This window comes from Secundilactobacillus sp. MJ173 (assembly GCF_059704265.1).
In genome coordinates this window covers 1-48,506 of record NZ_BAAKGN010000010.1, presented here as the reverse complement: position 1 = coordinate 48,506, position 48,506 = coordinate 1, and the positions used below count along the sequence as shown (strand labels likewise).

The window sequence follows — 48,506 nt, the reverse complement described above, 5'->3', positions numbered from 1 at the left end:
TTTTAAAATTAAAGTTTAATCTTTTTTACGAATCGTAAATCCGTGTTTGTTGCCACCGCTGGTCTTACGGTCGCGACGATCACGACTACCACCATGATCACGGTGGTCCTTGCTAGAACCAGAACCATAGCGACGATGACTGTCGTTACTCTTACCATAGTGACGGTTGTTACCGCCACGACCATGGCCACCGCCATGACCGCCACGATAATTCCGGCTACCGCCGCCACCCTTGTGACGAGGTAATGGACGTTCTGGCGTGATCTTAACGGGAACTTGGTTTGAGTTATCCTTGGTTAAGTCGTTCAAAAGTGCAGCAACTAAGTCAACGGCTTCATACTGATCAAGGAGCTTTGATGCAACATCAGCATATTTGTCGGTATCAGTTTTTTCAACTAATTCCTTAACCGTTTCTTCAGCATTGCTTAACTGACCGTTGAAGGCTTCGGCTTCCGAAGGTGGCTTCAATGGTAACATCCGCACCTTGGTTAACTTTTCAATCTCACGCAGGTAATCCATTTCGTTTGGTGTAACGAAGGTTAACGATACACCATGGTGCCCGGCACGGCCAGTACGGCCGACACGATGCACGTAACTATCTGGATCTTGAGGAATATCATAGTTAAAGACATGAGTCACATCTTCAACGTCGATCCCACGAGCAGCAACATCGGTTGCCACTAAGATATCAAGCTTACCATGCTTAAACTGGTTAAGGATTTGAGAACGACTCTTTTGAGTCAAATCACCATGAATCCCAGCGGCATTATAACCACGGGCTTCAAGACCGCGAGTGATTTCATCAACCCGACGCTTCGTTCGAGTAAAGACGATACTGAGATCAGGTGCTTGAACGTCAAACATCCGAGTCATGACGTCAAACTTTTCGTAGTCCTTGGCACGGACATAGTATTGTTCAATTAAGTCAGTTGTTAATTCTTTGGCCTTGATCTTAACGTGGTGTGGTTCGTGCATAAATTGCACACCAACCCGTTTGATCTCTGGTGGCATAGTTGCTGAAAACAGCATTGTTTGCCGTTCTTCTGGGGTTTGCTTAATAATAGATTCAATATCATCTAAGAATCCCATGTTTAACATCTCATCGGCTTCATCTAAGACCAACATTTTAACGTGGTCTAGTTTCACCGTCCGGCGGTTCATATGATCCAATAAACGACCCGGTGTACCGACTAAGACTTGGGGATGGTTCTTCAAGCTGTTAATTTGACGACGGATATCAGCACCACCGTAAACAACCTGAACCTTCGCATGCTCTTCATGACCCAGTTGGAAAATCTGTTCCTGAGTTTGAATTGCCAATTCACGAGTTGGTGAAATGACCAGCGCTTGAATGTTGGGATCGTCACGATCAATGTTTTGCAAAATAGGTAATGCGAAGGCCGCAGTCTTCCCAGTCCCTGTTTGTGCTTGTCCAATAACGTCTTTACCTTCCAATACCATTGGAATGGTTTCTGCTTGAATGGGGGTTGCTTCCTCATAACCGTTACGTTCAACGGCCTTGAGTAAAGGCTTTGATAACCCGAGTTCTGAAAACTTCAAATAAATGTCCTCCTAATAGGCTTTTACAAAGGGAATACGACTATGAGAAATCCGTCTCGTTTGGTGCGTCATATTCCCCATTTTACAAGTGTTAGTTCGAAAAAAATACAACTAGAGTATCATACATCACACAACTAGGAAAAGCAACAATTAATATTTTTATTAATCATCAAGTTGCACGTATTAATCGTTATTTGCTTGCAGTGCAGCCAAAACATTCTCCAAATGAATACCATGGCTACCCTTGATCAAGATAATATCTTCGGGCTGAATGTCAGCATGCAGCTGAGCAATTAATTGCGCCTGTTCATCAGTGCCGTATAAATGAAGGTGAGTGGCACCAAACCTGTCTTGTAATGCGTCATACAGTGCCTTCATATGGGGCCCAACCAGATACACAGCCTGTATTGAAGTCGAATCAAAAGCAGTTTCAAGTCCAGCGTGTAACTCATCTGACTGTTCACCTAACTCCAGCATGTCGCCCAAAACAACGCGTCGGTTACCACTGGTTGCAACCTTAGAAAAGGCGGCCATTACTTCTTTAACAGCCGTAGGATTGGAATTATAAACATCACTCAAAATCCGTTCTCCCACGGAGCCACTGACCCACTCCGCACGGTTTTCAGTTAAATTCAAATTTCCAAACGCTTTAGCTGATGCCTGTGGTGAAATGCGATACAGCTTAGCGACACTCAGCGCTGCCAATGCGTTGTTGACGTTATAGTCGCCAATCATTGGAACGGTCATCGTTTGATCCGGCCACTCACTAGCTGTAAAGGTCGTCTGCGTATCTGTAGCATCAACGCCTAAGGCATACATATCATCAGTTTCCTGACGACCAAAAGTACGTTGCTGCTGTGACACCTTTTTAGCCCGCTCAACTAATAACGGCTCATCACCATCATAAATAAACGTCCCATCTGCCTTTAAGCCATGCGTGATTTCCATCTTGGCATCAGCAATCTTGTCGCGAGTACCAAAAAACTCAATGTGCGCTTCACCGATCATGGTAATAATAGCAACATCTGGTTCGACCAATCGGCTTAGAAAATCAAGCTGACCTGGACGATCCATTCCCATCTCAATGACCAGTACCTCTGTATTAGGCTCCATCGACAGGATGGTAACCGGTACCCCAATTTCATTATTGAAATTGTCCATGGTTTTAGTCACGTTAAATTGGGCAGAAAGAATGGCAGCCACCATATCTTTGGTCGTTGTTTTGCCGTTTGAACCAGTCACTGCCACAACTTTAGGGTTGATTTTGAGTAAGTAATGCTGACTAAGGGATTGCAAGGCTGTCAATGGATCATCAACAACCAGCACTGGCAAATCCGCAGGCGCTTCACCGTGATCCGCTTTCCATAGGGTTGCTACGGCACCATTCTTTAGTGCACTTTGAACAAACTCATGACCGTCTCGCTCCCCTTCCAAAGGCACAAACAACGCACCGTTAGAAAGATGACGACTGTCGAAAGCGACACTGGAAACCTCAATTTCGTTCCAAGCACTAGTATCATTTTGAGCAGAAACCGCACTTGCGATTTCACCAAGTTGCATCTTCATTGAAAACAATCTCCTATTTTTGTCTCGTTTTTTTCACACCGAGTATTATACCACGACTAGACACCAAAAAGCGGGGACATATCAAGCTACCGACTCGATTGACTCCGCTTATAAATCCATTTCATTTTCTGAAAAAGGAACTTCATCCGTAATTTCGATACCCCACTGTTTTTGCTCAACATCATAGCTAAGCGTCCCAACCTGCCGGGTCGTTTCGTAAACATCCATCCGATCATGCCACCAATTCTGGCGTTCTGGATGCTCCTGCAACCGGATGGGAATCAAGTATCGCCGACGACGTTCTACTGCTTGATCAAAGGCAAAAACTAGTCCTTCTGAAAAAGCAGTTTGAACCTTTTGAACAATTTCCTTCGGTACTTCACTGACTGAAAATGGTCGATTAAACATCATCCAGCGATTACTGTGTAATAATCTCAAGTGACGTTTTAACGAAATATCCAAAATGTGTTCAAAAGTCGCCATCCGACGATAGTAAACTTTAACAAACCCTGTCGTAGTGCCCAAATAGGCATACGCATTTTGAAGCTTGGAATAAAGTGGTAGGTGATAATGAGTGCCCATATGTGCCATATACAACAATTCAGCAATTTCACTGGGCATCATCAAATCAAGATCATCACTTTCATGATAATCCAGCCACATTTTGGGCGAATTGGTCTTTGACAATATGAACTCACGTACTGAATTTTGACCGGTTACCGTTTGAAACCGCGTGTGGCTATTGACTTGATTCCCCTCAAGTTTACCGTCGATCAAAACAATTCGCTGAGGAACATCTGACATGCCGTTCACAAAATCAGCCGAAGTAATCCCGTATGAAATCACGAGATTATTCACCTGTTCCCAGTTAATATAGATAAAATTCCCTTGCATCACTTTTCCCACGCTCTCTCACATTATAGACACTTTTATTGTACTACGAAACATTACGAAAAAGGACGTTAAACGTTTAATCTAATTAAATTTCTTGTCGGCCTCTCCCGCGCTTGACGTTCCGACCATTATCAAATAACATGGGGGAAATTACTCAAAAGGAGTCTGTTTCATGACTAACGTACTTTTTGTCTGTTTAGGCAATATCTGTCGTTCACCTATGGCAGAAGCTATTTTTAAAAATTTGGTCAGCAAAGCCGGCCTCCAAGATCAAATTCAAGTGGATTCATGTGCAACCAGCAGTGAAGAGGAAGGCAACCAACCACACCCTGGTGCCCAAAAGGTAATGGCCGCTCACGGATTGGATTATAGTGACATGCACTCTCGGCCAATTACACGACAAGATTTTGAGTGGGCTGATTACATTATCACAATGGACAGTCAAAACATTTTTAACCTAAATCAAATGGCACCCGCTGCAGATCGTCATAAGATCCATCTCTGCTTAGACATTCTCCCTGGCGAACAAGGGCAAGAAATTCCGGACCCTTGGTATACTCACCGATTCGAATATACCTACCAAGTCTTAATGTCTGCGCTGCCAGCTTGGTTAAATAAAATTAAAGCTGCTAGCTGATCGATGTCTTAATCAAAATCCTGTTTCGACCTAAACAAGCCTAAGAAATTGTGCTATAAGTCTATTTTGATGAAAAAATTTCCCCAGCCTTCTTAACTGACAGGCAACTAAATCTTTGCCTATATTCACAATCTAGCTGATATGCTCAGCCACTCAGATTAGGCCGTTTAACGCAAGAAACGCCATTCCGACAATCGGAATGGCGTTTCTTCGTGTTAGACCACACACGCTTATTTATTATTAAATTTCGCTGCAAATTCTTTTTGGACCTTCACCGGCGTATCTGACAATTTTGCGGTATTCGTTAATCTCCCACGAATCATTAACCGCCGTGCTCCAGTTGCGTCACAAGTCACCAACGTAATGATATTGGCTTTCGTTTGGTTCACAACATCAATCCGAGTAGCGGCAATAAACTCCCGCCGATAAACTTTAAACGTATAAACCTTCTTCATATCCGTGGTGTAGATCGTATCGCCTACCCGAGTCTTAAAGTACAGCGGTGAAAAAAGAATGTCCTTTCGCACCATGTGGTGACCCGCCAATGGATAGTTGCCGTGACCCATCTTTTGATCGGACCGCATCGTCCCTGCAGCCAACGCCAGCGTTGTATTAGCAACCCCCTTGGCAATTGGCAAGTGAATACCAGACTTTGGCACTAAAATTTGACCAACCGGCAAAATATTTTTTGAATTCATCCGGGCGGTTGCTACCGTTGAAAAGTTCAATGATTTAGCATTTTTAAAACTAAAGTTAGCCTGTTTCTTATCGTTATTAGCAGCTGATTTGGCCGTTATTTTTGGTTGATACGAACTCACCAGATAATTTTTAATTTGCTGGTTAAAAATTAATCCCAGAGAAATGAGTAAAAGTATCACCAGACCAATTCTGTACAACCACTTTGTAAATTGGCTATGTTCTTTATTTTTCAATTTACTCCCCCACAATCCCTATTAAATCGCTTATGAAAGCGGTCTAACTCATTACGCACGTTAATGGTATACCTTGGTTAACACCATAAAACGTGCTACTCTTAATGTTACTGCTATATTCTACCCGATTAAAGAATGATTTAAAAGAAAGAAGATTGATATTCATTGACTGAACCAGAACCTGCCACCGCCAAGCCCAAACGTCCAATCTGGCGGCGCAACTTATTCGTCCTGTGGTTTGGTACCTTTATGGCTGGGCTCGCTTTTAGCGAAATCATGCCGTTTTTATCCCTCTATGTGGATACATTAGGTAACTTCACCAAAGATCAACTTAATTTATACTCTGGTATCACATTCTCCGCAACCTACTTGGTTACAGCCGTAGCTAGTCCGATGTGGGGACGATTAGCTGATCGAAAGGGTCGCAAGCTGATGCTATTGCGAGCCTCACTGGGGATGGCCGTTGTGATGGGGCTAATGGGTGCTGTCACCAGCGTTTGGGAATTGATGGCCCTACGTTTTATTCAAGGAATCTTTTCTGGCTACATTAGTAATGCCAACGCGTTAATGGCAACTCAAGCACCTAAAAGCAAGAGCGGTCAGGCACTTGGTACGCTGTCAACTGGTTACGTTGCGGGGTCGCTTTTCGGCCCTCTAGTTGGTGGTGTTTTAGCCGAAATTTTCTCCTATCGTGTCACCTTTTTTATTACCAGTGTACTTTTATTATCCGTCTTTTTCGTGAGCTACTTCTTCGTGACGGAATCGTTCACGCCCGTTAAAAAAGAAAATATGCTGTCGAGTAAAGAAGTACTGGGTGTGGTCAATCATCCAAGATTAATTTTGGGAATGTTCATTACTACCCTGATCATCCAGGCTTCCAACATGTCTATCTCACCCGTTTTGTCACTGTACGTCAGAGAAATCATGCCCAAGGGATCGGCAATTACGCTGTTTAGTGGTATTGTCGCTGCTATTCCGGGGGTTGCCACCCTCTTTGCGGCTCCTCAGTTGGGCCGCTTAGGCGATCGAATTGGGACTGAATTAATTTTGTCGATTGGGTTTATCTTTGCCATCCTGGTCTATCTGCCAATGGCGTTTGTCACTAACGTCTGGCAACTGATGTTTTTAAGATTTTTAATTGGTATTTCTAACGCCACTATGTTGCCAGCTGTCCAAACGATTCTGTCAAAAAACACCCCACCAGAGGTGACTGGCCGGGTCTTCAGTTGGAACCAGTCTTTCCAAGCAATTGGCAGTGTGCTGGGACCAATGATTGGTTCAGTCGTTTCCACGGTGTTCGACTACTCGGGGGTCTTCATCTCAACCTCGGTTCTAGTCCTGTTAAACTTCCTGCTAGTTTGGCATAATACGGCTAGTTTGAGGAGAAAACATTTGAATAGCTAGAGTGCGAAGGCAAGCGATTAGATAGCTGCATGCCGGAGCACGTTTTGGCAATGTAACAGCAACGAGCACAAAAATCCCGAACTTAGATTTATGGATTAGTCGGTTTGCATGCAGTTCCCTGCTTGCCTGAACACGTTTACGCAATCTAAAAATCAAGCGTCACGTCCGATCACAACTATTGGATGTGGCGCTTTTATTAGCAACAAAATTCAACGACACATAAAAACGGTGCAAATCCACGAGCTTGCGACAGTTGATTAAAATTAATCATTTTCCATGACTGCTTGTTTAATCACACCCATAATCTGATTGGCAAGATGCGTTGGCTGGCGGTCACTGCGGTATCTCAAGGTTAACCATACATGGGGCAATTGTGCGTCTGCAATATGTAATGGCACCACTGTATCCGGTAATTTTATTAGGTCTGCTAGAAAACCAAGTGCCACGTTGGATGCTACAGCATCTAATACAACATGTGCATTATCGCTTTCAAACAGCACCTGAGGCTCTTGTCGTGCATATAGCCGCGCAAAAATTTTATGGTTCAAGAAATTAGCACTCTTGGTGACTATTGGAAATCCCAACGTGTCCTTAACGGTAACCGAACGTTGACGAACCAGTGGATGATTCACACTTGCGAGTAACTGAAAATGAATTGGTACCAATCGATCTTCTACTGGGTTTTCTTCACGCTCTACTTCGCCAGTGATAATCGCATCTACTTCCCCAACTGCCAATTTCTGATCCAGAACCAGTGAACCAGCTTCCACGAAACGTACATGCTGAAATAAGCCATTGGCCTGCAATGCTGAAACAATTTTTAGCAGATACTGCTCACCAATCGTTGGTTCAATTCCTATCAATAATGAATCCGCGGTCATTCGAGCAATGACTGCCCGGTTACGCTCCCAGACCGTCAAAATCTCTTCAGCAGTCTGACTTAATTGCCGTCCTGCCGGCGTTAACTGTACACCGTTAGTATGTGGATTACGAATCAAAAGTTCAGTATTAAAGTACCGTTCAAGCCGCTTAACGGATTGCGTGATAGTTGGCTGACTCACTGAAAAATTCTTTGCAACTTGAGTAAAACTCAATACTTGGTTCAATTGATGGAAATACGCCAGATCTCTAAAATTCATAAGCACCTCATAAATAAATATTATAGTATTGTTCTCTTTGACTATAATACCACTGAAATGATAGAGTAATCCGCATCACTTATAAGTGAAATTAATAGTGAAACCTGGTCATACATATGAAATCAATCACTTATTGGCACCGAAATCTCATGGTCCTTTGGATGGGCGCATTCATGTCCGAAGGCGCAATATCATTAATTGTTCCAATCTTACCTCTGTTCCTAAAAAGCCTTGGCAACTACACTCCAAGTCAACTCAGTCTGCTTTCCGGCAGCATCTTCGCCGTCACCTTCCTCATCAAAGCGGTTGTTTCACCGCTGTGGGGAAAGCTTTCTGACCGTGTTGGACACAAACCTATGCTTTTGCGAGCCGCTGGGGGATTAAGCTTCTGTTGTTTCATGATTGCTATTGCACCAAACGTGTGGCTGATTATCCTTGCACGTGCCATTCAAGGTATTTTTTCTGGTTATATCAATAACGCCGAATCCATGATTGCCACAGAAGCACCCAAAGAACATAAAGGTTGGGCTTTAGGCACACTGGCAACTGGCGATACAGCGGGATTACTTTGCGGCCCAATCATTGGTGGCGCATTAGCAACCTTCGTTGGATTCCGGGGTACCTTCTTCATTGCCGCACTGTTGATGCTTGCCGTATTTGGTCTAAGTTGGAAACTAGTGACGGAAACCTTTGAACCCGTCCCTGCTTCTGAAAAAATGGGGATCCGTGATACGCTTTCGGCACAGCCACATATCAAGCTACTACTATTAATCTTTGTTCTAACTTTAATCGTGCAAGCTACTAACAATGCGGTTAACCCAATTTTAAGCCTATATCTGGACGATCTGTTGCCGTCAGCCCCTCACTTACCGCTTATTTCTGGAATTGTGGCAGCCCTACCAGGCATTGCCACTGTTATATCAGCGGGCTACCTAGGACGTTTGGGTGATATGCACGGTCAACGCAAACTGTTGATTGGTGGTCTCGCCCTTGGAACGCTCATCTACATCCCTCAAATCTTCGTGACCAACATCTGGGGGCTTGGCAGTCTACGCTTTATTACTGGCCTTTCAATTGCTGCATTACTGCCAGCATTACAAGCTATATTGACGCAAAATACACAACCGGCAGCACTGGGGCGAATCTTTAGTTATAATCAAACGTTTCAAGCATTAGGCAACGTGTGTGGCGCGATGATCAGTGCTGGGATTGCCAGTGCATTCGGTTACGTTCAGGTTTTCACCGCGGTCTGTGTGATGGAAGCTCTCGGTTTGTTGCTAGCGTGGAAATTGAAATGCTAGAGTGTTCAGGCAAGCGGTTAAAGACTGGAGCCTAAGTCACTTCCGACAAAATTCACGAACTTGGATTTATGAATTAGTCGGTTTGCATGCAGTTCCCTGCTTGCCTGAACACGTTTACGCAATCTAAAAATCAAGCGTCACGTCCAATCATAACTATTGGATGTGGCGCTTTTATTACCCTCAAATAAAAAAACCACTCACCCTAATCAAGGTAAGTGGTCCACTAATTAATGTTAGTCGTTTTTTAAACCGTACTTCTTGTTGAAACGATCCACAGCACCATCTGCTTGGGCAAACTTTTGCTTACCAGTGTAGAAAGGATGTGAGTCAGAAGAAATTTCAACACGAATCAATGGATAAGTGTTGCCATCTTCCCATTCAACTGTTTCTTCAGAAGTTGCAGTTGAACCTGATAAAAACTTGTAGCCGGTACTTGAGTCTTGGAATACCACTTGGTGGTAATCTGGATGAATTCCTTTTTTCATAATTGTTTCGCTCCTTTGCCCTGAATCATGTACTGAGACAGAGATTGATTGTTATCGTCAACCTAAATAGAATATCATAAGAATTGGTCTAATTCAAGTCACTCTTATAATTCTTCTACGCGATCACTATCTTCAATTTTAACGTCAGCCTTCAATGAGGTTAGTTTCTCCACAATGCTACCATAACCACGCAAAATATTGTCTGCACTAGTAATGGTCGTTGTGCCCTCTGCCATTAAAGCAGCAATCATCAACGCAGCTCCTGCACGAATTTCTCCCGCGTCTACTGTTGCGCCGGTTAACTGATCAGTGTGGTCCACCACGATCATATCTTTTTCTGGACGAATCTTAGCCCCCATTTTCTTCAACTCAGGGACATGCTTCAACCGCTGTGGGTAAATCGTATCAACAATAATACTACTCCCCTTTGCCATTAGTAACAATGGGGTGATGGGCTGTTGAAGATCAGTTGCAAAACCTGGAAACGGCATTGTTTTAACTTCGATTGCTTTTAAATTCTGAGACGGCCCAACGTAAGCAGAGTCTTCACCGATTTGTAAGTCAACACCCATTTCAATCAGTTTTGCTGTAAATGACTCCAAATGTTCAGGAATAATGTTGTGGATCTCCACACCATCTCCCATCGCAGCAGCCATCGCTAAAAAGGTCCCTGCTTCGATTCGATCAGGAATAATCGTGTGAACATTGGTAGCACGTAATACGGGGACACCCTCGATTCGAATAACATCCGTACCAGCTCCACGAACATGGGCACCCATATTATTCAAAAAAGTTGCAATATCAATAATCTCAGGTTCTTTCGCCGCATTTTCAATCGTGGTTAGCCCGTTCGCTTTAACGGCCGCCAAAATTGTGTTGATCGTTGCACCAACCGAAACGACGTCCAAGAAAATTCGGGCACCATGTAGGCCATCTTCGCCCGTGGTAATTCGAACTGTACCGTGATCATCTTCGACTTCTGCACCCAGCGCTTTAAACGCCTTGATATGCTGGTCAATTGGCCGCGGACCAATATTGTCACCACCTGGGAAAGTCAGTATTGCACGACCAAACCGCCCAAGTAATGCGCCCATAAAATAATAAGAAGCCCTCAAACTTTTAATGGCTTTACTCGGCATTGGTGCTTCCACGATTTCAGTGGGATCGATTGATAAAACACCATCCTCAAATCTAGAGTGCACGTTCATGGACTCCAAAATCAGCATCAGGTTATGAACATCTAAAATATCTGGTACCATATCAAATTTAACTGGTGTATCTGCCAGGATTGCCGCTGGAATTAGTGCGACCGTACTATTTTTAGCACCACCGATGTTGACGCTACCTGACAGGCGCTGTCCACCGTGGATTATCATTTTTTTCATGACATAATTTTCCTCTACTATAAAATCGTGCTTCAATGCAGTCCTAACTTATCATAAATAATGAACAGTTAAAATACAATAGTTTAACGTCGATTCCATTAAATTGTAATATTTGAGGCACCAATATACCTTAAAATCACCTCATATAACGGACAATTGTCCAAATAGACGAAAAAAAGTCGCATGATCTTGGCGACCACGCGACTTTTAAACCCACTCACGTTTAGTTTTCGTTATGCTGCTGATTTGCAGCTGCGACAAAGTTTTTGAACAACCCTTCTGGACGGTTTGGCCGTGAAAGGAACTCTGGGTGGTATTGAGCTGCCACGAAGAATTTATTACTTGGCAATTCAATAACTTCAACTAAGTGATTATCAGGTGAAGTACCAGAAAAGACTAAGCCCTTTTTACTCATTTCATCTCGATAAGCGTTGTTAAATTCGTAACGGTGACGGTGACGTTCTGAAATTTCAGGTTTGTTATCATATGCAGCTGCAGCTACTGTATTTGGCTTTAGCTTGCATGGGTAGGCACCTAGACGTTGGGTACCACCCATATCTTCAACATCAGTTTGGTCAGCCATCAAACCGATTACCTTGTGAGTCGTGTTAGGATCCATTTCAGTCGAGTTAGCATCCGTGTATCCCAACACGTGACGTGCAAATTCAACACTGGCCATTTGCATTCCTAAGCAAATTCCTAAGAATGGCAAATCATTTTCACGTGCATACTGGATAGCTGTGATCATGCCTTCAATTCCTCGGTCACCGAAACCACCGGGAACTAGTAATCCGTCTGCATCTTTCAGAGTGTCTGCCACGTTTTCTGGGGTGACCTTTTCAGCATCGATCATCCGCAGATCAATCTTAGCATCCAGTGGGTAGCCGGCATGCTTTAATGCTTCGGCAACTGAAATGTAAGCGTCTTGAAGACTAACATACTTACCAACCAGCGCAATCGTGATGGTGTTCTTGAGATTATTAATTTTGTTGATCATCGTTGACCAATCAGCCATATCAGCAGCAGGTGCTTTTACACCAAAATGATCAAGCACAAGCTGATCCATACCTTGTTTTTGTAGACGCAACGGTACCTCATAAATGGTATCCACATCCATTGATTCAACCACAGCATCTGGTTTTACGTCGCAGAACAACGCAATTTTATTCCGCATTGATTCGGTAATTGGCTTTTCAGTTCTGACAACTAAAATATTAGGTTGAATGCCTAATCCTCTTAACTCACGGACACTGTGTTGCGTTGGCTTCGTCTTCATTTCACCAGCAGCATGGAGATATGGAATCAGCGTAGTGTGAATGTAAATGACATTCTCATCGCCAACTTCAGCCTTCATCTGCCGAATTGCCTCTAGAAATGGTTGGGATTCAATGTCACCCACGGTCCCACCAATTTCAGTAATCACAATATCGGCGTTTGAGGTTTTTCCAGCCCGCATAATCTTTTCCTTAATCATGCCGGTAATATGCGGAATCACTTGAACTGTCGCGCCCAGGTAGTCGCCGTGACGTTCCTTTTCCAAAACTTCTGAATAAATTTTACCAGTCGTGACGTTAGAATACTTATTGAGGTCATTGTCAATGAACCGTTCGTAGTGACCAAGATCCAAATCGGTTTCGGTCCCATCGTTCGTTACAAACACTTCACCATGTTGATATGGACTCATAGTACCGGGATCAACGTTAATGTAGGGATCAAATTTTTGAATAGTCACATTTAACCCACGGTTCTTAAGCAGACGTCCAAGAGATGCTGCAACAATTCCTTTACCAAGTGAAGAAACCACACCGCCAGTTACAAAAATATATTTGGTCATTGTATAACTCCTCGTAGATTAAGTTTAGGGAAAAACAGTCGTAAACCAATAAAAAACTCCCTATTCATGATGAATAGGGAGCGATTATTCCGAACGTTGACCTTGCGATTCCTCGTAAGGTGCCCAAAAAACATAATAACAAGTTGTTACTTTTGCGTCAAGTGCTTTCACTTAAGAAAAATAACTTTGATGCATTAGCGACGTGTCAGTGGTGGGGCTAAGAGGTTGGACAATAAGTCCATGCTCGTCCCTTAGTTCAATGCGTCAATATAGCCTAATAGTGCTCCCAAACTCAGATTCCGGCCATTTAACGCCAAAAGTACCAACTCCGACAAAGTTCGTCGAAATTAGTACTTTTGGCGTTAAATTCTGGAATCTACCGAGTTTAGTCACACACTCACTAAAAAAGCCCAGCTACACGAGCTGAGCTACGATACTATTTACCTGATTCTTCGTCGTCATTATCATCGTCGAAGTCATCATCATCTTCATTAAATTCTGACAATTGACCTTCAATACCATCTGGCATGCTGTCAGCGTCGTCATCATCACCGTCATCGATATCTGCTAAATCACTCTTGTACTTACCAAGTTCTTTAGTGCTATCATCGGTGTCATCTTCGTCATCTTCATTGTAGTCAGCGTCAAGATCGTCATCATCAACATCAACGTCATCTTGATCTTCAGGATCGTCGTCATCGTAATCAATAACGTCATCATCATCCGCTGAATCAGCCAAGAAAGCATTCACTTTCTTGTGCTTTTTAGTCTTCGGATGATCTTCGTCCTCTTCTGCACCAACCGTAGCTTCATCGATTGATTCGAAGGGATACCAGGTTCGTAAACCCCAGACGTTATCACCTAACGAAATGAAACTGCCATCAATATTCAAATCAGTATAGAATTGAGAAAGCCGCTCGCGAATTTCCTTATCTGAGTCGCCCAGGTATGCCTGAACCTCATTAGCTAAGTCAACAAACGGCATGGCATCCCCACGTTCTGACAAAATGGCGTGAGCTACTTCAATCATTGATAATTCGTTTTTATTTTGGCCTTCTAAGACTTTTAATTCCAAACTGGTGCACGTCCCTTCCACAGTCTACGAATCACTATACTCGATTACACTGTAAATTGCAATCTAATCTCGTAATTTCCTAACAATTGTTCACCGACATAAAGTAGGTAGTCAATTGATGCTGAACCACCAAACGGGCGCTGATGAAAACCTACCCGCAATTGCGGTGTTACCGTTTCTACCGGTATTAATCCATACGGTGTTCGGTATGTTGCCCGAATCCGCTTACCCGCACTGAAATGCATCCGTAACCGATTAGTCCCATTACGAGTTAAGGTCACGTCGCCATTAGGCAAAAACTTAATGGTTACGGGTACACTGCCGTCCTCATTCTCAGAGTCCGGCTCCTGATATCGCAAATAAATCGTCTCACCGATTTGAACAATTTGGCCCTCTACATCAAGTGCATAATCAGAAGATTGACCATCTTGTACGGTATGAGTCGTTAAGTGAATGCCAACTGGAATGCTGGTTGACAAGTCATCCATTGCAACCCTTCCTTTCCAATTTTAGTACGCTGTGTTCATTATAACGCTTTTATCCAAGATTTTGCACGATTAAACTCCACCATAATTTATCCCGGTAATACCGGTAAATCCCCTGACTTAACGCCCAAAATAATGGACTAGTCCAAAATTAGTGACGCGGCTCTTTATTTCCGTTATAATGATAACAGAATTCTTCTTAAACTAACGAGGGATATGTATGAAAAAACAAGCGTTGTTTTCATCTTTGCAAGTAATTGATACACCTTTAACCAGTGATAACAAGCTGGCTGCGTTTGGTATGACCAACGCGTTACTTGATCTTTGTGGCGACACTGATCAAGCACTACTACACTTTTGGACACTGCCGCCAACACTGATTCTTGGCTTAAAGGATCGGCGCCTACCCGATTTGCCGGCTGCTTTAACAACAGTCACCGATAATGGGTATGATCATTTCATCCGTAATTCCGGTGGTTTGGCTGTAGTCAGTGATGGCGGTGTGTTAAACGTTTCACTGTTTATTCCACAAACAACTTCACAACATCTGTCTGTGAATGACGGTTACGAACTCATGAAACAACTGATTCAACAGACTTTTCCGAGTCTGCCAATTGAAAGCTACGAAGTCACCCACTCCTATTGTCCTGGCGACTACGATTTAAGTGTTAACGGTCAAAAGTTTGCCGGTATTTCCCAACGCCGTACCACGAAGGCATTAGTTGTCATGGCTTATATCAGCATCTTGGGTGATCAAATTTTTCGCGGTTCCCTTGTGCGTGATTTTTATGATACTGGTTTAGCTAATCACACTAATGAATTGGGTTTCCCCGACGTTTGGCCCGACACCATGACCAATATTGCGGATGCGTTGCACCAACCGCTGACGATCGATGAAGTGAAGGGTGCCATTTTGGCCGCTTATCAGCAGCAAGGTGTGCAACTCGATTCAACGACCTTGATGACGAGTACGCAATCACCGGATTTTCAAAAAACTTACAATAAGGAACTCGCCAAGATGCAAAAAAGGCAGCTTGGCATTTAATTGAAGGAGGGATTGTTTAATTTGCCATATCAAGCAGAACGATTGCCTCGTGAAAAGGTCTTTCGCGATCCCGTTCATAACTATATTTACATTCAGCACCGAATCATTTTAGATTTAATCAACACCAAAGAATTTCAGCGCTTACGTCGAATCAAACAGCTGGGGACGGCTTCATTAGTCTTCCACGGTGCTGAACATACACGGTTCACTCATTCACTGGGTGTGTACGAAATCACTCGGCAGATTTGTGATAACTTCAAACGTAATTATCCCACCCAAAAACCGGGTGACGGACTTTGGGACGATAACGAGCGACTGGTAGCATTGTGTGCGGCCCTACTGCACGATATTGGTCATGGTCCATACAGCCACACTTTCGAACATATTTTTCAGACTGATCATGAAGCCATTACGGTAGCCATTCTCACATCCCCAACCACCGAAGTTAACCAGGTACTTCGCAGCGTCAGCCCTGAATTTCCAGCCCAAGTCGCATCGGTTATTCAAAAAACTTATCCTAATCCGCAAGTTGTTCAAATGATTTCCAGTCAAATTGATGCAGACCGGATGGACTATTTGCTGCGCGATGCTTATCATACTGGCACTAAGTATGGCACATTTGATTTGACTCGTATTCTCAGAGTCATGCGGCCATACAAAGACGGGATTTGCTTTGAAATCAGCGGCATGCACGCCGTCGAAGATTACATCGTTAGCCGTTTTCAGATGTACCAACAAATTTACTTTCACCCGGTATCACGTTCAATGGAAGTCATCTTAAGTCATTTACTGAAACGGGCAAAAGAAGACTATGAGTCTGCGGACAATCAAAACGAGTCAGCTGCGCCCTACTTGCTGTATCCCTTCTTTAACCACGAATTCGATCTGGACGATTACCTCTTGTTGGACGACGGTACCCTCACCACGTATTTCGCCCACTGGCGGCAATCTAACGATCCTATTCTGGCAGACTTAGCACACCGCTTCTTGGATCGGAAGCCGTTAAAATCAGTTAAATTTGATGAACGAACTAAGGAAGAGATTCCTGAATTACGGCAACTCATTGAAAAAGCTGGCTTTAACTCCCTCTACTACACGGATACAAACAATAGTTACGATTTACCTTACGACGCTTATGATCCTAATATGAAAAAACCGATGACTCAGATTGAACTCATGCAGTCCGATGGCCAACTCATCGAACTTTCAACCGTTAGTGCTTTAGTGAGCGCCATTACGGGGAAATTCTCTGGCGACCAGCGTTTCTTCTTCCCAAAGGAAATGTTATCTTCAAAAGAAGACAATATCGAACTATTTGATCCAGTTTACAAAGCTTTTCAGGCTCATTTGCATAACGACTACATCATTTAACTATTAAGGAGTTTACACATGGCAATCAAACTTATCGCAATTGATATCGACGGCACTTTAGTCAACGACCGCAAGCAGCTGACGCAACATACGATTGATACTGTAACGAAAGCGCGTCAAAAGGGCATCAAAGTTGTCCTGTGTACTGGCCGTCCGATCACGGGTGTCTCACAGTACCTAAAGCCGCTAAACATTCAGGGTGATGACGAATACGTTGTCACCTTCAACGGCAGTTTAGCGCAAACCATTTCCGGCACCCCAATCGTCAGTCACAACATTACTTTAGAAGACTATATCGATTTAGAGGCAGTCGCACGTAAAGCTAATATCCATTTTCACATGGAAACCCTAGACCATATTTACACTGCCAATCGTGATATCAGCCCTTACACGGTAGCTGAAGCATTCTTGGTTCAAATGCCGATTCGCTTCAGAATGCCTGAAGAAATTACGGATGACCTGACGATTTCAAAGGGTATGTTTGTTGATGACCCCAAGTTACTATCGGCCTTTATCAAAAACTTCCCTGAAGAATTAAAGGAGCGCTTTTACGTGGTTCAAAGCGAGCCCTACTTCTACGAAGCAATGAATAAGCAGGCCAGCAAGGGTAATGCCATTGCTGAACTAGCGACAAAGTTAGGCTTTGCTCCCGATGAAGTCATGGCAATTGGTGATCAAGGTAATGACTTGACCATGGTGAAGTTCGCCGGCACTGGTGTCGCCATGGGCAACGCCATTGACGAAGTGAAAGCTACCGCGCAATTCGTGACTAAAACGAACGAAGAAGATGGTGTCGCCTATGCCATTGAAAAATTTGCCCTTTAAACCGTTACCACATAAATAAAAAGAAGGTTAACAACCAGTTATGATGACTGCTTGTTAACCTTCTTTATTTGTGTAAAACCGATTAAATGGTCAAAATAATGCTCAATACGATCAACCCCACTGCGTTGATCAAACAAAACCAGGCGTACTTATTCACCACGATTGGGGCGTTTTTCAAACTGGCAACTTCACGTGCAGGAACTTTTTCTTCAGGCAGCGCCTCTTCACCCTTGCGCCGTCGTCTACGCCAGCCCGCGAATAAATGCCCCTTTTCCAAAACGAAAAATGCAGCGCCGATTAAAAAAACTAAGCCAATCATGAACCAGCTATTTGCCACTACGATCAACGGTTGCCACGGCAGTACTAACAGTCCACCCGCTACAATAATGACCAGTGTCAGTAGCGCCCAACGATATTGTTTTACCTTTTTCAAATTCTCTCACCTATTCAACTATTATTGTGCTCTAGCATAGTTGAGATTGCGTGATGGCGCAAGCCCTTTTAAAGGTGAGGCTAAAACGCACCCCCACCAGAGTCGCCGCCAAAGCCACCGGAATCACCGCCACTAAAACCACCAGAGCCGCCGCTATCCGATGAAAAATCACTACTAGAACTATCTACGCTGGCCGTTGTAAAAGTTGACGTAAACGCCGTCCCAAAATCAGCACCCGAATAACTGTCATCCAGATACATCGGGTAGTAGCTCTGGAAGAATGGCGTTAATTCAGCAGCACTGAAGTTAACCGCCATGGCTTTTAGTACCCGCTTAGACAGGCCAAACGCAGCGGCATACGGTAGCATCCGTTCCCACAAAATTAAATCGCCCACTTGAGACCGGTCAAACTCGCCGATGTCATGCAGCATGCTGCGGAAGTTACGGATTTGACCCGCAGCGTCTTCGCCCGCCTGAGTGTAGTGAGAAACGTGCCGCATATGCTTGATTGCCACAATCACACTGATGATGATAAACGCAATACTAACGATCACACCCGCAACACGCAGTACTGGAACCGTGAAGAACAGTGCTGCTATTAGGCCGACGATCCCCAAAATCACATTGAAAATAATCAAGAGCCAGCCTTTAACACCAACGTCATCCGTCCGATGGTTAAACAGCCCCAGTGCGTCCGTTTCTTCATAATGGGATTTCCGCCAATTGTCAAATCTATCCTTCAAGCTCAAACTATCAGGATGTTTCCGTCGATAATCCTCAATATCAATTAAAGTAAAGGTTCGGTTAGGTTTCGTACCTTCGCCGATTTGATTCAATAAGAATGACAGTAACTTATCGTTTTGATGATTAGTGCTAAGTTTCGCTGTTTCTGTAATCCGGTAAGTTGTCACTGATTCACGCAGCATTGATTTTACTTTATCAGCTTTAATCACGACTTCACCATTAGCAGCCAGTTCCATTAACCAAGCTGTAAATGCCCTGGTATCCGGCTCACTCTCGGTTAAAATACTTTGGCTGGTCACCGCTGAGTACTCTGGAATCTCAAAACTGTGAACTTTGGGTGTTCTCTTCACCGGCAAACCAACGTGGTTTCTGAACCACCGCAATGTCATCAGTAAGTTCAAAAGTCCCAACCCTAACGCCACCACCATAATCCCCAACGGAATCAACTGGGATTGGATTCGCTTAAGATTAGCTTGTTTAGCCAGCTTAGCTTCTTGTTTACGAACCGCTGCTAAATGATTCTTGTTGGAAGTCCTTGTATTGGCGGATGTGAGTGACGTTGGGAAGACCATATGACTCTCAACAAAGGTTTTTGCTGGTACTTCAGCAACCTTCATGGTCACTTTGCCAGCCTTTTTATCAACCTGTGTATGGCCGCTGAGTGGACCATGAGTCCAAGCCTGTAATTTCTTGACGTTTTTACCAGGTAATTGAACCGTAATTTGAACGTGTTTCAGTGGCACTGTCCATCCGCGACCAATAATTTTCCAATTCAATTCTGCCGTGTCCGCATAGTTGATGATCACGTGTCGAATTTGGTACTTGTACAGATAAGTCACGCTTTCATCAAAAGCGGTATGGTAAACCTTAATCTGATAAACGTGACCAGAATCAGAAGTCTCATAAGTATTCTGCACCCCCGGTGTTTTATCACTAGCGATAGTCTTCCCATCCTTGGTTAAAATACTGACAGTGGGCTTTCCAACTATGCCACCGGTACCCGTATAATCCTGGTCGAGGAACACGCCATGGTATAAGTCATCAAAATGATACTTAATTCGCTGTGTTATAGCCGCATCACCATTTTTTTCGATAGTGACATTGATGTGGTAACGATTAATACTGTACCCTGATGCGCTAGCTTTGCTGCTTCCCCATCCCCAAAATAATACAGCCAAAATCGCTGTAAGCAGAAACATGATTCGCTTCTTCATTTTTGACACTCCCCCCTTTACCTCATCATATTATCAAACTACAATTTATTTGACTACTTAAATTCCGAAAATTAAGTTAAAAAGTTCACAATAAGAAGCCACCAGGCACTTAGTAATTTACTAAATGTCTGATGGCCTCAATACTTTATTTATTCACTTCGTAATGCCGTCGCTGCATCCTTCTTAGATGCCATTCGTGCCGGAATATGACCGCCTAAAATGGTCAATACGGTGCTAACGATAATCAAAATGACTGCTGACCACAAACTTAGCTGTGCAACATTATTGAGATTCGTTAAGCTCTTAATCACCGAATTGATTGGGAAGGTTGCCAACCAGGCAATCACAATCCCAATCACCCCTGAAGCCACACCCAAGATTGCTGTTTCAGCATCAAATACCCGTGTAACGTCCTTCTTACGAGCGCCTAATGCCTTTAGAACACCAATTTCCTTGGTCCGTTCAAGTACGGAGGTATAAGTAATGATACTGATCATAATCATACTAGTAACCAATGAGATCGCAGCAAACGCAATCAAAACGTACGTGATAGCGTTCATCAAACCGCCCGTTAATTTGGAAACCGAACCAGCCATATCGGTATAAATGATTTTGTCTGCATTTGATTTACCTTTATTATAGCCGTCCAAATATTTAAGGACTTTGTCTTTGTTCTGGAATGTATTTGGATAAATCATGATGCTAGATGGCATCTTAGATCCGCCCAACGCGTTAATTACTTGATCCCTAGCGGTACTATTATCAAGCGTTTGGCCAGTCAAGACGTTTCTCGAACTTGCTTTCTGTGCCTTCACGATCTTAGAATCAGCATTTTGAGCAACCATTTCTTTAGTCAATCGGTCGCTATAAACAAAACCAGGGGCCAAGATATTCTCTTCATTAGCCGATTTTACCCGGAGCACACCAACCACACGTAACGTCCTATTGGTGCTGTTATTATACATCGACTGATAGTTGTTGCTTGGCAAATACATCCCCATCCGCTGTGTATAATACGTGTCATTATTGACCGCTTTAAAAGTCGTACCGACAATCTGATTGAAGTTAACTTTCTGATTGTTCTTGACGTTAAAGCCCAAATTTTTCAACGCGTTAACGTTGGTTGAATTGTCCTTGTTAACGATCAAGACCACGTCCGTAGCCTTGCTTGGAAATTGTCCGGCTAACGCCTTGTAATGCTTGTGCAGGAAACTCACCTTGCCAGAATTATCAGTTGGATAAGAAGAAACCCCTACGCCCACTGAACTCGCCATCATACTGGAAACATCGACACCATTCGTCTTTTTCTGATCCTGGTTTGAAAGCTGAACGGGCTTCACCTTGCCATTAACGTTTCGCAGTAGATTCATGCCAGTAGTATACGTATACCCAATGTTTTTCCCATATTTAGGATTCAACTTTTTGACGTAATCAACGTACTTTTGAGAAATCTTGTTTGTGTGCTGGGCTTTATCTGCCTCACTGGTTTCAGCAATTACCGCCTTGTCGTTAGAAAAATGCTCCTTTTTTTGACCACCATTAGCAGTGCCATTCTGTGATGATGCGGTTTGCGAAATCGTCACGGGATACTGTGCCAACGTGTTAGACTGAGTCTTATCGATCTGTTTTTGAAAACCGTTAGACAGCGCAAGCACAACGGCTATCCCAATGATTCCAATACTTGAGGCAAACGCCGTCAAAAAAGTACGGCCTTTTTTGGTTCGAATGTTGGTAAACGATAACTTTAGTGCTGTCCAGTAAGTCATCTTCGTTTTCTTCAAGGAAAACTTTTGATTCTCTTCCGTTTCATCGTATGGATCACTGTCAGATTGGATTTTTCCGTCCGCGAACCGAATGATTCGGTCAGCATACTGGTCTGCTAACTCAGGATTATGCGTTACCATTACCACTAACCGCTCTTTGGAGAGGTCCTTGATAATTTTCATAATTTCCTGGCTGGTTTCCGTATCCAACGCACCCGTGGGCTCATCACAAAGCAGAATTTCTGGATTGTTAGCGATTGCCCGCGCAATGGCAACCCGTTGCATTTGTCCACCAGAAAGTTGGTTGATTTTCTTATACATGTGTTTTTCCAAGCCAACCCGCTTCAAAGCCGTTACGGCACGGTCCTTTTTTTCCTCACCAGAAACACCGCTCAAGGTCATCCCTAATTCAACGTTATCAATGATTCCCAGATGACCAATTAAATTATAGCTTTGGAAAATAAAACCAACAGAATTGTTTCGGTATGCGTCCCAATCAGAGGCTTTGAATTCCTTGGTAGACTTACCTTTTATGACCAGATCACCCGAGTCATAAACGTCCAAACCACCAATATTATTTAACATCGTTGTTTTCCCAGACCCGCTGGGACCTAAAATAGCTACAAATTCTTGTTTACGGAAGGCCACCGAAACATCGTCCAAGGCTTTCGTAATGGTGTCACCAACGTGGTAATACTTTTTTAAATGTTTAAGTTCTAGCATATCCGACCTCCATCAGGTAAAAAACGAGTATAACCAACAACTGACAGTCATCCGTTATTGAGTTACACTTAATCATTTATTTTCATATTCTGCGTATAGGAATTCTCTTAAAAAACCATACGTCTAATACTTTGCATCTGTTTCATTCATTATACATGCATTGTTGTCCTAAATCTTTCGAAATTTTTGATACACATCGTATCAAAAAACAGGCCCTCTGCATGAGAGAACCTGTTTCACTAATAATTTAGTTTCGACTGCTACTCTTTACCGTGAAATCGATTATGGAATAGTGGGCTAACTGGGCGGTTTTCGTGAATCCGAATAATCGCGTCACCAATCAGCGGGCCAACAGAAATCTGCTTAACCTTATCGATTTGTTTTTCTTTTGGTAACTGAATGGAATCCGTCACAATCAACTGTTTAATGGCTGAATTCGAAATTCGCTCGATTGCGGGTCCCGAAAGAACGGGATGGGTTGCACTGGCGTACACTTCTGTTGCACCAGCATCCATTAAAGCTTGCGCACCTAGCGTAATCGTACCCGCTGTATCAATCATGTCATCAATCATGATGGCACGCTTGCCCTTAACGTCCCCGATAATGTTCATAATCTCAGCAACATTAGCTCTTGGACGTCGCTTATCAATAATGGCAATCGGCGCCTTCAAAAATTCAGCCAAAGCACGAGCACGACTCACACCACCATGATCAGGAGAAACCACTACGGCGTTCTCCGCAATCCCATGGTTAATAAAGTAGTCTGCCAATAATGGTGCACCCATTAAATGATCGACTGGAACATCAAAGAAACCTTGAATTTGCGCAGCATGTAAGTCTAACGCTACGACTCGGCTAATACCAGCCTTTTCCAACATATTTGCAACTAACTTGGCAGTAATGGGTTCACGTGACCGCGCTTTACGGTCTTGACGTGCGTAACCATAGTACGGAATAACCACGTTAATCGTTGCTGCACTTGCACGACGCAATGCATCTACCATAATCAACAATTCCATTAAATTGTCGTTGACGGGAGCGGAAGTCGATTGAATCACGAAAACGTGGCACCCACGAATACTTTCTTCAATGTTGATCCGGATCTCACCATCGCTAAAACGGTCAACTGATGTTTTTCCAAGACTAACACCAACCTCATCAGCAATACGCTGAGCAAGTGGTTTGTTGGAATTCAACGCAAAGATTTTCAACTTTGGGTCATTATATTTCTCTGACATGGGATCCTCCAATGGCTTAATTCTACGTACATTTTACACTAAATAACAAATTCCGTACATTATTTTTCTGGGTCGTAGGGTAACTTTTTGAAATATCCCGGTTTATTAGTCTGCCGAGAACGTGCAATCGCCATATCATATTGGTTCACTTCATTGGTAATGGTTGAACCAGCCGCAATAAAGGCATGGTCGGCAACCGTTAATGGTGCAATCAGGTTAGAGTTACTACCAATAAAGGCATCATCGCCAACCGTTGTATCGTGCTTGTGAGCACCATCATAGTTAACAAAGACCACCCCGCAGCCGACGTTAATTCGTTTGCCTAAATGAGCGTTACCAACGTAAGTCAAGTGGCCAACCTTAGTACCTTCATCGATGGTCGCTTTTTTAACTTCAACGAAATTACCTAAGTGCACGTTCTTACCGATATGTGAATCTGGACGCAAATGACTCATTGGACCAATGTTGCTGCCATCTTCCATTTCAGAATCTTCCAAATAAGAAGATGTCACCGTCACATTATCATGTAAAACAGCATCATGCAACTCTGAATGAGCACCAATACGACAATTATCACCGATGACTGTCTTGCCCTTCAAGAGAACACCTGGTTCAATGATCGTGTCAGAACCAATCTTAATATCGACATCAATGTACGTGTCTTCTGGGTTGATCAGTGTCACACCGTTACTCATATGATATTCATTGATCCGACGTTGCATCACTTTGGTTGCCTTGGCCAAAGCAACCCGGTCATTAACGCCCATAGATTCTTCAAAAGAAGGCATCCGGTATGCAGATACAATATCGCCCTGTTCCTTCAAAATCTGAATCACATCCGTCAGGTAGTACTCACCCTGTGCGTTGTGATTAGAAGTCTTATGGAGTGCTGCGAAAAGCGCCTTATTGTCAAAGACATAAACACCGGTGTTGATTTCATCAATCTCTTGTTCCTGCTTGGTGGCATCTTTTTGTTCAACAATTTTTTCAACGATGCCAATATCATTACGAACGATGCGTCCATAACCCGTTGGATCTGGTGCCTGTGACGTCAGAATAGTCGCAACCGCTTTTTTAGCTTCATGATACTGAAATAATTTTTCAAATGTTTCAGCTCGAAACAACGGTGTATCACCGCTAACAACCAAGGTCGTGCCGTCTTGATCTTTTAATAAGGGTTCCGTCTGTAAAACAGCGTGACCCGTTCCAAGCTGTTCTTTTTGCAGTACATACTTAGTCCGGTCACCCAAAGTTTCTTCAACTTGTTCAGCACCATAACCCACTACTGTGACGATTTGATCCATGTGTGTCTTTTCAACTTGCGTCAAAACGTGATCAACCATCGAACGGCCACAAACCTGATGCAAAACTTTATACAGTTTTGACTTCATTCTAGTTCCCTTACCAGCAGCAAGAATAATCGTATTTCTAGTACTCATTTAGACAAACTCCTTAACATTAGTTAGTAAAACTTATTTTTGATTTGTTTACCCTTTAAACGCCTAATCTTGAAATTGAGTCAGTCGCTCCGGAGTATAAATTTGTTCGGCAAAATTACCAGCCGTAACATCAACATGATCATTGGTGGCATGAATTTTAAGCAATGATGTATACTTCGGTACCTTTCTTTCGCCTTCAAAAGTGCCTTCAGCAAAAACAGCCACACCAGCCACTTTCGCATCAAATTCCTTAACTAAGGACTGCATCCCGCCTACGGTTCCGCCACCCTTCATGAAGTCATCCACGATTAAGACACGGGAGTTGAGTGACAAGCTACGTTTGGATAGCGCCATTTTTTCAATCCGGCTGCTAGAACCAGAAACGTAGTTCACACTCACAGTCGAACCTTCAGTAATTTGTGAGTCATGCCGTGCAATAACAAACGGCACGTTTAAGTAATCCGAAATACTTTGCGCAATCGGAATCCCCTTAGTTGCCACCGTTAGCACCGTATCAACCTCGTCCGCCAAATACTGGGTCGCAATCAGCCGCCCTACTTGACGTAAAACATTTGGTCGACCCAGTAAGTCTGACATGTAAACATAACCACCTGGTAAGAAGCGATCGGCTTCAGACAGTGATTTAATCACGCCATCAACAAACTCAGTGGCTTCTTGCTGGGGAATATACGGAATAAACCGTGCACCGCCAGCTGCGCCAGGAACCGTCTCTAACAGACCCGTTCCGCGGGCTTTCAGTGTCCGTTTCAAAATCGTCAGGTCTTCGCTGATTGAAGACTTAGCTGAACCATAACGTTCCGAAAAAAAGGTCAACGACACTAATTGATGAGGCCGTTCTAACAGGTACCGGGTCATATCAATCAGCCGGTCGCTTCTTCTTACTTTCACTTTGGTTTCCTCCATGTCACTTAACTTCAGATTTAATATTCTCATTCTAGCATAAATGTTCGGGTTTTAGGGATGGATTCTTTGAATCTCATGATTTTATTAATAACTCCACGAAGTTTAGTCGTTTTACCTGCCTTACAATCGGATAGATATACGGATACTTTTGCTGCCTTCATATGCAAACAATGAGAGGCTATATCATAAGTCGATATTGGTAAGTATTTCAATCAATTATTAATCATAATGCGTGATCACTGTCTTTTGGTTCTATACGTCAATATGGCCTAATTACGCGTCAAAACTCAGATTCCGACCGTTTAACGTAAATAAAGCCTACTCCGCAAAATCGCGGAATAGGCTTTATTTACGTTAAACTCTGGAATCTACCGAGTTGTGTTGAAGTTTTTTCATGCTCGCATACGCTGATAAACCAGTGCACTGAAATAAAAAATCACTTCAATGACTGCAATAAAGAAACTTACCGGCCAATTGGTGACGTAACTGAGGTACAGCCCCAGCCAAACGCCAATCAACGAAAAAGCTACGGCCACGCTGATCATCATGCCCACCGTATGAGCAAAATACTTGGCTGCCGCCGCTGGTAAAGTCAGTAAAATAAAGATCAATAGCGAACCAACGATTTGGGCTGCAACACTGACAGAAAACGCCAATAGCACCAAAAAGATAACTGATAAAGTTCGGGTCCACAGTCCCTTCACTTGGGCGCCAATCGGATCAAAGGAATCAAATTTTAGGTAACGATAGATCACCATGACGACCACAAGCACTGAAACAGACAAGATCATCATCTGGACCACGTTAGCACGACTGATCCCAATCACACTCCCAAATAAAATCCCGGTGGCATAACTGGCATTGCTATCAGCCAGTGAAAGGAATAAAATTCCTAAACCAATCGCTAGAGCCGAAATTGCCGTGATTGAATTCTCACGTCTTGACGACTTGGCACCCAGTTCACCGACACCAATGGAGCTAATGGTCGTAAACAGCAGCATCCCATTTAGTGGCTGCCAGCCCATAAAGATACCAAAGGCTGCACCAGCAAAGCCAATTTCAGATAAGGTATGGGTTAAAAATGACATGTTTCGGGCAATCACAAAGACACCCATAATACCGGAGATAATGGCAATCAACGTGCCAGCCATGTAGGCGTTTTGCATAAAGGGATAACTAAGCATTATTCATCTCGCCTACTTTCTCATTGGTCAAGGCTGCAATACTACCAGCTTCATATTGACCTGGACTTAAAAACAGGTAATGGTCCGCGTAACGACGAGCCAACGGAATATCGTGAGTCACAAAGATCACGGTCAATTGCTGAGTTTCGTTGATCTGCTTCACGAGATCAAGTAATTCGGTTTTAGCAACCGGATCCAAGCTGGCAGTTGATTCATCAAGAATCAGCAAACTTGGCCGATCAAGGAGCGCTTGTGCCAAATACGCCTTTTGTTTTTCGCCCCCCGATGCTTGACCTAAGGGCCTGTGACGAATGTTAAACAGCTTTGTTTCGGTTAAAATCTCTGTCACTCTTTGCCGCTCTTTTGCCGTTAACCACGGCACACCAACTTTGGCAAAATTCAAGCCCACGAAGTCTTGAATACTAAGGGGATACTCTGCATCAATATTTCGAAATTGCGGCACGTAACCAACTGGCACAGCTTGCCGATTGGGCAAGAAGTCTAAGGTGCCACTGGTTGGTTTCAGTTCCTGCAGAATCAAACGCATTAGCGTCGTTTTCCCGACCCCGTTTTCACCGACGATACTCAAAAAATCACCACGTTTTAAATCGTAGTTCAAATCTTTTAGTACCTGCTTGTCAGGAAAAGCAAAGGATAGTTGTTTTAGTTGTAGTATAGATTCAGTCATAAAAACTCCTCAATTAAAAAAAGCACCTGGGTGCTTTTTTTATTTACTGCAAACAGTAATGATTACTATTTTATTGTAAAGGTTTCTATGCAGAAGTCAATCTCTTTCATAGATATTGCTCTAAAAAGTCCGTCAAAACTTGCTGGTAGCGTGCTGGGTCGTGCGCATAAGCTTGAATATGCTTGGTGTGTGGCACAATGTATGACTGTTTTGGTCCCCGAATGGCATCATACAAAACTTTTGCATGCTTTACGGGAACCACCTGATCGTCTTCGCCATGAATAATCAGCACCGGCACCATTGCTCGCTTTAGCTGTTCATCCACCCGCTCTTGACTCAGCCTCGATCCGGTACGCCAGCGTGACAGCCAATCTGCAATGGGCACAATGATGTTAGCTGGCAAATGATAATCGCGACGCAGCGTTGTTTTTGCCATCTGGTAAATCGAAGCAAACCCTGAATCAGCTACAACGGCTTTTACGTTGTGCGGCAAGCGTTCTCCGGCGGCAGCCAAAACAGTTGCAGCACCCATGCTGAAGCCCATGAGAACAATTTTGACATCAGCACCTAACTCACTGATTGCTTTATTGACCCAACCCAAATAGTCCTTTCGATCCGGCCAGCCGAAACCGATTCGATGACCGTCACTTTCGCCCTGCGCCCGTGCATCCGGCATCAAGACGTTAAAATCATGGTCATGAAACAACCGTGCCAACGGAATCATTTGTTCTCGAGCATGATTGATACCATGTGCCAGAATCACAACCCGCTGACTTTTTTGGACAGCAGGAATATAGCTAGCACGCAACGTTAACCCATCTGGCGTTGTCTGTCGCCACTCTTGAATCGGCTGTTTGAGATACCAAACATTATCGGTAGCCGTATTTTCTGCCACCGCTTTATGATGTCCTTTTTCTTTTTCAGCATCGCTGATGTGGGTCATACCATGATAAGCTGCAACGCTAACGGCTACAGCTGCTGTAAAGCCAGTCGCAATCGTTGCGGCAGAAATTTTAAGCCATTTAGACAAAACACATCACTCCTTATAGTGAGCGTACAAGATAAGCTTCTGGACAGAAGCCGCGAATGCTGTTAAACACCCGCTGAGCACGAGACTCCTTATTGAATACTGAAAATACAGTCGGCCCTGTGCCACTCATCACTGCGGTCTGCGCACCGTAGCCTTTCATTCGCTCTTTGATCTGCTGAATTTCCGGATAACGACGAACCGAAATGGGCTCTAGTGCATTGCCCATATTAGCTACTAACTGCTGGTGATCACCAGCAGCAATGGCGGCCAGTACCCCGTCAATATTGGGATGCGCCAGCACGTCATAATCAATTTGTCGCAGAATACTGGGTGTCGAAACACTCACATTAGGTTTCGCTAAAACGATCCAAACCGGCTTTAGCGCTGGCTGCAAAACTTCAACCTGTTCTCCAAGCCCCGTGACATGTGCAGTCTTGCTATACACGCAGTAAGGAACATCTGAATCAACTTTCAGACTTAGTTTAGCTAATTCGGCAATTGGTAAATTAAGGTTCCAAAGTTGATTCAACGCCCGTAAAACTGCAGCTGCATCAGAAGAGCCGCCACCTAAACCAGCTGCTACCGGAATATTTTTTTTAATCTTAATATGAGCACCATGCTTAACTTTAAACGTCCGCTGAAGCAAAGATGCTGCTTGAAACGCAAGGTTGCGCTGATCATTAGGCAAAAATCCTGAGTTGGACGACACGACGATCTGTTTTGCACCAGTTGAGCGAACCTCAACGTAGTCCGCAAGGTCGATGGAAGTCATCACCATGTCCCACTCGGGCTGTCCATCAGCGTGGCGAAACGGTGTATCAAGGCCAAGGTTAACTTTGGCTGCTGCCTTTTCCACTATTATCAAATTTTGATCACCTACACTTCAGTAAGAATCGTTTCCTTATAACTACTGCTCCCTTAAGTTTTGTTATTAGAGACATTATACTCGAAAGGCGGGCGCAGTGGCAAGGTAACGAAAAAGACGTTTAGTAACTAGTGTTAGATAAACTATCTGTAGAGCAATTAAACTAATTGACAGCACCAAAAATCCCCATCGACCATTTCGATGAGGATTAGCAAATTATTTTCTAATAAGCAGTCGTACTCCGTAAGATTTCAGGCGTACGGTTGGACATTAACATTCCGTGACCACTGTTATCAAAGGTTAACGATTCAAATTCACGGTGTGAGTTGAACTTGGTGTACTTAAAATCACTGGCTTTTAGTGAGCCATTACCGTTGAGCTTCTTAGCTGGAAAACTAGTAATGGAATCATCAGCAACTAGGTAAAGACGTCCATTATGACCGTTATAGCCCATTGCTTGTTCGTGGGTACCAGGGCGATGACTAAACAGTTGTTTAGTCAGGCGGAAATGAACCGTCTTGGAACCAATCGTGCCCTTATAAACTTTCACCTTTGAACCCGAAACCGTCCAGTAATAAGCGTTACCGCTGTGATCAAAAGTTAAATCGTGACCACCAGGAACGTTGGCGCCATGACTCGACATATGGAACGTAATGGCTTTATTAGGCGTTAATGAAGACGTACTGATTCGCTGTAACGTTGACGTACGAGTGGCCTTCATCGAAGTATCGCGCCACATATAAAGTGACTTATGTTTCTTGTCGTAAGCCAAAGATTGGCCGTGACCAGTAGTAAAAATACCGCCGACTTTCACGGCTGAACTGCCTGATTTACCGTCCATTAGCGCTTGTTGTTTAGCAAATGACATGCCTTTAAGCTTATTCACATCATAGCGGGCAACAAACCCCTTATTCGTCATGCCCTTTGTGTAATGCGGTTGATAGACAACATAAAGATAGTGACTGCCATCGTAAGCAGCTGATTGTGGATTAGTCATGTCATATTTGGCACTGCCTTTAGCGTTGTGCGTATTCGCTAATTGGAATTCCGTTTTAAACGTCCATTTTTGATTACCGCCAACACTGGCAATCGTATTGCTGCCACCGGGATTTTTGGCAAAAGCGTAAGAACCTGCTTTAACAAATCCCGTCGCCTTATTATTAACAGTCCGTAAGCTGCTTGAAGAATACTGTGTAATCGCGTTACTCTTTTGCGTGTACGAAGCCGCATTTGCGGTGCCAGCAAAACCCAACAGCGCCACTGTCCCAGCAATGGCACTTGTCATCAAACCTAAATGCTTCATTTGAAAATTCCCCCCAGAATTTATTTTGACACACCCTATTTTTTACAATTTAACAACTGCCCTAGAGTTGTGTACATTCATATGATATCACAAAATTAATGGTTGGATTAATTTCAATTTTTATGGGGCTAATTCCTATGAAAATATTGCTCATCATCCTAATATAGCAGTGTGAATTTTAAAATTAGCCAATAAAAAAAGGCCTCAAAGGCCTATTTTTATTGATTGTCATCCTCATCGCTGTCACCAAAGTTAATTTGAATATTCTGAGTTAGAATATCCGTGTAACTGTACGAAACACGCTCGAATGAATTTTCATCTTGGTCCAGATCCACAACGAAGACGGCTGGATATGTCTCTTTAAGAATTCCGTGACGTTCCGTTGTTTTTTTACGCCCTGCCTGGGCGACTACCATAAGTTCCTGGCCAATGTGTGTCGACAGCCGGTCCTTAATAGTTGCTAAACTTGTTGGCATGACCTCACCCCTTGTGTGAAACATTTTATCATGGTTTCACAGAAAAGTCAAATTATACCACAACCACTTATTTACAACAAGTATTTTGTCATGAAAAAGTAGATTAAAATCCTTTCATGATAGGATTTAACGGACACATGTCTCACTTATCAAAAAAGCGGCTGTTGTGGTGAATTCACCAAAGTAGCAAAAAAGTTTGATTTACAATAAACCCTCTTCGTGCAACACGTTCGTCAATTGAATAAACTGTTCGATAGTGAGTTTTTCTGCCCTAATTTGCGGTGAAATTTTGACCTTGTTCAAGACGTTCGTAATCCGGTCTTTGACATCCTGGTCCTTCCCAAAGATTGCACAAAGATTATTCCAAAAACTTTTCCGGCGATGCATAAAACTGCCTTTAACAAACTTTGCAAATTCTTTGTCGTCAAAAGGTGCTGGATCAAAAGGTACCCGTTTCTTCATAGAAACAATGGCTGAATCCACGTTAGGCTGTGGAATAAACGCCGTCCGAGGTACGGTAAACGCTACCTGAGCATCCGTCTGGTATTGCACCGCAATTGAAAGTGACCCGTAAGCTTTAGTTCCTGGAACAGCAACTAGCCGGTCCGCAACTTCCTTTTGCATCATAACAGTGATCGATTCAAATTGAATGCCACTTTGTAACACGTTCATCAAAATTGGCGTGGTAATGTAGTATGGCAAATTAGCAACCAGCTTCAACGGTCGATCAGCATCCAAATTTTCCTTAATCAACTGGGGTAAATTGGCTTTTAGAATATCTTGGTTGAGAACCGTCACATTATCGTATTGGGATAGTGTTTCTCCCAAAATTGGCACTAACTGATCATCAATTTCAAAAGCTAATACATGATGGCTATTTTGAGCTAAAAACTCCGTTAGCCCACCAATACCAGGACCAATTTCGATCACATTATCCTTATCTGACAGTTCAGCTGCCTGCACAATGTGCTCCAAAATATTAATGTCAGTCAAAAAGTTTTGGCCGAGACTCTTCTTTACGTTTAAACCATATCGGTTAATAATCGCCTGTGTTCGTGCCGGACTTGCAATTAATGGTGTACTCATTGGCGCTCACTCTCCTCTTGGTCGATCTGTTCAATCGCGTGCCAGAATGTCTCTGAACTAATTTGGAACATCAAAAGCCGCTTTTTGAGCTGCTTACCGTTCACATAACCGATTCGCAATAACTCACCTAACGCTTCACGACGGGCTTTAGCTTCAGGGACCCCGACTAATCGAGCCTTGATCAAATCCGCCTGACTGATCTGTTCAACTGTTGAATCACCCTCAGTATACACGTGGGCCAAGGCTTCACGTATTGCTTCGGCGCTGGCATGTTCCACGCCTAACGAACCACCTGCTTTGGTAGGCACGCCCTCAGCTTTAGGTAAAAAAGCGTGCTTGGCATTGGGCACCGCTTCTGAAACAATTTTGCGAATCTTTTCCCCGGAAAAATCGGGATCAGTAAAAATAATAATACCGCGCTTTTTGGCTACCTCCTCAATCAAATCTAAGGTTTCTTCTGGTACAGCAGAACCACGGGTTTCAATCGTATCTGCTTTAACTGCCTTCGCAATTTGTTTGGTATCGTCTTTACCTTCAACCACAATGACTTCTTTAATGGTTTTCAATCTAAAACTCCTTAATCTTAAAAAATCGGTGCGCGTTCCGCCAGGTTGCTGCAGCTATTTCTTCTGGCGTTGTTTGGCGTTCCTTAGCTATAGCTTCTACGGTATAACGAGTAAAGCCTGGTTCGTTCTGCTCGCCCCGGTGTGGCTCAGGGGTCAAGTATGGGGCATCCGTTTCAACCATCATCCGGTCAAGAGGTGTTGCGCGAACTGAATCATGAACTTCATGCGCATTCTTGAAACTAGCAACGCCCGAATACGAAATCATCATACCCAAATCAAGGAATTTCTTCAACCATTCCGGATCGCCATTAAAACTGTGCATCACACCACCAGTATCTTGAATGCCTACTGATTTAATGATGTTATAGGTATCTTCAAAGGCATCCCGGTTATGCACCACGATTGGCAGACCATGATCTTTTGCAATCTCAATCTGACGTTTAAAGACACGCCGCTGCACATCCTGCGGTGAAGAATCCCAGTGATAATCCAGTCCAATTTCTCCAAGAGCAACGACCCGGTCTTCTTCTAATTGCTGTTCTAAGACTTTTTCCTTATCTGCATCATAGAACTTTGAGTCTTCCGGATGCCAGCCAACCGCTGCGTGCAACTGCGGATACTCGTGTGCCAGTCGCACCGCCTGTTTATTCAGCTCAGTGTTCGAACCCACGATGGTCATTTTCACAACATCTAAATCCGCTGCCCGCGCCAAATAACGTGGCACATCATCGATAAATTCTTCGCTGTTTAAATGGGTATGTGAATCAAAAATTTTCATAACACTATTTCTCCTACATTGAAGCAAAAATCCGAATATTCAATAACTGAAAATTCGGATTTCGCCTTCCGCCATTCGCGAAAGTTTAGTTACTATTCGACTGTTGACCCGTTAGCAATACTTTCAGGTACCGTAACGAGTTGAACCTTACCCTCAGCATCTTCAGAAGACAAAAGCATCCCCTGACTGACTTGACCACGCATCTTACGAGGTTTCAAGTTAGCCACAATAATTACTTTTTTGCCTAATAGATCCTTTGGTTCTGGATAATATTCCGCGATACCAGAAAGAATCTGGCGATCATCTGAATCACCGGCATCCAAACGGAATTGCAAGAGCTTATCAGCACCCTGAACCTTTTGAACGTCAATAATTTCGGCAACCTTTAATTCAATTTTTTCGAAGGCATCGAAACGAACTTCCTTCTTGTTTGACTTTAATTCGGTATTTTCTGGGTTCCAAACGCCTGAGTTAGCGGCTTCTTTAGCAGCTTCCATAGCAGCCCGGCCCTTTTTCTTATCCGACTTAGTCATCTGAGCAGCGATAAAGGCAACTTCTTCATCAGCATCACGCCGAGGGAAGATTGGTGTTCCCTTTTCAACAACCTTGCTGTTCTTAGGTAAACTGGCCATCGTTAATTCTTTCAAGTTAACGTTGTCGTCAAACTCCAAACCTAACTGCGACAAGATTTGTTTTGGTGCATGAGTCATCACTGGACTCAAGAAGTAAGCGATGATTCGTAGACTCGCAGCCAAATGCGCCATAACAGCAGCCAATTTGCGCTTACTGTCATCATCATCGTTTTTAGCCAAAATCCATGGTTCGGTCTCATCAATGTACTTGTTGGTCCGAGCGATTAACTTCCAAACCTCTGCCATGGCATCTGAAAGATGTAAGTCATCCATCAGTTTGTGATAGTTAGCCATCGTCGTTTCGGCGGTTTCTTCCAAAGAAGCATCAAAATCAGTGACGCCTGATTCAAAGGCTGGAATGACACCATCTTCGTACTTGTTGATCATGGCCACGGTCCGGTTCAATAAGTTCCCTAAATCGTTAGCTAAATCATAGTTCAAGCGATCCACAAAATCTTCAGGGGTGAACGTTCCGTCATTGCCATAAGGCATTGCCCGAATCAAGTAATAACGGACAGAATCAAGTCCATAACGGTCAACCAGAGTCTCTGGGTAAATAACGTTACCCTTAGACTTAGACATCTTACCGTCTTTCATCAGTAACCAGTTATGTCCAAAAACAGTCTTAGGTAATGGCAAACCTAGCGCATGAAGCATGATTGGCCAGTAAATCGTGTGGAAACGAACAATTTCTTTACCCACCATTTGAACATTAGCAGGCCAGAACTTCTTAAATAAACTGTCATCTTCACCATCGTAGCCAAGTGCCGTAATATAGTTAGTCAACGCGTCAAGCCAAACATACACAACGTGCTTAGGGTTGGACTTGACCGGAATCCCCCAATTAAAGGTGGTCCGTGATACGGCCAGATCTTCCAAACCAGGCTTGATGAAGTTATTGATCATTTCGTTCATCCGGTTTGCGGGTTGGATAAATTCTGGATGCTGCTTGTAATAATCTAACAGCCAGTCAGCATATTTGCCCATCTTAAAGAAGTAAGATTCTTCCTTAACCAGTTCAACTTCGTGTCCACTAGGTGCCTTACCGCCAATGACCTTACCATCATCATCACGATAAACTTCAGCTAGTTGCGTTTCAGTGAAGTATTCTTCATCGTCAACTGAATACCAGCCTTCATATTCGCCCAAGTAAATGTCACCTTGGTCTTGTAATTGCTGGAACATTTTTTGAACGGCTTTTTCATGATAGTCATCCGTCGTCCGAATAAATTTATCATTTGAAATTTCCAGTGTTTTCCAAAGCTTCTTGATACCAGCTGCCATCTCATCAACGTAGCTCTTAGGATCCGTGCCAAGCTTTTCAGCCTTTTCCTCAATCTTCAAACCATGTTCATCGGTCCCAGTCAGGAAAAAGACATCGTAGCCGGTTTCACGCTTGTAACGTGCTAAAGCGTCACAAGCAATCGTGGTATAAGAGTTTCCAATGTGTAACTTCCCGGATGGGTAGTAGATTGGTGTCGTTATGTAATACGTAGGTTTGGTTTCTGTCATGTTAAAAAACAGGCCCCTTTCAGTCAATTTATTTTTGGTATCAATGTATTGTTATTTCTAGAAAGTCTCCAACATTATAGCATATCTGACCCGCCGGAGAAATAACCCCCAGCCATCAACTCCCAGTTTTTGGGTCAAATCTTCATCATTTTACAGGACGCTCAAAACAAACTCATTTGCTGAGGTCCTAATCCTTGCCATGATAAATGTAGCAAATCCCTTAACGCCAGTGCGTTAGGTGCGGCATCACCACCCGAATTATTATTGAAAATAACACAAACCTCTTGAACTTGCGTGCTTAATTCAGAAACTGCTGTTGCAAAGCTCGCAAGTTCCTCATCACTATACTTATACAACGTCCGGACACCACGCCAATCTTTCCCTTGATTGAACCAGCCTTGTTCATTGCGTCCGTGCAACCGCATCAAAGCTAATCGATTATCAGCCACCTTAGTCACGAATGGCACGCCATCGTTCAAACGGTGGGGTTCGTCAACAATCACGTGAGTCATGTTAAGACCGGCCAAGTAGCGCATTAAATCATCCGTTAATGCCGGGTCATACCAGCTGGGGTTACGAAATTCCACCGCGATTGGTAAATCAGCCATCTGGTCACGAATTTCAAACAGCCACTGCAAATTCTCAGTGGTCCGCTGAAAAAAAGGCGGAAACTGAAATAACACCGTTTTTAATTGATGTGCGTTGACGAGTGGTCGAACCATTCTGCGGTACTCAGTGAAAGCCTGCTGACGTTCGTCATCGCCGACCTCCTCTTTACCGTAATCATGCTTAGTCATCAGTTTATTGGCCTTCAGAATAAACTGAAACTGTTCCGGCACTTGTTTTTGCCAGTTGACAACCGTACTGGCTCTTGGAATACCATAGAACGGCGTGTCCAATTCAACTACCGGCAGAACGGCTGCGTATTCTGGCAATGTTACATCTCGTTGCACATTTTGAATCAAAGCTGGGTGCTCTTTCCAAGTTGTTAACCCAATTGTAATCATCAAAAGCACCTCACTCATTTTTTAACTAACTGCTGTTTACTCTTCTTTTTTAAATACCGGTCAACCCGATGATCTGGCACGATCCACGGAATCAGTGAACCGAAGCAAAGAATTGCTGAAGCGGGTGGCCAAACAAATGCTAGACCAATACCAATCAGAACCACCAGCATTGAATACCAAGACTTGCGCTGTCCCTTACCAAAGAACTTCGTAAACACCGAATCGGGTTCATGGGCAGCTAACAGCGCCTTAACTAAAACGTAAAAACTGATATTAACCGCTAAAAAAACGATTCCCATGGTCGCTTCAGGCGCCGAATATTCCGTATGGCTGCCAGCCCAATCAGTAGCAATCGGCAACACACTAATGGTCAGTAAGAAGAGATTGTTAGCCCATAATACCGACCCACTGACCATCTCCGTAATTTGAAACAGGTGGTGATGATTATTCCAATAAACGGTGACCGTCAGAAAGCTCAACAAATAGAGAATCAACTTATAACGTAGCGGCCATAACGCGCTAAACGTCGTGCCATCCGGTTCCGGGATTTCCAGCACCAAAATCGTAACGACGATGGCCATGACACCATCCGTGAATGCTTCCAATCGCGATTTACTCATTGTCGAATCCCCCTACTCAACATATGTATGACCGGCGAACCGGTCGAATTGCTGTCTCAAACTTTGAGCTGTTCAAAGAACTTAGCGGCATCTTCTTGAACCATTTCAAAACTAAACGAAAATGACAGTGGTTCATTATTGATGACAATAACAGGTGCCATAGGATTGCGGTAATCCAATAGACCAGCGAAGGGATAAACCCTCATAGAAGTCCCAGTAATCACGATTAAATCGGCATTTTCCATCGCACTTACTGCATTGGAAATGTTTGCCTCGTTTAAACCTTCCTCATACAAAACAACATCTGGTCGTAACTGGCCGCCGCAGCCTTCATGAACCGGACTTTTAAGATAGTCGTGCCAATCCACTTGTTGATGACATTTCTGGCAGTACACCCGATAAAGGTTACCGTGAAATTCCACCAGGTGCTTAGCGCCAGCTTCACGATACAGGTTGTCAATATTTTGGGTCACGATGGTTGCGCAATCCTGTTGCGTCAGTGCTGCCTGTTTTTCGTGAATCACGTTGGGCTTAGCAGCCGGTTTATACAAATTGGTCTTTACGTAATCATAAAACACGTCTGGTTCTTGGGTTAAACAAGTGTGGCTGAGATAGTACTCAGCGTTTTTATGATGGGTATACAGCCCATTATTTGACCGATAATCCGGTATACCAGAGGGCGTTGAAACGCCGGCACCCGTCAAGAAAACGATGTGCTTGGCTTGCTCAAACGCCCGCCGAATCGTTTCATCCATATCAAGGCCTCCAATCACCAAAGTTTCTAACGTAAAATATACGGCATTTCTAACTTTTTAAAGAGTTCCTCAACTGACAGTGAATAAATCGCTTTATAATACTCAGGATTGTCGTTAGCTTTGGTTGGGGCGGAAATGACAAATGAGTTTTGACCATCCGCCCGGTTAATGCCAACGTACGCCCGCCGCTTACTCTTAATATCAACCATATCTGAATGATACAGTTCAAACATTTGACGCACTTCCAACCGTAACTGGCGCTCGGAAACCACGTTTGAAACGGTGGCAAACTCCGTCATATTGATTGGCGGTAACCCCCAGTCCTTCAGCTGTTCATCAAAGGCTTTAAATAATTTGACAACGTTACGACGCAGAGTAAATGGTGAGTCTACTGGTTTTTCAGTAATCAACGCATACAACTTTTTAGCAGCTGCAAATGAGATTGGATAATCCTTTTCTAACTGCTCGTTAACCGCTTTATTCCCATCGCCATAAAAGACCAGTGCATCGGTTAAGGTCAGTAACCGCAGCGTCATTTTATCATCAACTGGCGTTGGCTCTGGCTTTATCGTGGCATGAATACCCTTGAGGTACATCTGTTCGATTTCATCGGTAATCAGGCCATGCTTACGTTGCTCACTGACCACGACAATGTGACTCACCGTATCATAGAGTTCAGTTCCCAGCATCATTAACTGCTGATCTAACTGTTTTTCACCGGTGGAAATGGCAAAAAAGATTTGTGGAAAGCCACGTAGCGTCATTAATAAGTGTAAAAGCTCATGGGAAGCCGTGTAATCCGGCGCCGAAAGGTCACTGATTTGAACCATGATATTGTCTTTGTCCTGAACGGCCTGCGCCTGATCATGACGCACATAACCATTTTGCAGTTTACCAATGAACTGTAATTCTACTTTTCCGGGAAAAATTTTATTGACCGCATCTAATAGTGATTGCGTCTCTGAATTGATCTCAACGTTTTGCATGATTCATTTCTCCTTGTTATTTCTAATTTGACTCAATAATCGTCTCGCCTGAGCTTCATCAGGGTCATCAGATTGACTTAACTGTTTCGTTAAGATAGACACTTCTGATGGTGTGGCACCAACGGACATGGCCAGTGAACGCAATTGCATTTTCATGTGTCCTTGCTGAATCCCGCTAGTGACCAGTGCCTTAAGTGCAGCAAAGTTCTGTGCAAGTCCTACCGCAGCAATCAGCTTCATCAAGTCTTCTGGTGACTGAATTTTCGCCATTTTTTGGTTAATGGCCACTAATGGTAATACCTTGGTGGCACCACCAACAGTTCCCACAGGCAATGGCAGGGTTAGCGCCCCCATCAACTGGTCACCCTCAAGGCGCCATTGACTCAGGCCGCGATACTGGCCATCCGTCACTGCATAGGCATGAGCCGCGCTTTCGATAGCCCGCCAATCATTGCCCATTGCAACCACCACGGCATCCACACCGTTCATAATCCCTTTATTATGGGTGACAGCGCGCATTGGGTCTAGTTGTGCGATACGACTCGCTTGGGCAATACGCTTACCGACTTGCCGGGCCTTATCCGGCTGATCAGCCAGTTGTGATACCGGTACTGATACTGTAGCCGTTGTTAGGCTCTGATCACCCGCATTGGAGAGAATACTAAACAAGGTGGTGTGGTGCAATCGATTTTGCACTACACCCGCAACAGCTTCCAGCATCGTATTCATCATATTAGCACCCATAGCAGCCTTAACGTCCACCACTAAATCAATGGAAACGAACCCTTCACCGAGGTCGCGGGTCCGAATCGATTTCGGCCCACCGCCACGCTTAACGATGGATGGATGCGCCTGTTTCGCCACTTCTAGTAATTCATTTTGGTGTAAAGCAATCCAATCGTCAATGGAGGCGTAAACTTTCACATCGCTAAGGACCACCTGTCCCGTTAACAGCCGAGAATGCACAGCGGCTGTGATGCCACCGGCTTTTGCCAACTGTTTGGCACCATTACTAGCTGCCGCGATAACGCTAGGTTCTTCCGTGACCATCGGGACAACGTAATCCTGATCATTAACGCGAAAGTTGACTGCTACGCCTTCAGGTAATTGATACGTCGCTAAATAATTTTCAATCAGTAACGGTGCGTCTCCCTGCGTTGCTCGACGTTTAAGTTCCTGTTGCTCCGTTTCAGTCAATTCTAGCGTTTTGGCTAAAATGGCTAACCGCTGTTCCGGTGTCCGCTTATAAAACTGTGAAAACGCCGCTTCCATATTCACCTATCCTTACTATCATTAACTATAGTCGTGATTAAGATACGCGTGGATGATGCCCTCACGCACACCGCTTTCCGAAAAAATCACTCTGTCTGAATCCAGCATTTGCAGTAACAATACTAATGGCATGATGCCACCGATAATAATATCGGCTCGGTCCGGTTCAAGGCCAGAAATCTGCTGTCGCTGTACCTTATTTTTACTTAACAACATGCTAAACAGCCGAAAGACTTCTGAAGTGGTCAGCTGATAGCCGTGAATCTGTTCCACATGCAGGATCTGTTGCTGGCGTCTACTCATCCGTGCCAGCGAGCGGTTAGCGCCGCCCAGTAGAATCAGGGGCTTAGTTTGCGCTTCATGCAGCCACCAAATATCTCGCAGCCGCTTTCTTAAAAAGATGGATGCGCTGAAAAAGTCCGCTGCATCAACCTTATCATCCAAGTTAAACTGCTCTGAAAGGTTGACTGCGCCAAACGGAATACTGATTAAGTTACTCTCTTTACCAGAAGTAATATTCACCATTTCCAGACTAGCACCACCAACATCTAGCATCAGGGCATCTTCGATTCGAAGCCGGTTCTTAACGCCTAGATAATCGTAATAAGCCTCATCATCACCGGACAATATATCCAGTCTAAGTCCAATTTCACGTTGAACCCGTTCAAGAAATTCAGCCTGGTTGCTTGCCTGACGAACAGCCGCTGTTGTGATCGCTTTGACCGTTAAATTAGGTAGGTCTTTGTAAATGTTTTTAAATTTACGCAATGCATCTAACGTCCGGTGAATAGCCGCCTCTTGAAGTTCTTTTTCATCGCCCATTCCTTCAGATAAACGAGAATCTTCCTTATAACGTGAAACTTCTCGGAAGGTTTGATCGGGCCGAATTTCATTAATCGTCATCCGAACTGAATTAGAACCCAAATCAACGATCACCAAATTATCCATCACCGTCACCCCTTCTCGTTATCAGCTCAAGTTACTTTTAGCCAAAGTAGTTAAGACCCATTTTTTCCACGACTTCTTTTAGCGTTTGGTTAGCAACTTGATTAGCCTTTTCGCTACCCTCTTTCAAAATCTGGTAAACCCCAGGAATATCCTGTTCATACTGTGCCCGACGAGCTCGAATTGGATCCAACACAGCTTGTAAAACATCGTTTAAATACCGTTTAATTTTAACATCTCCAAGACCGCCATGTTGATATTGTGCCTTCAAATCTGCGACCTTTTGCTTATCATCATCGAAAATGTCGAGATAAGTAAATACCGTGTTACCTTCAACATGACCTGGATCCTCAACGTGCACGTGAGTAGGATCGGTGTACATTGACATGACCTTTTTCTGGACGGTGTCAGCGTCATCAGACAGATAAATTGCGTTGTTCAATGACTTACTCATCTTAGCATTACCATCCAAACCAGGGATCCGGCCTTCGCCTTCTGGTGGGAAGTAGCCTTCTGGTTCAACCAAAACTTCACCGTAAATATTATTGAAGCTCCGTACGATTTCGCGGGTTTGTTCCAGCATTGGTTCTTGGTCTTCACCAACCGGCACCGTGGTTGCTTTGAAAGCAGTAATATCGGCTGCTTGGCTGACAGGATAAATGAAGAAGCCGGCTGGCACACTTTGACCAAAGTTCTTCTGTTTGATTTCAGTCTTGACCGTTGGGTTACGTTCCAAACGAGAAACCGTGACTAAGTTCAGGTAATGCATGGTCAGTTCGCTCAATGCAGGAATTTGTGATTGCACGAGAATCGTTGATTTTTGCGGATCGATACCCACAGCTAAATAATCCAGAGCAACCTGAATGAGACTGTTGCGGATTTTTTCTGGGTCGCGGGCGTTATCGGTCAATGCTTGTTGGTCAGCAATCATGATGTAAGATTCGTAATCGCCGGAATTTTGTAACTTAACCCGGTTTTGTAAGGAACCCACATAATGGCCAATGTGGAGCTTTCCTGTTGGTCTGTCACCGGTTAAAATAATTTTTTTATTGCTCATTTTCAATCTCCCTTTCAATTCATGTACTCGTCTTGTGGTGCAATGATACCTAATAAAAAAGACGCCCCAATTGCGTATGCAATAGGACGTCGACCGCGGTACCACCTAAATTTGTGACGTAAAGTCACCACTCTCACCGATAAGGAGGCACCCTAAAATTCACGTATCAGCTCCAAAATGATCATGGTGACCACTTTCAGCAATCGTGGTCTCTCTGTCATCATGATCTAAACGCACTGACGAATTCTATCTATATAATGCTTTCTATTTTAAGCATTTTGCCGGTTATTGTCAAAGTTGGTTTCGTCCGAGTTTTTCCAATTGACACAACCACCTAATCACACTAGAATGGTTCAAGCACATTAAACGAAAGAGGCGGTTTTTTGGAATCACAGGAACAAAAAATTGAACAGCAGCGCGTCGATTCGGTGATCAATCAAATTACCGCAAAAATTAAATCAGTCTCGCTGGAGTACAGTAAGGCACATGCAGAAATGAAGTTGGTGCAGGAAAACTACAGTGCCAACACTTCAGTTAACTACATTGAAGTCGATGACCGAATTGAAACTTCTGCCGAACTGCAGCAACAACGGGCCTTAGCTTCTCGGCTGATTGAAAACGAACAAATCATTTCTAGCCAATTAAACGTCTATCAGGATCTAGAGAAATCACCCTACTTTGGTCGCATCGATATTCAGGATCCTGGTGAGACTGATCAGGAACAGCTCTATATTGGAACAGCGTCATTTACTGATGATGACGCTAACTTTTTAGTATACGACTGGCGAGCACCCATTTCGGCTATTTATTACAACGGAACCTTAGACGATGTCACCTACGACACTCCGGCGGGTAAACAGCTCACCAAGCAGACTAAAAAGCGACAGTTTTTAATTCAAAACGGGAAAATTGAATCCATGTTTGATACCAACGAAACTGTTGGTGACGAAATGCTGCAACACGTTTTGGGGCAGCAAAACGATGAAACCATGCAAAACATTGTGGCCACGATTCAGCGTGAACAAAACGATATCATCCGTGATACACGGTCTGATTTACTGGTGGTTCAAGGAGTTGCTGGCTCAGGTAAAACCTCTGCCATCCTCCAGCGAATTGCCTTTCTGCTGTACCATAGCCGCCAAGAGCTGCAGGCTGATCAAATCGTATTATTCTCACCCAACAAGTTATTTAGCCACTACATTTCAGACGTACTACCTAGCCTAGGTGAGCGAAACATGCGACAGGTCACTTTAGCTGACTTTCTCACTCAGCGACTTCAGGGATTAAACGTAGAATCCTTATTTGACCGCTATGAAAAAGACCTTGAGTTGACCGACGAGCAACAAACGTTAGTCGACTACAAGTCCTCTTCTCACTACATGCATCAAATCGCGGACTACTGTCAAAACTTGGCACCGACTCATTTTAAATTTAATCATATTTATTTTGATGGCCGAATTTTCTTCAATAAAGCTGAAATCGAAAAAATCTATCAAGGCTTACCACACTTGCAGCCAGCAGAACGCTTCTTAAGAACTAAAAACATCCTAATCAAACAATTAAAGCGCCGGATTAACCAAGAAGCAAAATCCGACTGGGTGGCTGAAGAGATCGATCAGCTCTCTGACGAAGAATACCATAACTTATTGGGTACAAAACGCCTTCACGATTTTCAAGAAGTCGACGCTGAAACCAATTATATTGCGCGCAAAATTGTGACCCGTCGTTTACGCAAGGTCTATGATGCCATCTACAATAACTACTTTTTAGACATTTACAGTCAATATGCCGATTTCATGGACACCGTTATCACACCAGACAATGTGTCAGATGATGTCATGACAATCAGTAAAGCTAATTTCTTACATGATATTGAGTTTCATAAGTGTGAGTTAGTGGATGCGGCACCTCTACTTTATATCCGTGACATTCTCACGGGTGGTGGTCAAAACCACGCCATGCAACATCTGTTTGTGGATGAAATGCAGGACTATTCCATTGCTCAACTTCAGTATTTGCACCACGCTTTTCCAAAAGCACACATGACTTTCTTGGGGGATGCCGAACAGGCCTTGTTTAAGGCTGTGCAAACACCTGAAGCACTATTAGCTAGTCTACGGGATGCTTTTAACGTTCACCGGCCACGGTTGCTTAAATTAAACCGTTCTTACCGGTCAACGTTGCCCATCACGACCTTTGCAAAAGCACTCTTACCAGATGGCGACCAAATTGAGGCATTCACCCGTCCCGGAAGTCTGCCACGTTTAGTCATTCGCTATGATGCTGAAAGCTGCTATGATGCCTTAGAGAATGAAGTTACCAGTCTACGTGCTGATAATGGCACTGTGGCAATTTTAACCAAAAATTTGGAACAGGCTCACGCTGTTTATCAAAAGTTACACCACGAAGCTAATGACGTCACGTTAATGACCGACGCCGATTTATCTTTACCAAAAGGAACGCTGGTTATGCCCATTTACCTGGCCAAAGGGCTGGAGTTTGACGCGGTGATTGCTTGGGACGTTTCGGCGGCTAACTTCCCCGATGAACGGTTTACTGGAACCTTATATACCATTGCCACTCGAGCAATGCACCAATTAATTTTGATGAGTATTGGCCCAGTATCACCGTTGATTGCTTCTGATAAAATGCCCAAAACTGTTCTGCAAATTGAACATGAATTAACAAATTAATGTCACTATCTGGAACATCAAAAAACACCGTCATAATCACGCAAATTGCGATCGATTATGATGGTGTTTTATTTCACCCCTTATGGCTTACCGAGACCAACTTCTTTTTGTTTGGTTTCAAAGCCTGCTTAAGCATAAATGGTGCGACCATGGTTGCTAAAATAATCACCAGCACCATCTTTGAATAGGTCGCGTTAGACAATAGGCCAGATTGCAGACCGATTTGTACCGTAATCATGCCCATTTCCCCACGAGAAATCATGCCGGATCCAATGACATAGCTGCTATGCAGATTAAAACCAGTCAGCCGCGCTCCTAAACCACAGCCAATTAACTTAGTCAGGCATGCCAAAATGGTCATGACGACGATTAAACCCAGCGACTGTCCGAGATACCGAAATGACATACTCAGCCCAATACCAACAAAAAACAGTGGGATAAACGCAGCATAGCCAATCGGTTCCATGTGGGCCTCGATGACTTCTCGGTATGGTGTGTGGGCCACAGCAATCCCGGCAAAGAACGCACCGACTGCCCCACTCAAACCAACAGCGTTTGCCACCCAAGCCATTCCCAAACAAATCACCATGGACATGATGGTCACACTAGAATTCATGAGCAGTTTTTCACTGATACCCATCAGATAAGGTGCAATCCAGCGTACCACTAAATAAGTACCGCCGAAAAAAGCGACCTGCTCAAGTAAAATAAGGGCGATACTAGTATGCTGTCCACTAGTCTTTAAACCCTGAGTCCCCATTAAACTGATCATCACCGATAATAAAATTACACCTACGATATCGTCTGCTACGGCTGCGCCAAGGATAGTTGCACCTTCAGAAGTGTCCAAAGCGTGATAATCACGTAATACCGCCACTGATATGGAAACCGATGTTGCACTAAAAATAACTCCTATGTATGTTGCCTCAAAGACTGAAAAATGAAATGCAACGGCGGCAGCGCCCATAAACACCACCGGCATGATCACCCCGCATAGTGCAACGATGATGGCTGGCTTAAAGAAACGTCTCAACAGCGTTAAGTTACTTTCCAGGCCACCAATAAACATTAGCATAATAACACCAATATCTGAGAAGAGCGTCAACAATTGATTGGGCTGTACCCAATTAAAAATTGCTGGTCCCACCACGATCCCCACTAAAATTTGACCAATAACGGACGGAATTCCCATTCGATTTGAGAAGTGTCCAGCAAAGGTCGTCAAAACCAGTAGGAGGCATAATGTGCCTATAAAATTCACACTGACCACCCCTTGTAGTAAAATAGTGCTGCATCGACACCAGCACTAAATAAAATATAACACTAACTGGAAGTGAAATCTTGTACATGTTTAAAAATTGGCATCGAGTGGGTACCATTAAGAATCACACAAAACAATATCAAGGACCCGTTTTTTCCGTTGAACAATGTGAAATTGATACGCCGGATGGTCTTTCCGTTGAAAGAGACCTCATCCATACCGCACCAACGATTACGATCTTGGCGCTTACAGATGAGCAACAAGTTGTCTTAACTAGCGAATATCGAGTGGGTATTAACGCCGATTCAGTTTCCCTGCCCGCTGGCATCATTAATCCAGGTGAATCACCTGAAGAGGCTGCGAAACGAGAGTTCCATGAAGAAACCGGCTATCTCGCCCAATCCGTTAAAGTAATGACCACCGTCACTTCTTCCGAAGGTTTTATGGATCAAACAGCAGCACTTATTTTACTTCGTTTTGACCCGTCAAAACGCACTTCTACTCATTTTGATACCGATGAGTTCGTTACTACTCAACTGGTGGATTTGAATCAAGTTCTGGAATGGATCAAAGCTGGGAAAATTAATACTGCTCAGGCTTTGGCTGCAATTGGCTATTATCAGCTCTATCTTTCAAATTAATAACGTAACGAAAAAGCAACCCGATGATCAAATCATCAGGTTGCTTTTATTTTACGCTGTAGAGTATGTATTTTACTCATGCTAATACCGGAGGTGGGGTTCGAACCCACACGTCCTCAACGGACACTGGATTTTGAGTCCAGCGCGTCTGCCAGTTCCGCCACTCCGGCATAAGTTTGAAACTAATTGTAGCATATCATCTCTGTGCTTGTCACCCAAGACATTAGACTTGCTATCGGGAAGACAGGATTCGAACCTGCGACCCCCTGGTCCCAAACCAGGTGCTCTACCAAGCTGAGCTACTTCCCGAAGTCGTTTTATAAATTGCCAACTATATTAGTATACTACTCAGCCCTAATTATTACTAGCATAATTTATATTTTAATTGCTGTTATGCCGTTTTTTGGGGGGATCCAATCAAGATGTAGTTTTGGCTATAGTATCTGTAATTTCCGTTGTTTGAGTGGACTTACTCTTTCATTGCACTTCTTCAGATACTTCGTTTCGTCATCTTCGTATCTCACCTTCTATGTAGTATAATATGAGTTGCCGCTGTAGCTCAGAAGGTAGAGCACTTCCATGGTAAGGAAGAGGTCATCGGTTCAAATCCGATAAGCGGCTTTAATTTCATCGATTAATGATTAGCTATTTAAACGATTAGTAGTCAGTGTTCACTTAAGAGCACTCTGTTTGACTATTTTTATGCTGCAATAAGAAAAGACAGTCATCGATT

At 43.7% G+C, this 48,506-nt stretch carries 42 protein-coding genes and 3 tRNA genes; 9 read left to right on the top strand and 36 right to left on the bottom strand.

Annotation, left to right across the window (positions count from 1 at the left end; translation table 11 throughout):
• Window positions 1–15: 15 nt before the first annotated feature.
• From cshA to AC6H04_RS01470, 3 genes are all read right to left on the bottom strand, one after another.
• Entirely contained in the window at window positions 16–1,560 is a 1,545-nt protein-coding gene (gene cshA / locus AC6H04_RS01480) for a degradosome RNA helicase CshA (protein ID WP_497570009.1), read from the bottom strand.
• Between the two features lie 183 nt (window positions 1,561–1,743).
• Window positions 1,744–3,126: a UDP-N-acetylmuramoyl-tripeptide--D-alanyl-D-alanine ligase gene (locus AC6H04_RS01475; RefSeq protein WP_497570008.1), complete on the bottom strand. Its 1,383-nt coding sequence runs from the start codon at window positions 3,124–3,126 to the stop codon at window positions 1,744–1,746.
• 108 nt (window positions 3,127–3,234) lie between these two features.
• Window positions 3,235–4,020 (bottom strand): hypothetical protein, encoded by a 786-nt coding sequence (locus tag AC6H04_RS01470; protein WP_497570007.1) that lies wholly within the window; start codon window positions 4,018–4,020, stop codon window positions 3,235–3,237.
• 172 nt (window positions 4,021–4,192) lie between these two features.
• Between AC6H04_RS01470 and AC6H04_RS01465 the strand changes: the two genes are divergently transcribed.
• The gene (locus tag AC6H04_RS01465) at window positions 4,193–4,657 is read left to right on the top strand and encodes a low molecular weight protein-tyrosine-phosphatase (protein WP_497570006.1); all 465 of its coding nucleotides are present in this window, start codon (window positions 4,193–4,195) and stop codon (window positions 4,655–4,657) included.
• Between the two features lie 230 nt (window positions 4,658–4,887).
• On the opposite strand, the gene AC6H04_RS01460 is transcribed toward AC6H04_RS01465, so the two are convergent.
• Window positions 4,888–5,589: a class A sortase gene (locus tag AC6H04_RS01460; protein ID WP_497570005.1), complete on the bottom strand. Its 702-nt coding sequence runs from the start codon at window positions 5,587–5,589 to the stop codon at window positions 4,888–4,890.
• Between the two features lie 165 nt (window positions 5,590–5,754).
• On the opposite strand from AC6H04_RS01460, the gene AC6H04_RS01455 reads away from it, so the two are divergent.
• Window positions 5,755–6,993: a multidrug efflux MFS transporter gene (locus tag AC6H04_RS01455; protein ID WP_497570004.1), complete on the top strand. Its 1,239-nt coding sequence runs from the start codon at window positions 5,755–5,757 to the stop codon at window positions 6,991–6,993.
• A 263-nt stretch (window positions 6,994–7,256) separates the two neighbouring features.
• Here the strand turns inward: AC6H04_RS01455 and AC6H04_RS01450 are convergent, their stop codons facing one another.
• Window positions 7,257–8,132, bottom strand: coding sequence for a LysR family transcriptional regulator (locus tag AC6H04_RS01450; RefSeq protein WP_497570003.1), 876 nt, complete (start codon window positions 8,130–8,132; stop codon window positions 7,257–7,259).
• A gap of 116 nt (window positions 8,133–8,248) precedes the next feature.
• On the opposite strand from AC6H04_RS01450, the gene AC6H04_RS01445 reads away from it, so the two are divergent.
• Window positions 8,249–9,433, top strand: a complete 1,185-nt coding sequence (locus AC6H04_RS01445) for an MFS transporter (protein ID WP_497570002.1) — start codon at window positions 8,249–8,251, stop codon at window positions 9,431–9,433.
• Window positions 9,434–9,666: 233 nt separating this feature from the next.
• Here AC6H04_RS01445 and AC6H04_RS01440 read toward each other — a convergent pair whose 3' ends face one another.
• The 5 genes from AC6H04_RS01440 to AC6H04_RS01420 all read right to left on the bottom strand — a co-directional run bounded on the left by AC6H04_RS01440 (window position 9,667) and on the right by AC6H04_RS01420 (window position 14,700).
• Window positions 9,667–9,918 (bottom strand): type B 50S ribosomal protein L31, encoded by a 252-nt coding sequence (locus AC6H04_RS01440; protein WP_497570001.1) that lies wholly within the window; start codon window positions 9,916–9,918, stop codon window positions 9,667–9,669.
• A 104-nt stretch (window positions 9,919–10,022) separates the two neighbouring features.
• Complete coding sequence (gene murA, locus AC6H04_RS01435; protein ID WP_497570000.1) at window positions 10,023–11,303, bottom strand: UDP-N-acetylglucosamine 1-carboxyvinyltransferase; 1,281 nt, start codon at window positions 11,301–11,303, stop codon at window positions 10,023–10,025.
• A gap of 223 nt (window positions 11,304–11,526) precedes the next feature.
• Window positions 11,527–13,137 carry a CTP synthase gene (pyrG, locus tag AC6H04_RS01430; RefSeq protein ID WP_497569999.1) on the bottom strand — a complete coding sequence of 537 codons (1,611 nt, stop codon included), beginning with the start codon at window positions 13,135–13,137 and terminating at the stop codon, window positions 11,527–11,529.
• Window positions 13,138–13,573: 436 nt separating this feature from the next.
• A complete protein-coding gene (gene rpoE / locus AC6H04_RS01425) occupies window positions 13,574–14,212 on the bottom strand; it encodes a DNA-directed RNA polymerase subunit delta (RefSeq protein WP_497569998.1) in 639 nt (212 codons plus the stop codon).
• Window positions 14,213–14,256: 44 nt separating this feature from the next.
• Complete coding sequence (locus tag AC6H04_RS01420) at window positions 14,257–14,700, bottom strand: YwiB family protein (RefSeq protein ID WP_497569997.1); 444 nt, start codon at window positions 14,698–14,700, stop codon at window positions 14,257–14,259.
• Window positions 14,701–14,917: 217 nt separating this feature from the next.
• Here AC6H04_RS01420 and AC6H04_RS01415 point away from each other — a divergent pair, with 217 nt between their 5' ends.
• From AC6H04_RS01415 to yidA, 3 genes are read left to right on the top strand one after another with little or no spacing between them, the layout of a single operon-like run.
• Window positions 14,918–15,742, top strand: a complete 825-nt coding sequence (locus AC6H04_RS01415) for a lipoate--protein ligase family protein (RefSeq protein WP_497569996.1) — start codon at window positions 14,918–14,920, stop codon at window positions 15,740–15,742.
• A 21-nt stretch (window positions 15,743–15,763) separates the two neighbouring features.
• Window positions 15,764–17,113 carry an HD domain-containing protein gene (locus AC6H04_RS01410; protein ID WP_497569995.1) on the top strand — a complete coding sequence of 450 codons (1,350 nt, stop codon included), beginning with the start codon at window positions 15,764–15,766 and terminating at the stop codon, window positions 17,111–17,113.
• Between the two features lie 18 nt (window positions 17,114–17,131).
• Window positions 17,132–17,938 (top strand): sugar-phosphatase, encoded by an 807-nt coding sequence (yidA, locus tag AC6H04_RS01405; RefSeq protein WP_497569994.1) that lies wholly within the window; start codon window positions 17,132–17,134, stop codon window positions 17,936–17,938.
• Between the two features lie 82 nt (window positions 17,939–18,020).
• Here the strand turns inward: yidA and AC6H04_RS01400 are convergent, their stop codons facing one another.
• The 23 genes from AC6H04_RS01400 to trpS all read right to left on the bottom strand — a co-directional run bounded on the left by AC6H04_RS01400 (window position 18,021) and on the right by trpS (window position 43,178).
• Window positions 18,021–18,371, bottom strand: a complete 351-nt coding sequence (locus tag AC6H04_RS01400) for a DUF3899 domain-containing protein (protein ID WP_497569993.1) — start codon at window positions 18,369–18,371, stop codon at window positions 18,021–18,023.
• An 80-nt stretch (window positions 18,372–18,451) separates the two neighbouring features.
• Window positions 18,452–20,329: a DUF2207 family protein gene (locus AC6H04_RS01395; RefSeq protein ID WP_497569992.1), complete on the bottom strand. Its 1,878-nt coding sequence runs from the start codon at window positions 20,327–20,329 to the stop codon at window positions 18,452–18,454.
• Between the two features lie 149 nt (window positions 20,330–20,478).
• On the bottom strand, window positions 20,479–22,815 hold the full coding sequence (locus AC6H04_RS01390) for an ABC transporter ATP-binding protein/permease (RefSeq protein ID WP_497569991.1): 2,337 nt from the start codon (window positions 22,813–22,815) through the stop codon (window positions 20,479–20,481).
• Between the two features lie 260 nt (window positions 22,816–23,075).
• Complete coding sequence (locus AC6H04_RS01385; protein ID WP_497569990.1) at window positions 23,076–24,053, bottom strand: ribose-phosphate diphosphokinase; 978 nt, start codon at window positions 24,051–24,053, stop codon at window positions 23,076–23,078.
• A gap of 59 nt (window positions 24,054–24,112) precedes the next feature.
• Window positions 24,113–25,492 carry a bifunctional UDP-N-acetylglucosamine diphosphorylase/glucosamine-1-phosphate N-acetyltransferase GlmU gene (glmU, locus tag AC6H04_RS01380; protein ID WP_497569989.1) on the bottom strand — a complete coding sequence of 460 codons (1,380 nt, stop codon included), beginning with the start codon at window positions 25,490–25,492 and terminating at the stop codon, window positions 24,113–24,115.
• A 63-nt stretch (window positions 25,493–25,555) separates the two neighbouring features.
• Window positions 25,556–26,401: a pur operon repressor gene (gene purR / locus AC6H04_RS01375; RefSeq protein ID WP_497569988.1), complete on the bottom strand. Its 846-nt coding sequence runs from the start codon at window positions 26,399–26,401 to the stop codon at window positions 25,556–25,558.
• 407 nt (window positions 26,402–26,808) lie between these two features.
• The gene (locus tag AC6H04_RS01370) at window positions 26,809–27,600 is read right to left on the bottom strand and encodes a metal ABC transporter permease (protein WP_497569987.1); all 792 of its coding nucleotides are present in this window, start codon (window positions 27,598–27,600) and stop codon (window positions 26,809–26,811) included.
• Window positions 27,593–28,288, bottom strand: a complete 696-nt coding sequence (locus AC6H04_RS01365; protein WP_497569986.1) for a metal ABC transporter ATP-binding protein — start codon at window positions 28,286–28,288, stop codon at window positions 27,593–27,595. The genes AC6H04_RS01370 and AC6H04_RS01365 overlap by 8 nt, the downstream gene beginning before the upstream one ends.
• A 106-nt stretch (window positions 28,289–28,394) precedes the next feature.
• Window positions 28,395–29,318: an alpha/beta hydrolase gene (locus AC6H04_RS01360; protein ID WP_497569985.1), complete on the bottom strand. Its 924-nt coding sequence runs from the start codon at window positions 29,316–29,318 to the stop codon at window positions 28,395–28,397.
• Window positions 29,319–29,331: 13 nt separating this feature from the next.
• Window positions 29,332–30,183: a 4-(cytidine 5'-diphospho)-2-C-methyl-D-erythritol kinase gene (ispE, locus tag AC6H04_RS01355; protein ID WP_497569984.1), complete on the bottom strand. Its 852-nt coding sequence runs from the start codon at window positions 30,181–30,183 to the stop codon at window positions 29,332–29,334.
• Between the two features lie 223 nt (window positions 30,184–30,406).
• Entirely contained in the window at window positions 30,407–31,486 is a 1,080-nt protein-coding gene (locus AC6H04_RS01350) for a hypothetical protein (RefSeq protein WP_497569983.1), read from the bottom strand.
• A gap of 218 nt (window positions 31,487–31,704) precedes the next feature.
• On the bottom strand, window positions 31,705–31,962 hold the full coding sequence (locus AC6H04_RS01345; protein ID WP_497569982.1) for a Veg family protein: 258 nt from the start codon (window positions 31,960–31,962) through the stop codon (window positions 31,705–31,707).
• 201 nt (window positions 31,963–32,163) lie between these two features.
• Window positions 32,164–33,048 carry a 16S rRNA (adenine(1518)-N(6)/adenine(1519)-N(6))-dimethyltransferase RsmA gene (rsmA, locus tag AC6H04_RS01340; RefSeq protein WP_497569981.1) on the bottom strand — a complete coding sequence of 295 codons (885 nt, stop codon included), beginning with the start codon at window positions 33,046–33,048 and terminating at the stop codon, window positions 32,164–32,166.
• A complete protein-coding gene (gene rnmV / locus AC6H04_RS01335; RefSeq protein WP_497569980.1) occupies window positions 33,045–33,614 on the bottom strand; it encodes a ribonuclease M5 in 570 nt (189 codons plus the stop codon). Before rnmV ends, rsmA begins: the two co-directional genes overlap by 4 nt.
• Before the next feature lies 1 nt (window position 33,615).
• The gene (locus tag AC6H04_RS01330; protein WP_497569979.1) at window positions 33,616–34,392 is read right to left on the bottom strand and encodes a TatD family hydrolase; all 777 of its coding nucleotides are present in this window, start codon (window positions 34,390–34,392) and stop codon (window positions 33,616–33,618) included.
• A gap of 92 nt (window positions 34,393–34,484) precedes the next feature.
• Complete coding sequence (gene metG, locus AC6H04_RS01325; RefSeq protein ID WP_497569978.1) at window positions 34,485–36,536, bottom strand: methionine--tRNA ligase; 2,052 nt, start codon at window positions 36,534–36,536, stop codon at window positions 34,485–34,487.
• 161 nt (window positions 36,537–36,697) lie between these two features.
• Window positions 36,698–37,543 (bottom strand): DUF72 domain-containing protein, encoded by an 846-nt coding sequence (locus AC6H04_RS01320; protein WP_497569977.1) that lies wholly within the window; start codon window positions 37,541–37,543, stop codon window positions 36,698–36,700.
• Window positions 37,544–37,557: 14 nt separating this feature from the next.
• Window positions 37,558–38,163, bottom strand: coding sequence for a TMEM175 family protein (locus AC6H04_RS01315; RefSeq protein WP_497569976.1), 606 nt, complete (start codon window positions 38,161–38,163; stop codon window positions 37,558–37,560).
• 56 nt (window positions 38,164–38,219) lie between these two features.
• Window positions 38,220–38,918 carry an NAD-dependent protein deacylase gene (locus AC6H04_RS01310; RefSeq protein ID WP_497569975.1) on the bottom strand — a complete coding sequence of 233 codons (699 nt, stop codon included), beginning with the start codon at window positions 38,916–38,918 and terminating at the stop codon, window positions 38,220–38,222.
• A 26-nt stretch (window positions 38,919–38,944) separates the two neighbouring features.
• Entirely contained in the window at window positions 38,945–39,904 is a 960-nt protein-coding gene (locus tag AC6H04_RS01305; RefSeq protein ID WP_497569974.1) for an IpaB/EvcA family protein, read from the bottom strand.
• A 3-nt stretch (window positions 39,905–39,907) separates the two neighbouring features.
• The gene (locus AC6H04_RS01300; protein WP_497569973.1) at window positions 39,908–41,176 is read right to left on the bottom strand and encodes a hydroxymethylglutaryl-CoA reductase, degradative; all 1,269 of its coding nucleotides are present in this window, start codon (window positions 41,174–41,176) and stop codon (window positions 39,908–39,910) included.
• Between the two features lie 21 nt (window positions 41,177–41,197).
• Window positions 41,198–42,124, bottom strand: a complete 927-nt coding sequence (locus AC6H04_RS01295; protein WP_497569972.1) for a Ppx/GppA phosphatase family protein — start codon at window positions 42,122–42,124, stop codon at window positions 41,198–41,200.
• 37 nt (window positions 42,125–42,161) lie between these two features.
• A complete protein-coding gene (gene trpS / locus AC6H04_RS01290; protein WP_497569971.1) occupies window positions 42,162–43,178 on the bottom strand; it encodes a tryptophan--tRNA ligase in 1,017 nt (338 codons plus the stop codon).
• A 383-nt stretch (window positions 43,179–43,561) separates the two neighbouring features.
• Between trpS and helD the strand changes: the two genes are divergently transcribed.
• Complete coding sequence (gene helD / locus AC6H04_RS01285; RefSeq protein WP_497569970.1) at window positions 43,562–45,871, top strand: RNA polymerase recycling motor HelD; 2,310 nt, start codon at window positions 43,562–43,564, stop codon at window positions 45,869–45,871.
• A gap of 73 nt (window positions 45,872–45,944) precedes the next feature.
• On the opposite strand, the gene AC6H04_RS01280 is transcribed toward helD, so the two are convergent.
• Window positions 45,945–47,132, bottom strand: coding sequence for a cation:proton antiporter (locus AC6H04_RS01280; protein WP_497569969.1), 1,188 nt, complete (start codon window positions 47,130–47,132; stop codon window positions 45,945–45,947).
• Window positions 47,133–47,218: 86 nt separating this feature from the next.
• Between AC6H04_RS01280 and AC6H04_RS01275 the strand changes: the two genes are divergently transcribed.
• The gene (locus tag AC6H04_RS01275) at window positions 47,219–47,773 is read left to right on the top strand and encodes an NUDIX hydrolase (protein WP_497570010.1); all 555 of its coding nucleotides are present in this window, start codon (window positions 47,219–47,221) and stop codon (window positions 47,771–47,773) included.
• 85 nt (window positions 47,774–47,858) lie between these two features.
• On the opposite strand, the gene AC6H04_RS01270 is transcribed toward AC6H04_RS01275, so the two are convergent.
• A tRNA-Leu gene (locus tag AC6H04_RS01270) sits at window positions 47,859–47,943 on the bottom strand.
• 65 nt (window positions 47,944–48,008) lie between these two features.
• A tRNA-Pro gene (locus AC6H04_RS01265) sits at window positions 48,009–48,082 on the bottom strand.
• Between the two features lie 239 nt (window positions 48,083–48,321).
• Between AC6H04_RS01265 and AC6H04_RS01260 the strand changes: the two genes are divergently transcribed.
• Window positions 48,322–48,394, top strand: a tRNA-Thr gene (locus AC6H04_RS01260).
• Window positions 48,395–48,506 lie beyond the last annotated feature (112 nt).

Bases quoted from the DNA above. Each gene is read 5' to 3' on its own strand.
- AC6H04_RS01475 (WP_497570008.1), bottom strand. From the start codon at position 3,126: ATGAAGATGCAACTTGGTGAAATCGCAAGTGCGGTTTCTGCTCAAAAT.
- AC6H04_RS01470 (WP_497570007.1), bottom strand. From the start codon at position 4,020: ATGCAAGGGAATTTTATCTATATTAACTGGGAACAGGTGAATAATCTC.
- AC6H04_RS01465 (WP_497570006.1), top strand. From the start codon at position 4,193: ATGACTAACGTACTTTTTGTCTGTTTAGGCAATATCTGTCGTTCACCT.
- AC6H04_RS01450 (WP_497570003.1), bottom strand. From the start codon at position 8,132: ATGAATTTTAGAGATCTGGCGTATTTCCATCAATTGAACCAAGTATTG.
- AC6H04_RS01445 (WP_497570002.1), top strand. From the start codon at position 8,249: ATGAAATCAATCACTTATTGGCACCGAAATCTCATGGTCCTTTGGATG.
- AC6H04_RS01440 (WP_497570001.1), bottom strand. From the start codon at position 9,918: ATGAAAAAAGGAATTCATCCAGATTACCACCAAGTGGTATTCCAAGAC.
- murA (WP_497570000.1), bottom strand. From the start codon at position 11,303: ATGAAAAAAATGATAATCCACGGTGGACAGCGCCTGTCAGGTAGCGTC.
- pyrG (WP_497569999.1), bottom strand. From the start codon at position 13,137: ATGACCAAATATATTTTTGTAACTGGCGGTGTGGTTTCTTCACTTGGT.
- AC6H04_RS01420 (WP_497569997.1), bottom strand. From the start codon at position 14,700: ATGGATGACTTGTCAACCAGCATTCCAGTTGGCATTCACTTAACGACT.
- AC6H04_RS01415 (WP_497569996.1), top strand. From the start codon at position 14,918: ATGAAAAAACAAGCGTTGTTTTCATCTTTGCAAGTAATTGATACACCT.
- yidA (WP_497569994.1), top strand. From the start codon at position 17,132: ATGGCAATCAAACTTATCGCAATTGATATCGACGGCACTTTAGTCAAC.
- AC6H04_RS01395 (WP_497569992.1), bottom strand. From the start codon at position 20,329: ATGAAGAAGCGAATCATGTTTCTGCTTACAGCGATTTTGGCTGTATTA.
- AC6H04_RS01390 (WP_497569991.1), bottom strand. From the start codon at position 22,815: ATGCTAGAACTTAAACATTTAAAAAAGTATTACCACGTTGGTGACACC.
- AC6H04_RS01385 (WP_497569990.1), bottom strand. From the start codon at position 24,053: ATGTCAGAGAAATATAATGACCCAAAGTTGAAAATCTTTGCGTTGAAT.
- glmU (WP_497569989.1), bottom strand. From the start codon at position 25,492: ATGAGTACTAGAAATACGATTATTCTTGCTGCTGGTAAGGGAACTAGA.
- AC6H04_RS01370 (WP_497569987.1), bottom strand. From the start codon at position 27,600: ATGCTTAGTTATCCCTTTATGCAAAACGCCTACATGGCTGGCACGTTG.
- AC6H04_RS01365 (WP_497569986.1), bottom strand. From the start codon at position 28,288: ATGACTGAATCTATACTACAACTAAAACAACTATCCTTTGCTTTTCCT.
- AC6H04_RS01350 (WP_497569983.1), bottom strand. From the start codon at position 31,486: ATGAAGCATTTAGGTTTGATGACAAGTGCCATTGCTGGGACAGTGGCG.
- AC6H04_RS01345 (WP_497569982.1), bottom strand. From the start codon at position 31,962: ATGCCAACAAGTTTAGCAACTATTAAGGACCGGCTGTCGACACACATT.
- rsmA (WP_497569981.1), bottom strand. From the start codon at position 33,048: ATGAGTACACCATTAATTGCAAGTCCGGCACGAACACAGGCGATTATT.
- AC6H04_RS01330 (WP_497569979.1), bottom strand. From the start codon at position 34,392: ATGAAAATTTTTGATTCACATACCCATTTAAACAGCGAAGAATTTATC.
- metG (WP_497569978.1), bottom strand. From the start codon at position 36,536: ATGACAGAAACCAAACCTACGTATTACATAACGACACCAATCTACTAC.
- AC6H04_RS01320 (WP_497569977.1), bottom strand. From the start codon at position 37,543: ATGATTACAATTGGGTTAACAACTTGGAAAGAGCACCCAGCTTTGATT.
- AC6H04_RS01315 (WP_497569976.1), bottom strand. From the start codon at position 38,163: ATGAGTAAATCGCGATTGGAAGCATTCACGGATGGTGTCATGGCCATC.
- AC6H04_RS01310 (WP_497569975.1), bottom strand. From the start codon at position 38,918: ATGGATGAAACGATTCGGCGGGCGTTTGAGCAAGCCAAGCACATCGTT.
- AC6H04_RS01305 (WP_497569974.1), bottom strand. From the start codon at position 39,904: ATGCAAAACGTTGAGATCAATTCAGAGACGCAATCACTATTAGATGCG.
- AC6H04_RS01300 (WP_497569973.1), bottom strand. From the start codon at position 41,176: ATGGAAGCGGCGTTTTCACAGTTTTATAAGCGGACACCGGAACAGCGG.
- AC6H04_RS01295 (WP_497569972.1), bottom strand. From the start codon at position 42,124: ATGGATAATTTGGTGATCGTTGATTTGGGTTCTAATTCAGTTCGGATG.
- trpS (WP_497569971.1), bottom strand. From the start codon at position 43,178: ATGAGCAATAAAAAAATTATTTTAACCGGTGACAGACCAACAGGAAAG.
- AC6H04_RS01275 (WP_497570010.1), top strand. From the start codon at position 47,219: ATGTTTAAAAATTGGCATCGAGTGGGTACCATTAAGAATCACACAAAA.